General features: G+C 65.6%; 56 protein-coding genes and 1 tRNA gene. 32 read left to right on the forward strand and 25 right to left on the reverse strand.

Annotated elements, in window-relative coordinates; translation table 11 throughout:
* Positions 1–135: AAA-associated domain-containing protein (locus tag BSE24067_RS25115; protein WP_174904896.1), on the forward strand; the 135-nt coding region annotated here is incomplete at its 5' end.
* 84 nt (positions 136–219) lie between these two features.
* Here the strand turns inward: BSE24067_RS25115 and BSE24067_RS25120 are convergent.
* Positions 220–714 (reverse strand): hypothetical protein, encoded by a 495-nt coding sequence (locus tag BSE24067_RS25120; RefSeq protein WP_174904897.1) that lies wholly within the window; start codon positions 712–714, stop codon positions 220–222.
* Positions 711–1,262, reverse strand: a complete 552-nt coding sequence (locus tag BSE24067_RS25125; protein ID WP_151064713.1) for a hypothetical protein — start codon at positions 1,260–1,262, stop codon at positions 711–713. The genes BSE24067_RS25120 and BSE24067_RS25125 overlap by 4 nt, the downstream gene beginning before the upstream one ends.
* Positions 1,263–1,550: 288 nt before the next feature.
* On the opposite strand from BSE24067_RS25125, the gene BSE24067_RS25130 reads away from it, so the two are divergent.
* The 3 genes from BSE24067_RS25130 (at position 1,551) to BSE24067_RS25140 (ending at position 3,893) form a co-directional block, all read left to right on the forward strand.
* Complete coding sequence (locus tag BSE24067_RS25130; protein WP_151064712.1) at positions 1,551–1,748, forward strand: hypothetical protein; 198 nt, start codon at positions 1,551–1,553, stop codon at positions 1,746–1,748.
* Between the two features lie 149 nt (positions 1,749–1,897).
* Positions 1,898–3,319: an alpha,alpha-trehalose-phosphate synthase (UDP-forming) gene (gene otsA, locus BSE24067_RS25135; protein WP_151064711.1), complete on the forward strand. Its 1,422-nt coding sequence runs from the start codon at positions 1,898–1,900 to the stop codon at positions 3,317–3,319.
* Positions 3,312–3,893: an AAA family ATPase gene (locus tag BSE24067_RS25140; protein ID WP_151064710.1), complete on the forward strand. Its 582-nt coding sequence runs from the start codon at positions 3,312–3,314 to the stop codon at positions 3,891–3,893. The genes otsA and BSE24067_RS25140 overlap by 8 nt, the downstream gene beginning before the upstream one ends.
* Positions 3,894–3,935: 42 nt before the next feature.
* Here the strand turns inward: BSE24067_RS25140 and BSE24067_RS25145 are convergent, their stop codons facing one another.
* Together BSE24067_RS25145 and BSE24067_RS25150 are read right to left on the reverse strand one after the other, a co-directional pair.
* The gene (locus BSE24067_RS25145; protein ID WP_170297469.1) at positions 3,936–5,303 is read right to left on the reverse strand and encodes an MFS transporter; all 1,368 of its coding nucleotides are present in this window, start codon (positions 5,301–5,303) and stop codon (positions 3,936–3,938) included.
* Between the two features lie 185 nt (positions 5,304–5,488).
* Complete coding sequence (locus BSE24067_RS25150; RefSeq protein ID WP_151064708.1) at positions 5,489–5,869, reverse strand: DUF5594 family protein; 381 nt, start codon at positions 5,867–5,869, stop codon at positions 5,489–5,491.
* 117 nt (positions 5,870–5,986) lie between these two features.
* Here BSE24067_RS25150 and BSE24067_RS25155 point away from each other — a divergent pair, with 117 nt between their 5' ends.
* Positions 5,987–6,388, forward strand: coding sequence for a hypothetical protein (locus BSE24067_RS25155; protein WP_151064707.1), 402 nt, complete (start codon positions 5,987–5,989; stop codon positions 6,386–6,388).
* A gap of 195 nt (positions 6,389–6,583) precedes the next feature.
* Here BSE24067_RS25155 and BSE24067_RS25160 read toward each other — a convergent pair whose 3' ends face one another.
* Complete coding sequence (locus BSE24067_RS25160; protein ID WP_151064706.1) at positions 6,584–6,913, reverse strand: hypothetical protein; 330 nt, start codon at positions 6,911–6,913, stop codon at positions 6,584–6,586.
* A gap of 144 nt (positions 6,914–7,057) precedes the next feature.
* Here BSE24067_RS25160 and eco point away from each other — a divergent pair, with 144 nt between their 5' ends.
* Positions 7,058–7,558: a serine protease inhibitor ecotin gene (eco, locus tag BSE24067_RS25165; RefSeq protein WP_151064705.1), complete on the forward strand. Its 501-nt coding sequence runs from the start codon at positions 7,058–7,060 to the stop codon at positions 7,556–7,558.
* A gap of 222 nt (positions 7,559–7,780) precedes the next feature.
* Here the strand turns inward: eco and BSE24067_RS25170 are convergent, their stop codons facing one another.
* Entirely contained in the window at positions 7,781–9,784 is a 2,004-nt protein-coding gene (locus tag BSE24067_RS25170; protein ID WP_151064704.1) for a protein-L-isoaspartate(D-aspartate) O-methyltransferase, read from the reverse strand.
* A gap of 143 nt (positions 9,785–9,927) precedes the next feature.
* Between BSE24067_RS25170 and BSE24067_RS25175 the strand changes: the two genes are divergently transcribed.
* The gene (locus BSE24067_RS25175; RefSeq protein ID WP_151064703.1) at positions 9,928–10,698 is read left to right on the forward strand and encodes an SDR family NAD(P)-dependent oxidoreductase; all 771 of its coding nucleotides are present in this window, start codon (positions 9,928–9,930) and stop codon (positions 10,696–10,698) included.
* Positions 10,699–10,729: 31 nt separating this feature from the next.
* On the opposite strand, the gene BSE24067_RS25180 is transcribed toward BSE24067_RS25175, so the two are convergent.
* On the reverse strand, positions 10,730–10,972 hold the full coding sequence (locus BSE24067_RS25180) for a hypothetical protein (RefSeq protein ID WP_151064702.1): 243 nt from the start codon (positions 10,970–10,972) through the stop codon (positions 10,730–10,732).
* A gap of 774 nt (positions 10,973–11,746) precedes the next feature.
* On the opposite strand from BSE24067_RS25180, the gene BSE24067_RS25185 reads away from it, so the two are divergent.
* A complete protein-coding gene (locus BSE24067_RS25185) occupies positions 11,747–13,168 on the forward strand; it encodes a hypothetical protein (RefSeq protein ID WP_151064701.1) in 1,422 nt (473 codons plus the stop codon).
* 82 nt (positions 13,169–13,250) lie between these two features.
* On the opposite strand, the gene BSE24067_RS25190 is transcribed toward BSE24067_RS25185, so the two are convergent.
* Positions 13,251–13,826, reverse strand: coding sequence for a recombinase family protein (locus BSE24067_RS25190; RefSeq protein WP_036053041.1), 576 nt, complete (start codon positions 13,824–13,826; stop codon positions 13,251–13,253).
* 200 nt (positions 13,827–14,026) lie between these two features.
* Between BSE24067_RS25190 and BSE24067_RS25195 the strand changes: the two genes are divergently transcribed.
* From BSE24067_RS25195 to BSE24067_RS25245, 11 genes are all read left to right on the forward strand, one after another.
* Positions 14,027–14,953, forward strand: a complete 927-nt coding sequence (locus BSE24067_RS25195; RefSeq protein WP_208455064.1) for a hypothetical protein — start codon at positions 14,027–14,029, stop codon at positions 14,951–14,953.
* A 31-nt stretch (positions 14,954–14,984) separates the two neighbouring features.
* Positions 14,985–15,746, forward strand: coding sequence for an AbiU2 domain-containing protein (locus BSE24067_RS25200; RefSeq protein ID WP_151064700.1), 762 nt, complete (start codon positions 14,985–14,987; stop codon positions 15,744–15,746).
* A gap of 248 nt (positions 15,747–15,994) precedes the next feature.
* Positions 15,995–16,852: a hypothetical protein gene (locus tag BSE24067_RS25205; RefSeq protein WP_244130558.1), complete on the forward strand. Its 858-nt coding sequence runs from the start codon at positions 15,995–15,997 to the stop codon at positions 16,850–16,852.
* Positions 16,853–16,969: 117 nt separating this feature from the next.
* Entirely contained in the window at positions 16,970–17,233 is a 264-nt protein-coding gene (locus BSE24067_RS25210) for a helix-turn-helix transcriptional regulator (RefSeq protein WP_151064699.1), read from the forward strand.
* Positions 17,234–17,259: 26 nt separating this feature from the next.
* Positions 17,260–17,508 (forward strand): hypothetical protein, encoded by a 249-nt coding sequence (locus BSE24067_RS25215; protein ID WP_151064715.1) that lies wholly within the window; start codon positions 17,260–17,262, stop codon positions 17,506–17,508.
* Between the two features lie 376 nt (positions 17,509–17,884).
* Positions 17,885–18,061, forward strand: a complete 177-nt coding sequence (locus BSE24067_RS25220; RefSeq protein ID WP_076891421.1) for a hypothetical protein — start codon at positions 17,885–17,887, stop codon at positions 18,059–18,061.
* Positions 18,054–18,356 (forward strand): hypothetical protein, encoded by a 303-nt coding sequence (locus BSE24067_RS25225; RefSeq protein WP_151064698.1) that lies wholly within the window; start codon positions 18,054–18,056, stop codon positions 18,354–18,356. Before BSE24067_RS25220 ends, BSE24067_RS25225 begins: the two co-directional genes overlap by 8 nt.
* On the forward strand, positions 18,349–18,561 hold the full coding sequence (locus tag BSE24067_RS25230) for a hypothetical protein (RefSeq protein WP_050012084.1): 213 nt from the start codon (positions 18,349–18,351) through the stop codon (positions 18,559–18,561). The genes BSE24067_RS25225 and BSE24067_RS25230 overlap by 8 nt, the downstream gene beginning before the upstream one ends.
* Positions 18,554–18,901 (forward strand): hypothetical protein, encoded by a 348-nt coding sequence (locus tag BSE24067_RS25235; RefSeq protein ID WP_151064697.1) that lies wholly within the window; start codon positions 18,554–18,556, stop codon positions 18,899–18,901. The genes BSE24067_RS25230 and BSE24067_RS25235 overlap by 8 nt, the downstream gene beginning before the upstream one ends.
* Before the next feature lie 9 nt (positions 18,902–18,910).
* The gene (locus tag BSE24067_RS25240) at positions 18,911–19,237 is read left to right on the forward strand and encodes a hypothetical protein (protein WP_004556769.1); all 327 of its coding nucleotides are present in this window, start codon (positions 18,911–18,913) and stop codon (positions 19,235–19,237) included.
* Between the two features lie 127 nt (positions 19,238–19,364).
* Positions 19,365–22,226 (forward strand): DUF927 domain-containing protein, encoded by a 2,862-nt coding sequence (locus tag BSE24067_RS25245; protein WP_170297468.1) that lies wholly within the window; start codon positions 19,365–19,367, stop codon positions 22,224–22,226.
* Between the two features lie 747 nt (positions 22,227–22,973).
* On the opposite strand, the gene BSE24067_RS25250 is transcribed toward BSE24067_RS25245, so the two are convergent.
* The 4 genes from BSE24067_RS25250 to BSE24067_RS25265 form a co-directional block, all read right to left on the reverse strand.
* The gene (locus BSE24067_RS25250) at positions 22,974–24,173 is read right to left on the reverse strand and encodes a hypothetical protein (protein ID WP_151064695.1); all 1,200 of its coding nucleotides are present in this window, start codon (positions 24,171–24,173) and stop codon (positions 22,974–22,976) included.
* A 50-nt stretch (positions 24,174–24,223) separates the two neighbouring features.
* A complete protein-coding gene (locus BSE24067_RS25255; protein ID WP_085509520.1) occupies positions 24,224–25,438 on the reverse strand; it encodes a tyrosine-type recombinase/integrase in 1,215 nt (404 codons plus the stop codon).
* 163 nt (positions 25,439–25,601) lie between these two features.
* Positions 25,602–25,676 (reverse strand) — tRNA-Arg (locus BSE24067_RS25260).
* A 149-nt stretch (positions 25,677–25,825) separates the two neighbouring features.
* Complete coding sequence (locus tag BSE24067_RS25265) at positions 25,826–26,008, reverse strand: rubredoxin (protein ID WP_006478164.1); 183 nt, start codon at positions 26,006–26,008, stop codon at positions 25,826–25,828.
* 199 nt (positions 26,009–26,207) lie between these two features.
* Between BSE24067_RS25265 and BSE24067_RS25270 the strand changes: the two genes are divergently transcribed.
* The 5 genes from BSE24067_RS25270 to BSE24067_RS25290 all read left to right on the forward strand — a co-directional run bounded on the left by BSE24067_RS25270 (position 26,208) and on the right by BSE24067_RS25290 (position 34,173).
* Positions 26,208–26,612, forward strand: a complete 405-nt coding sequence (locus BSE24067_RS25270) for a DUF4399 domain-containing protein (protein ID WP_151064694.1) — start codon at positions 26,208–26,210, stop codon at positions 26,610–26,612.
* Positions 26,613–26,849: 237 nt separating this feature from the next.
* Positions 26,850–28,799 carry an ATP-binding cassette domain-containing protein gene (locus BSE24067_RS25275; protein WP_151064693.1) on the forward strand — a complete coding sequence of 650 codons (1,950 nt, stop codon included), beginning with the start codon at positions 26,850–26,852 and terminating at the stop codon, positions 28,797–28,799.
* A 295-nt stretch (positions 28,800–29,094) separates the two neighbouring features.
* The gene (locus BSE24067_RS25280) at positions 29,095–31,077 is read left to right on the forward strand and encodes a DNA topoisomerase IV subunit B (RefSeq protein WP_151064692.1); all 1,983 of its coding nucleotides are present in this window, start codon (positions 29,095–29,097) and stop codon (positions 31,075–31,077) included.
* Positions 31,078–31,146: 69 nt separating this feature from the next.
* Positions 31,147–33,468, forward strand: coding sequence for a DNA topoisomerase IV subunit A (gene parC, locus BSE24067_RS25285; RefSeq protein ID WP_151064691.1), 2,322 nt, complete (start codon positions 31,147–31,149; stop codon positions 33,466–33,468).
* Between the two features lie 246 nt (positions 33,469–33,714).
* On the forward strand, positions 33,715–34,173 hold the full coding sequence (locus tag BSE24067_RS25290) for a CopD family protein (protein ID WP_151064690.1): 459 nt from the start codon (positions 33,715–33,717) through the stop codon (positions 34,171–34,173).
* 61 nt (positions 34,174–34,234) lie between these two features.
* On the opposite strand, the gene BSE24067_RS25295 is transcribed toward BSE24067_RS25290, so the two are convergent.
* Positions 34,235–35,119 (reverse strand): LysR family transcriptional regulator, encoded by an 885-nt coding sequence (locus tag BSE24067_RS25295; protein WP_151064689.1) that lies wholly within the window; start codon positions 35,117–35,119, stop codon positions 34,235–34,237.
* 126 nt (positions 35,120–35,245) lie between these two features.
* Here BSE24067_RS25295 and BSE24067_RS25300 point away from each other — a divergent pair, with 126 nt between their 5' ends.
* Positions 35,246–35,692: a multidrug/biocide efflux PACE transporter gene (locus tag BSE24067_RS25300; RefSeq protein ID WP_151064688.1), complete on the forward strand. Its 447-nt coding sequence runs from the start codon at positions 35,246–35,248 to the stop codon at positions 35,690–35,692.
* Positions 35,693–35,746: 54 nt separating this feature from the next.
* Here BSE24067_RS25300 and BSE24067_RS25305 read toward each other — a convergent pair whose 3' ends face one another.
* From BSE24067_RS25305 to BSE24067_RS25335, 7 genes are all read right to left on the reverse strand, one after another.
* Positions 35,747–36,955, reverse strand: a complete 1,209-nt coding sequence (locus tag BSE24067_RS25305; RefSeq protein ID WP_151064687.1) for a chromate transporter — start codon at positions 36,953–36,955, stop codon at positions 35,747–35,749.
* 198 nt (positions 36,956–37,153) lie between these two features.
* The gene (locus BSE24067_RS25310; protein ID WP_151064686.1) at positions 37,154–39,493 is read right to left on the reverse strand and encodes a bifunctional diguanylate cyclase/phosphodiesterase; all 2,340 of its coding nucleotides are present in this window, start codon (positions 39,491–39,493) and stop codon (positions 37,154–37,156) included.
* 220 nt (positions 39,494–39,713) lie between these two features.
* Complete coding sequence (locus tag BSE24067_RS25315; protein WP_151064685.1) at positions 39,714–40,595, reverse strand: PhzF family phenazine biosynthesis protein; 882 nt, start codon at positions 40,593–40,595, stop codon at positions 39,714–39,716.
* Positions 40,596–40,602: 7 nt separating this feature from the next.
* Positions 40,603–41,061 (reverse strand): RidA family protein, encoded by a 459-nt coding sequence (locus BSE24067_RS25320; RefSeq protein WP_039319604.1) that lies wholly within the window; start codon positions 41,059–41,061, stop codon positions 40,603–40,605.
* Positions 41,062–41,104: 43 nt separating this feature from the next.
* Complete coding sequence (locus tag BSE24067_RS25325; protein WP_151064684.1) at positions 41,105–42,286, reverse strand: aminotransferase-like domain-containing protein; 1,182 nt, start codon at positions 42,284–42,286, stop codon at positions 41,105–41,107.
* 152 nt (positions 42,287–42,438) lie between these two features.
* The gene (locus tag BSE24067_RS25330) at positions 42,439–43,347 is read right to left on the reverse strand and encodes a DMT family transporter (protein WP_151064683.1); all 909 of its coding nucleotides are present in this window, start codon (positions 43,345–43,347) and stop codon (positions 42,439–42,441) included.
* Positions 43,348–43,399: 52 nt separating this feature from the next.
* Positions 43,400–44,092: a VOC family protein gene (locus BSE24067_RS25335; protein ID WP_151064682.1), complete on the reverse strand. Its 693-nt coding sequence runs from the start codon at positions 44,090–44,092 to the stop codon at positions 43,400–43,402.
* Positions 44,093–44,332: 240 nt separating this feature from the next.
* On the opposite strand from BSE24067_RS25335, the gene BSE24067_RS25340 reads away from it, so the two are divergent.
* The gene (locus BSE24067_RS25340) at positions 44,333–45,793 is read left to right on the forward strand and encodes an aminotransferase-like domain-containing protein (protein WP_151064681.1); all 1,461 of its coding nucleotides are present in this window, start codon (positions 44,333–44,335) and stop codon (positions 45,791–45,793) included.
* Positions 45,794–45,846: 53 nt separating this feature from the next.
* On the opposite strand, the gene BSE24067_RS25345 is transcribed toward BSE24067_RS25340, so the two are convergent.
* The gene (locus BSE24067_RS25345) at positions 45,847–46,245 is read right to left on the reverse strand and encodes a hypothetical protein (RefSeq protein WP_151064680.1); all 399 of its coding nucleotides are present in this window, start codon (positions 46,243–46,245) and stop codon (positions 45,847–45,849) included.
* Positions 46,233–46,823, reverse strand: coding sequence for a LysM peptidoglycan-binding domain-containing protein (locus BSE24067_RS25350; protein ID WP_244130559.1), 591 nt, complete (start codon positions 46,821–46,823; stop codon positions 46,233–46,235). The genes BSE24067_RS25345 and BSE24067_RS25350 overlap by 13 nt, the downstream gene beginning before the upstream one ends.
* 181 nt (positions 46,824–47,004) lie before the next feature.
* Between BSE24067_RS25350 and htpG the strand changes: the two genes are divergently transcribed.
* The 3 genes from htpG to BSE24067_RS25365 are packed head-to-tail and all read left to right on the forward strand — an operon-like array spanning position 47,005 to position 49,984.
* The gene (htpG, locus tag BSE24067_RS25355; protein WP_151064679.1) at positions 47,005–48,903 is read left to right on the forward strand and encodes a molecular chaperone HtpG; all 1,899 of its coding nucleotides are present in this window, start codon (positions 47,005–47,007) and stop codon (positions 48,901–48,903) included.
* A gap of 8 nt (positions 48,904–48,911) precedes the next feature.
* Positions 48,912–49,508 carry a chorismate--pyruvate lyase family protein gene (locus BSE24067_RS25360; RefSeq protein WP_151064678.1) on the forward strand — a complete coding sequence of 199 codons (597 nt, stop codon included), beginning with the start codon at positions 48,912–48,914 and terminating at the stop codon, positions 49,506–49,508.
* The gene (locus tag BSE24067_RS25365) at positions 49,508–49,984 is read left to right on the forward strand and encodes a DNA-deoxyinosine glycosylase (protein WP_151064677.1); all 477 of its coding nucleotides are present in this window, start codon (positions 49,508–49,510) and stop codon (positions 49,982–49,984) included. The genes BSE24067_RS25360 and BSE24067_RS25365 overlap by 1 nt, the downstream gene beginning before the upstream one ends.
* Positions 49,985–50,055: 71 nt before the next feature.
* Here the strand turns inward: BSE24067_RS25365 and BSE24067_RS25370 are convergent, their stop codons facing one another.
* The gene (locus BSE24067_RS25370) at positions 50,056–50,310 is read right to left on the reverse strand and encodes a hypothetical protein (RefSeq protein ID WP_151064676.1); all 255 of its coding nucleotides are present in this window, start codon (positions 50,308–50,310) and stop codon (positions 50,056–50,058) included.
* An 89-nt stretch (positions 50,311–50,399) separates the two neighbouring features.
* Here BSE24067_RS25370 and BSE24067_RS25375 point away from each other — a divergent pair, with 89 nt between their 5' ends.
* The 3 genes from BSE24067_RS25375 (at position 50,400) to mctP (ending at position 53,305) form a co-directional block, all read left to right on the forward strand.
* A complete protein-coding gene (locus BSE24067_RS25375; protein WP_151064675.1) occupies positions 50,400–51,317 on the forward strand; it encodes a class I SAM-dependent methyltransferase in 918 nt (305 codons plus the stop codon).
* A gap of 198 nt (positions 51,318–51,515) precedes the next feature.
* On the forward strand, positions 51,516–51,758 hold the full coding sequence (locus BSE24067_RS25380; protein ID WP_151064674.1) for a DUF3311 domain-containing protein: 243 nt from the start codon (positions 51,516–51,518) through the stop codon (positions 51,756–51,758).
* Positions 51,755–53,305 (forward strand): monocarboxylate uptake permease MctP, encoded by a 1,551-nt coding sequence (gene mctP, locus BSE24067_RS25385; protein WP_151064673.1) that lies wholly within the window; start codon positions 51,755–51,757, stop codon positions 53,303–53,305. The genes BSE24067_RS25380 and mctP overlap by 4 nt, the downstream gene beginning before the upstream one ends.
* Positions 53,306–53,407: 102 nt before the next feature.
* Here the strand turns inward: mctP and BSE24067_RS25390 are convergent, their stop codons facing one another.
* Both BSE24067_RS25390 and tal read right to left on the reverse strand, forming a co-directional pair.
* Positions 53,408–53,863: a VOC family protein gene (locus tag BSE24067_RS25390; RefSeq protein WP_151064672.1), complete on the reverse strand. Its 456-nt coding sequence runs from the start codon at positions 53,861–53,863 to the stop codon at positions 53,408–53,410.
* Between the two features lie 245 nt (positions 53,864–54,108).
* On the reverse strand, positions 54,109–55,062 hold the full coding sequence (tal, locus tag BSE24067_RS25395; RefSeq protein ID WP_151064671.1) for a transaldolase: 954 nt from the start codon (positions 55,060–55,062) through the stop codon (positions 54,109–54,111).
* Between the last annotated feature and the right edge of the window lie 144 nt (positions 55,063–55,206).

Below are 55,206 nucleotides of genomic sequence, written 5' to 3' on the forward strand. Positions count from 1 at the left end.
GAGCTGGAGGATTTCCTGTCGGACGGCGCGGCCGAGGAAACGCTCGACGCGGTGATCGACTGGGGGCGGTACGGCGAGATCTTCTCGTACAACGATCAGACCGAAATCTTCAGCCTCGAAGACGTCGAGTCCTGATCGATGCGCCGGGCCGCGCGGCCCGGCACCCGCGTCCGCATGCGCGCCGCCCGTCGTCGGGCGCCGCGCATCGCGCCATTGCCGTTACTGCAGATTGCCCCAACGGTCGACGGCCGGTTCCGCCGACGCCCACTTCCAATGCGCGCCTTGCTGGCACGCGTTCGCGAAATACCAGTCGGCCTTGTCCCCGTCCTTCACCGAGAACGCGAATTCCTTGCACAGCGCGAGCGCCGTCGAATACGCGCGCGTGACGCGCACTTCGCCTTCGCCGTTTTCGAGCGGCAGCGTGTTCTTCACCTTCCACGGCTTCACTTCGCCGACGGCGAGGCTGCCGGCCGCCTTTGCGATCGCATCCTGCTGGTTCTGATGAAGCTGCTTCATCGTGCGGTTGACGGCCTCGTCGGTCGCTGCCTGCACGGCGATGCCGACGCCGACGCCGACGGCCGGGTTCGCGGTCACGAGGCCCGTCGCCGCGCCGGCGAGCGCGCCGCTTGCCGCGCCGACCGAGCCGCAGCCCGACAGCGCCGCGCTGGCCGCGCACAGCGCGCCGAGCGCCGCGAGACGGATCGCGCCGCTCATTGCAGCGCGCCCCAGCGCTCGGTCGCGGGTTCCGCCGATGCCCATTTCCATACGGGGCCGTCCCGGCAGATCGTCGCGACGTAGAACGCCGATTGCGCGGGCTTGTCGGCCTTCGCGGGCGTGTCGACCGCGAACACGATTTCCTTGCAGTCGAGCGGGCCGATGCTGATCATCCGGCTGACGGTCACGCGGCCCTGTTCGTCGTCCTCGATCGGGAACGAATGGTGCGTCGACCACGATGCGACGCCGCCGACGTCGAGCGGGCCGGCCGCCTTCGCGATCTGCTCCTGCGTGTAGCGGTGCGCGACGCGCTGCGTGTACTGGACGCCCGCACGCGCGCCGGCCACGGCACCGAGCCCGATGCCCGTCGCGACAGCCGCGTTGTTGGTGACTTTGGAAGCGATCGCGGCGCCCGCGATACCGGCGCCGGCCGTTGCCCCTTCGCTGTACAGCGAGTTGCAGCCGGACAGCAGCGCGGCCGTGGCGAGCGCGGCCAGCGCGATGCGCGCCGGCATGGCCCGGCGCGGCGGTTCGAAACGAATGTTCATCCCTGAGTGCAAGTCCTGTCTGGGTGAGCGGCGATGCGTGCGCGCGCCCTTGCCGCGTCATTGTTTCGCAATCGTCGGAGGAAAATTGCAAAGCTTTGACAAATTGGCGGCGGGCAACCCGCGCTCGTACGCGCGGCGTCATTGTCGGACAGATGGCTGGGCAGGGGTCGAAACGTTACAAATTGAAGGTAATTGTTACCTTGGAATGCGATCGAGCGCCCTAAACTCAATTGTTAAGGAATGTTTCAACGACGGCTCCGAGCCGCGCTGCATATGAGACACCCAGCCATGCGCCGTTCGAAACGGTTCTCTCAACGGCCGCCCGATGCGGGCGCCGAGCGCCCGCGTCCGCTGACCGACGCGCCGGGCGCACCGCCTGCCGGCACGCCCGACGAGACGCCGACCGACGGCGATCACAACCAGGGCGGCGCACGCCCCGAAGGGCTCGACTATCAGCGCGACCTCGGCCAGGAGCAGGACGCCTGAGCCCGTCGCCGCAGCATTCCGCTGCCGCATTTCATTGCGCTCTTTGTTGCATCGCTCACATCTGAATCGCCGTGCGGCCGTCGTCGCACCGCCGCGCCGCCCTGGCGCGCGCCGCGCGCCAGCCAATCGAATCGAGGAGGGAAAGCCGCATGAGCAGATTGATCGTGGTATCGAATCGTGTCGCCGCCGGCGAGGACACGCGCCCGAGCGCCGGGGGCCTCGCGGTCGGCGTGATGGACGCGCTGAAGGACACCGGCGGCGTGTGGTTCGGCTGGAACGGCGAGATCGTCGGCACGCCCGACGCCGCCCCCGCGATCCAGCGGGACGGCAACGTCACGTACGCGACGGTCGGGCTGACCCGGCGCGACTACGACCAGTACTACCGCGGTTTTTCGAACGCGACGCTGTGGCCGGTGTTCCACTACCGCGGCGATCTCGCGCGCTTCGACCGGCAGGAGTACGCGGGCTATCTGCGCGTGAACGCGATGCTCGCGAAGCAGCTTGCCGCGCTGCTGCGGCCCGATGACCTGATCTGGGTTCACGACTATCACCTGCTGCCGTTCGCGCATTGCCTGCGCGAGCTTGGCGTGAAGAACCCGATCGGCTTCTTCCTGCACATTCCGTTTCCGTCGCCTGACGTGCTGCGCCTCGTGCCGCCGCACGAGGAACTCGTGAAATTCATGTGCGCGTACGACGTCGCGGGCTTCCAGACCGACGCCGACAAACAGGCGTTCACCGACTACATCGAGCGGCGCGGCATCGGCGCGGCGAGCGACGACGGGATGTTGCATGCGCACGGCCGCGTCGTGAAGGTCGGCGCCTATCCGATCGGCGTGCATCCGGACGCGATCGCCGAGGCGGCCGTCCAGTACGGTTCGCGCAAGCCGGTGAAGATGCTGCGCGACGCGCTCGACGGCCGCAAGCTGGTGATGAGCGTCGACCGGCTCGACTATTCGAAGGGGCTCGTCGAACGCTTCCAGTCGTTCGAGCGGATGCTCGCGAATGCGCCGGGCTGGCAGGGCCGCGTATCTCTCGTGCAGATCGCGCCACCGACGCGCTCGGACGTGCAGACCTACCAGCGGATTCGCGAAACGCTCGAACGCGAGGCCGGCCGCATCAACGGGCGCTTCTCGCAGCTCGACTGGACGCCGATCCAGTACCTGAACCGCAAGTACGAGCGCAACCTGCTGATGGCGTTCTTCCGGATGTCGCAGGTCGGCTACGTGACGCCGTTGCGCGACGGGATGAACCTCGTCGCGAAGGAGTACGTCGCGTCGCAGGACCCGGCCGATCCGGGCGTGCTCGTGCTGTCGGAATTCGCGGGCGCGGCGGCCGAGCTGAGCGGCGCGCTGCTCGTCAATCCGTACGATCTGTCGCAGATGGCCGACGCGCTCGAGCGCGCGCTGTCGATGCCGCTCGCGGAGCGGCAGGCGCGGCATCGGGACAACCTCGCGCAGCTGCGCAAGAACGACCTGTCGGTCTGGCGCGATACGTTCGTTGCCGACCTGCGCAGCGTCGCGGCGGCCGCGTCGGTCACGCAGCGCGCGGGCCGGCGGGCCGCGCATGTCTGAGCGCGTGGAGGAGGGCGGCGGCGCGCACGACGCGTCCGCGCGCTTCTTCATCGTCACGGGCGGCCCCGGCTCGGGCAAGAGCACGCTGCTCGACGCGCTCGAGCGCGGCGGTTTCGCGCGTTCGCACGAGGCCGGGCGCGGCGTGATCCGCGATCAGATGGTGATCGACGGCCCGGCGCTGCCGTGGCGCGATCGCGCTGCGTTCGCCGAGCTGATGCTGAACTGGGAAATGCGCTCGTACCATCTCGCGCGCGGCGCGCGCGGGCCCGTGTTCTTCGATCGCGGCGTGCCGGACGTAATCGGCTATCTTCGGCTGACGGGCCTGCCGGTGCCCGCGCATGCGGAAGCCGCGGCGCGGCGCTTCCGCTATCACCGGCGCGTGTTCATCGCGCCGCCGTGGCCCGAGATCTATGCGCAGGACACCGAGCGCCGGCAGGATTTCGCGGAAGCCGTGCGCACATACGAAGCGATGGTCGACTGCTATACGGCGTACGGGTATCGGCTGATCGAGCTGCCGCGTGCCAGCGTGAAGGCGCGCGTGCGCTTCGTGACGGAAGCGCTCGACGGCGCGTGACGTGTGAACGCGTGAGCGCTGCGATGGCGGCGCGCGGCGGCATTACGTGGCCGCATCAGGCCGCGGGGAGGCGATCCGCAGCATGCTGACCACCGCGGCGACCGCCGCGAACGCCGTGGCGACATAGAGCGCGATCGTCGGACCGCGGTCGGGCGCGAGCCCGAAAATCAGCGCGACGAGCGCCGCACCAAGCGTCTGGCCGGTCAGCCGCGCGGTGCTCAGCATCCCGCCCGCGCCGCCGCTGCGCTCGCGCGGCGCCGACGACAGCATCGCGCGGTTGTTCGGCGACTGGAACAGCCCGAAGCCCGCACCGCACAGCGCCATGCGCCACACGATGTCGGCGGTGCCCGGATGCGCGCCGATCGTCGCGAGCGACAGCAGCCCGGCCGCGAACAGCGCGAGCCCGATCCCGCCGAGGATGCCGGCCGAGTAGCGGTCCGACAGCACGCCGGCGAGCGGCGCGGCGAACACGATCACGAGCGGCCACGGCGTCATGTACAGGCCGGTTTCGACCTGCGAGAAGCCGAGCGAATGCTGCAGCCAGAACGGCAGCGCGACGAACGCGAGCATCTGCGACGTGAATGACGCGACCGACGTGCCGATCGACAGCGCGAACATCGGGATGCGCATCAGGTCGACCGGCAGCAGCGGAGCTGGCTGCGACAGCTGCCGCTTCACGAAGAAATAGCCGACGCCGAACGCGACGGCCAGCTCGGCCGCGACATACGCGTGGCGCTCGCCGTGACCGAGCCCGTCGACGGCCATGATCAGCAGCCCGAACACGCACGCGTTCATCAGCGCGCTCGGGAAGTCGTACGGCGCGTCGTGCAGCGGATTGGCCGGCAGCGCCCGCACGCTGCCGAGCACCGCCGCGATGCCGATCGGCACGTTCACCGCGAACAGCCACGGCCACGACGCGAACGACAGGATCGCCGATGCGACGGTCGGACCGATCGCAGACGACAGCGCGACGACCATCGCGTTGATCGACAGCCCGCGGCCGAGCATCGATGACGGGTAGATCATCCGCACCAGCGCCGCGTTCACACTCATGATGCCGGCCGCGCCGAACCCCTGGATCACGCGCATCACGGCGAGCGTCGGCAGCGAGCCCGAGAGCGCGCAGCCGAGCGATGCCGCGGTGAAGAGCGCGAGCCCGCCGATGTAGATGCGGCGATAGCCGATGCGCTCGCCGAGCGATGCGAGCGGCAGCAGCGTGATCGTGACCGCGAGCTGGTACGCGTTGACGATCCAGATCGACGCGGCGTCGGATGCATGCAGATCGCGCGCGATCGTCGGCAGCGCGACGTTCGCGATTGCGCCGTCGAGCACGGCGAGCGTGATGCCCAGGGCGACGCAGACGATCGCCCAGTAGCGTTGCGGAAGCGGCAGGCCGGTATCGGCGTTCATGGCGGGAGCGAAAGCGTGGTTGTCCGCGCGCCCGCGTGGCCGTTGCATGCGCAACCATGCTCGCGGGTGGAAGCGGCGATGAATGACCCGGCCGATATCGCGGCGCCGGCGCGGGGCCGGTCGAGTGTATCACCGGCCCGCATCGCGCGACGCCGGCGCAATCGGCCGCGGGCCGGCACGCGTGTTCAGCCTTCGAAGTCGAGGCCGCCGAGCCGCACGAGCGGGTCGGCCTGCGTGCGCGACGCGAGATCGATGTCGCGCGCACCTTGCCATGCGTTGAGCTTTCTCGGCAGCGCGCTCAGGTAGTGCTCGAAACGCGCGGGCCCGTCCGGCTCCATCAGCCGTTCGATTTCGTCGGTGTCCCAGGTCAGCTCGAGGTTCAGCGGATGCGCGAAGCCGCTCACGTGTTCGTGCGGCGCGCTGCGGACCTGCACGCGCGTCGGCTGCCCGTGCCCGCCGTACGGGACGACGTCGGCGTGGACGTGCTCGGCGAAGAAGGCGGCGATCGCCTGCGCGATGCGCGGCGCGAATTCGGTATCGAAACGGCGGGCGGTTTCGGGCTGCATGACGGCGTCTCCTGTGTGCCGAAAATCGTAGCACGGCCGTGCCGCGTTCCGGTGTGCGCGATACGCGTAATGGCGCGTTACCACTTGCTGCATCTATTACGGCCGCGCGCAGCCACAATGCATCGCATCCAGTACCACTTCGCGTGGGAGTCCATCATGAAGAAGATCGCCGCAGTATGTGTCCTCGCCGCTTCGCTCGCGGTGGCCGGCCCGGCGTCCGCGCATGGCCGCGACGGGGGCGCCGTCATCGGCGCGCTGATCGGCGGCGCGGTGCTCGGCGCGATCGTGACGTCGGCAATGAATCCGCCCGTCGCCTACCAGGCGCCCGTGTATCAGGCACCGGCGTATCAGCCGCCGACGTACTACCAGGCGCCGGCCTACCAGCAGCCCGCTTATCCGAGCTATCAACAGGCCCAGTATCAGGACGACGGCCCGAACTATTGCTACGACCGTTACCAGCGCGCGTACGTGTGCGGCGCGCCGGTGTCGGGCGGCTATGCGCAACCGGCTGGCTGGTAAGCGGGCGAGCAGCCGCCTGCGAGCCGGGCGGCCGGTGTCGAGCGAAGCATTCCCGTCCTGCGGTGCGGGAAGACAAAAGCGAAGGCCCTCGCATGATGCGAGGGCCTTCGTCATTTCGCGATTTTTTTCGCGCGCCGAACGCCGCTCGTACAAGCCCGCCGTCGGATACAAACGGTTGCAATTGCGGCGGTGAAATCAGTGGCGATGACCGCCACCGCCGTTACCGCGCCCGCCGCCGCCTTCGTTCCAGTCGCCGCGGCGGCCGCCGCCGCGACCCCAGCCGCCGTGATCGCCGCGGTCGCGATCCCAGCGGCGGTAGTCGCGGTGGCCGCGATCCCAGTCGCGCCCGCCGCCGCCGCCCCAGATGTTGACCGTGCCATAGACCGGCGCCGCACCGTAGGCGGGCCCGTACGCGTAGCCGGGATCGGAATAGTAGGGCTGTCCGTAGCCGTATCCGGCGTCCGGACCGACGACGCACCCGGCCAGCAGCGTGGCGACGCCGGCAGCGGCAATGAGCTTCAGCATGATGATCTCCAATGGTTGCTCTATAAGTACCGCGCACGGGCTTTGCCGGCTGTTTGCAATTGTGTCGCCAAATTACAGCGCCGTAAGGCTTTGCGACGAAAGTGTTAGCATCCGGAGCCTCATTTGTTTATCAGGAGCACATCGATGACATTCGCGATCCGGGCCGCGCTGGCCGCCTTCTGCGTGACGAGCGCCGCCGCCTGCGCGGCCGCGCCCGCCTCGGCGCCCGCCGTGCCGGCCGAGTCGATCAAGATGTTTCCGGCACCCGCGGCCGGCCAGCAGCGCGCGGTGATCGCGTTGCCCGCGCTCGAGAACGAAGGCGACGCGCGTGTCGAACTGATGATCGGCAAGACGCTGCAGACCGACTGCAACCAGCAGTGGTTCGGCGGCGAGCTCACCGCCGAGGATGTGAAGGGCTGGGGCTATACGTACTACCGGCTGACGGACGTGAAGGGGCCGGCGTCGACGCTGATGGCGTGCCCGGGCCAGGCGCCGCAGCAGCGCTTCGTGCAGGTGCGCGGCGATGGTCAGCTGCTGCGCTACAACAGCCGCCTGCCGCTCGTCGTGTACGTGCCGGACGGCTTCGACGTGCGCTATCGCGTGTGGCATGCGTCGAAGGACGTGCAGCACGCGGCGAAGCAGTAACGCAGTAACGCACACGCGCGGGCGTGCGCGGCACTCGCCGCTCCATGGCCGCGCGTGCGCTTCGCGGGCTTCGTTCCGGAGCCTGCCGTTATCCGCCGCTCGCGCACGCGAGCACGGGCCATGCGGCCAGCGCGGCTCGCGCGGCCGCTTCCGGATCGCAACGGCTTGCGCGGCCGTATACGCCGCGATGCCTTTTCTACAATCCCGTTTTCCAATCTGCCGTCACAAGCCGAACGGATACAGCTCCACCGGGCGCTCGGTCGCGACCGTCGACAGCGGGCTGATCGCGTGCGTTTCGTCGAACCACACATAGCCGTCGAATTGCTCAGGGAGCGTCGCTTCCGCATAGTGGCTGTGGCGTTCCGTGTCGGGGCGATAGATCACGCCGATGAAGCGTTCCAATCGCGGCTCGCGCAACCGCTCGGCGAGCGCACGGTTGGCGTCGGCCGTCAGGTCCGCGAAGCAGCGGGGCTGGCCGGCGCGGTGAAACGCGCGTTCGTAGCTGTCGTCGCGCGATGGCCGAACACGCATGATCTCCAGCGGAGCGCCCCAGTCCGTCGCCGCCGCGACCGTTCCTTCGTGCGTGCCGAAACCGATCAGCGCGACGTCGTTGCCGAAGCGTTCGCGGCAAAGCTGCCCGACGTTCAACTCGCTGCCGACGATGCCCATTTCCGTCGCCGCCGCGTTGCCGATATGCGAGTTGTGCGCCCACACGACGGCGCGGCTGTTGCGGCCCTTTGCCGCGAGCAGGTTCTCCAGCGTTTCGAACATATGCGTATCGCGCAGGTTCCAGCTGTGCGCCGCGCTGCGGTACATCGTCCGGTAATAGCGCTCCGCCGACGCAATGAGCCGCGCATTCTGCGTCGCGTCGAACAGCAGGTCGTCGCCGTCGGCGCGCGCGATGCGCTCGCGCAGCAGGTCCTGCAACTGCGCGATCACGGCATCCTCGCAATCCGAAAAGCCGGCCGACATCGCCGCGCGGCCGTAGACGAACGGATCCTTCTGCCACGGCGTGAGGCAGCCGTAGCGCTCGCGCGCGACACGCGCGGCGTCTGGGTCCGTGCGATCGAGATAGTCGAGCACCGCATCGACCGACGCGGACAGACTGTACATGTCGAGCCCGTGGAACCCGCAGCGCGCGGCCTCCGGCACCGTGCTGTTGTGCGCGCGCAGCCACTGCACGAACGTCGCGAACTCCTCGTTGCGCCACATCCATGTCGGGAAGCGCTGGAACGGCGTCGCCGAGTCGCGCCGCTCGTCAGGCGCGAGCGTCGCGTAGCGGTGCACGATCGCCGCATCCGGCCAGTCCGCCTCGACCGCGACGATGTTGAAGCCGTGACGCTCGACGAGCCGCTTCGTGATCGCCGCGCGCGCACGATAGAACTCGGACGTGCCGTGGCTGCATTCGCCGAGCAGCACGATGCGCTTGGCCGCGAGGTGATCGAACGCGGCCGCGAAGGCCGGATCGTCGGGGTCGGGTAAGGGTTGCACGCTGCGCGCGATCAGATCGTCGAGCGACGTGCCGGAGGTTGCGGCGGAAGCGGGGGCGGGTACCGGTGTTGCCGTGTCGTCGTCGGGCGCGGACCAGCCGGCGTCGCCGATCAGCGGCACGAAGCGGACGCCGCCGAGATCCTCCTGTTCGAACTGTGCCGGCCCGGTGCGCGTGATCCGTACCAGGCGCTGCCGGTCGCGCTGCGCGCCGATCGGCATCACGATGCGCCCGCCGATCGCCAGTTGTTCGCGCCACGCTGGCGGGACGGCCGGCCCGCCCGCCGCTGCGATGATTGCGTCGAACGGCGCATGGGCCGGCCAGCCGAGCGTGCCGTCGGCGTGATGCACATCCACGTTGCGGTAGCCGTGTTCCGCGAGCGTGCGCCGTGCGGTGGTCGCGAGCGACGCGCGGCGCTCGATGCTGTCGACGTGCGCGACGAGGCGCGCGGCGACCGCCGCCGCGTAGCCGGAGCCGGTGCCGACGTCCAGCACGCGATCGTTCGGCGACAGCCGCGCCGCGTCCAGCATCTGCGCGACGATGATCGGCTGCGAGATCGTTTGTCCGTCGGCGAGCGGCAGCGGTGTGTCGCTGTACGCGAATTCCGCGAGATCCGCAGGCACGAACAGGTGGCGCGGCACCGTGCGCATCGCATCGAGCACGCGCGGATCGCGCACGCCGCGCGACGCGATCTGCCGCTCCACCATTTGCTGTCGTGCGTCTTCAAATGGGTCCATGGTCGATTACCTGTGTGCGTGTGTTCGCTCGCGCAGCATCGCGCGTGCCGCGCCGCGGGAGGGAACGCGGAATGCGTGCGGCTTCGGGACGGCGGCGCGTGGGCGCGCCGTTACGTGGAAAGTCCAAGCGGAGGGACAGATACATGAAACTGCAAGGCATTCGCGCGCTCGTCACGGGCGCGGACTCCGGAATCGGTCAGGCGATCGCGACGCTGTTCGCTCAAGAAGGCGCGGACGTCGCGATCGTCTATCACACGGACCACGACGGCGCGCAGGAAACCGTGCGGCGTATCGAGGCGCTGGGGAGGCGCGCATGCGCGATTCAGGGTGACGTATCCGATCCGCAATCGGTTGCCGCATTTTTCCGCGATGCGACGAGCGCGCTCGGCGGTCTCGAAGTGCTCGTCAACGATGCGGGTGTCGGTGCGCCCGGCGTGGCAGTTGCCGATCTGGAGGACGCGCAGATCGATACCGTGTTGCGGACCGATTTGCTCGGGCCGCTCTATTGTTGTCGCGCGTTCGTCCGGCAGCGTCGCGCGGCCGGCGGGGGCGGGCGCATCGTCAACATCTCGTCGGTCGCGCAACATCTGCCGACGCCGGAAAGCGCGCCGTACGGGATGGCGAAGGCCGGGCTTGGCTCGCTTGCTCGAAGCCTGTCGCGTGAGGTCGCAGAGGATCGCATCAACGTGAACAACATCGCGCCGGGGCTCATCGATACGCCGATGACGCGGGAGCGCCTGAACGATCCGCAGGCGCGGGAGAAGTCGATGTCCGTAATTCCGTGGCATCGGCCGGGGCAGCCGGAGGAAATCGCGCGTGTGGCGCTGTTTCTCGCATCCGATGATGGCGACTACGTGACCGGGCAGACGTGGACCATCGACGGTGGGCTGACGATGCAATGGGGCGGCGCGTGAGCGGGGGCTCACGTGTCGCGCGCGGGTCTCGTCAGGCGGGCAGGTCGCCGCCGCTGCGCGGCGGCTCGACGTCCTTCGGGTTGTCGAGGTGGCCGGGCGGCGGTTCGTATGGGCCTTTGTCGGGCTCGGGCTTCTGCGGAATCATCGTGTCGTCCATACTGCCGTGACCTTTCTGCCGGACGTTGCCTTTGCGGTCGATGGTCACTTCGTCGGTGGTTTCTTGCGGCTTCTTGTTGGCCGGGTCGGCTTGGTCGGCCGGGGTTGGGCGTGTCATCGGTTAGCTCCGTCGGGATGTTGGCTTGGGGTGGCCGGCGTTTGCCGTCGGCGCCGGGCGATCGGGACACGGCGCGGGACGTGCGGGACCGACCTTGAGACGGTATGAGCATCTGGCGTTCCCTGTTGGAACAGGAGGCGCGTCGTGGCGCGGGTGACTTCGCTTTGCCGCTATGTAATGCGGGCGCACGACATTCGATCAAACGCGTGGACGGCCAAGCCGGCGCGAAGCGGGTTGTCGCGGGGGATGATCGAATTTGCAGGGAGGGGGAAGCGGAGAGGGGGCGTCGAGACGCTTGACTGGTCCCCGACAGAATTCATATCTCTAGGCAGCACATGCAATTTAGCTGGGCATAGTGCATAGATACCAACAAAAATACCAACACGTATCTCGGCGTAGGGGTGATCGCCGATAGCAGGCGGTACAAGCGACGGTTGCCATGCCGCCGAGCGCAAAAATCTTTGGAGATTTGGAGACAAGCATTCATTTCGGCTTGTCAGCCTTGTCTGGCAAGGAGATCCCTATCTCCAAACGTATCTCCAGAACACTGATTTTCTTGGAGATAACTTTGGAGACAGACGCCTAACAGACGCGTTCATACGGCTGCTCGCGAACTTTCGTCCCGTCTGGGGCGTTCCGCGCAAAAGAACTCCCCGGCCGCCAGTCTCCCGCGCGGCGATAGCGATCGAGCGTGATGACTGGTCGGAGCGGGGTCGCCACTGTCTCAAGCTAGAATATCGAGACAAGACGAACGACCAGCACGGGGTGGGGGCAATGCAGAGCTTTTGCGATTACTACGGTATCGATCCTGATGCATTCGAGGCTTCAGGCGCGCTTGATCCTGTATTCGGAGTCGATACTCGGCTTTTTATCGACCCATGTCTGCTCAAGCACACGGATACCGAAGAGCTAGCTAGCAGCTACGACCGGGTGTCCCAGCATTTTGCGGACGTTCTGAAGGTTGTCTCGAATATTGGTGTCGAAGGTGACGTTTTCTGGCGTACTGCTGATCAGAGGCTTACGTTTCCGGAAGTGCACGGGTTGTGTATTGGATATGCCACCAACGGGAAAACAGGGAGCGGGATGGGGCCGGGGCTTCGAAAACCCCTGCTTCAAACGGTAAAGAAGATCATCGATGCGGGTGTGAAAGACCCCGCGTTATTCGAGTTGGTCGGCGCGTTCGAGGATAATATTGGGCCAGATAGAATTAGTGATATGGTTGCCCGTATTATCCTTGAGGATCTAGTTAAATTTACGCAGCGGGTATGTAGTGATTTTGGAATTCCAATGGAGCCGTTGGTGGTTTCCAAAGGATTGCCGAAAGAGGATATGCCGCTGAATCCGGTTACGGGGAACGCCGTTATCTTGGTTCCTCGGGATATATTGCGTGATCTTCCGATCGCGGAAACGTATGGCGATATTTCAAGAATCGCTTACGAAAATAAGCTCCTCAGAGATGAATTAAATGCGATTATTGGCGATTCGTGGCGGAAAGCGACGATCTCTGATCAAAAAGAGGTTCTGCGAAACTCGTTCATCAAGCACCCGGATATTCTACTGGATGTCCTTAGCGCATATCACAAGGCCGGTCGGAGCCTGTACGATTTCAAGGATGACCCAGCCGGCGAAACTCGATGGTATCGAGCTTCTAAGGAATTCTCGGCGGCATATCCGCTGGAGCTGACGCTTGAGGCTCCTGCCGATACCGAGCGCGTTTTTGCAGTGGTGAAGAAGATCTGTCAGCATTTTCGTGAGTTGATTGAGGATAATCAGCTTTGCAAGCTTCTTTATAATAAGGGTGGAACTCGAAAGCATGAGTCGGCTGCTCAATTGATATTTTTCGGGATCGCGTCCGCGTATTGTCGTGCGAACGGTCTTGAGTTGTCGCCCGAGAGCGACGGCGGTCGTGGGCCAGTGGATTTTAAGCTAAGCAGCGGTTTTGATGGGCGAGTTTTGGTCGAGGTGAAACTTTCTAGTAATTCTCAGCTGTTTCATGGTTTCGAGAAGCAGTTGCCGATATACCAAAAGGCAGAGCGGGCAACGAAGGGGGTGTATTTGGTCATCGATAACGGAGGGGCCTCCGAGGATCGAATGGCTGCATTCCGTAATCTCGTGCTGTCTGCGGGAAAGGACGCGCCGGAAGTGATTATTGTTGACGGCGTTCCGAGGCCCTCTGCCAGCAAAGCCGATAAATGATCAGCGATTGCTCAATAAACGTTGGTAGCGGGGTGAGGGTATTTTATGATGCGGCGAAAAGTAACTTTGATACGTCACTGCTCTACGCCGCATCCCGTACGCGCATAATCGTCTGACGGCTTGTCCCATACCGTTTAGCAAGCCCGGCCACGGACGCACCTTCGCCGAGTAAGTGACGTACTTCGTTTTGCTGTTGCTTCGTTAGCGCAGCTGGTCGGCCCATAGATTTCCCTTCCGCTCTTGCCCGTGCGATGCCGGATTGGGTGCGTTCAATCAACAGGTCGCGTTCAAATTCAGCGACGGCATTCAATACCTGCATCGTCATCCGGCCGGCAGCGCTGGTCAGGTCGACTCCCCCGAGCGCGAGGCAGTGAATCCGAATGCCCCGCTCTGCCAGCGCCTCGACGGTCGCACGCACATCCATCGCGTTGCGGCCAAGGCGATCGAGTTTCGTCACGATCAGAACGTCGCCTTCCTCCATCTTGAGTAGCAGCTCGGCAAACCCCGGACGCTGGTGCGCGCTTACGCTTCCAGAAATGCTCTCCGTAACGACGCGGCGCTTATCGACCGAAAAGCCGGCCGCCTCGATCTCGCGGAGTTGGTTGGCTGCGGTCTGATCAGTCGTGCTTACACGGGCGTAGGCGAAAGTTCGGGACATGCTGCTCTCGATGTGTACGAAATTGATGTCCGAATCATAACCCATGTCCGAAAACAGCGAAACCTAATTTTCGGACATGGCTTCGTAGGCGTGTCCGAAAGGGTTCGGTTTCGGACATGCTGCTGCCAGCAAACTTGACGTGATGGCCGTTTGTGGGAACATCGACGTAGGAGGGCCACGCAAATGAAACGAGACAACAAATGGCGATGATCGATAACGCGGAAGAGGATAAGCCGGGGGCTGATTGCACCTTGCCACCGGATCATCCGTTGCCTGCTGACCAATTGGGCCGGTACAGTCCGGAGCGCGACTACTATGCGGAGAAAGACATCGCTGACTACGTAGAGGGTCAAGCGCGCGATGAGACTGTCCAAAACGTGGAACGGATCAAGACCGAATATGTGATGGGGCAGCCCTATGAGATGTGGGATGTCACTACGGACGCGGATCGGTGGTGGGTCGTTACCAATCCGACAAACCTGTATTCGCAACGTCACTTTCCGAGCCTCGACTACACGCTTTCGTTCCATGTTGGCCTAATGATGCGTGTGGCCAGCCGCAACGAACGTGCTGGCGAGCCGGAACCTACCCCCTTTGATGAAGTGTTCCGGCGACAGAACCAAGCTACGGATCTGCTGGAGCGGGCGGTAGAGGCCGTCGACTTGCAGGCAGTCGGCATGCAGCTTCGCGAATGCCTGATTTCGCTAATTGCTGCTGCTCGGCGGCGTATCGAGGTCGCTGTGGACGGCGAGCGGCCTAAAGATGCCGATGTCGTTGGATGGAACAGGCTTTTGACTGGCCAATTGTGTCCAGGCGAGAAAAATGACGAGCTGCGCAATTATCTAAGGGCCGTGACGGAGAAGGCGTGGCCGCTTGTCAACTGGTTGACACATCACAGGAACGCCAGCAAGACCGCCGCAATCATCGCTGTCGATGCTGTTGATGGCATCGTCAGACACTATGCACGATTGCTTAGCCGCGAGCGCACGGATCGTGTCGATCAATGTCCGCGCTGTAAGTCGCGCAATGTCCGTACGTTTTTTGACATTGAGATCGGGCCAAACGGGGAGTACTTCGAGGCCTGCGGCGAATGCCACTGGGATAGTCACCCCGGGGTACAGGAGTAACAGCGCGCACTGTAGCTTATAGATGACGCAAATGGACGATACCCAACAAGAGATTGAACGATTGAAGAATATTGTCGACACCGCGCGACAGGAGATTGAGTTAGCGGTGATGTTCCATGAGACTTGGCGACCCTCTGCATACGATGCTCACCTTCATGCTCGCATCGGTACTTCGTACGCGGCACATGCTTTTCAGATCATCCGACTGTCGTTACGTCGGGAGTTGTTGTTGGCGCTGACCCGTGTGTGGGATACCAACAAGCAGGCCGTGAGGATGAGCTTGATAGCGGATCGTTTACGGGATAAGAAATTTTTTGAAGCCCTAGTTCAATACCGGGCCGGGCGCATCGGTCTTCGCTCGAAGTTTGCGCCTGACGCCATCCGGTCGGCGCTAACACCAAAGAGGGATCAGGTACTGGAATTGATCAGCAAATACAGTGTCAACGGTTCTTCATTCGAGGTTCTTGAGAAGCTAAAGACCCTACGTCACCAGCATCTGGCACACCGGCAGTTACCAACTACACCGGTAGCACCGGCGGTATCGGATGTGCCTGGGCAACAAGATGACGAAGGTCAACCGCCTGTTTGGGCCACCGATGACGAGATTGAGACGTTCTATCAAGACAATCTCGAAATCATGCGTCTCCTGCTGAGCTTGGTTCAGGGTATGGCTTATGACTTGTCGGAAGCCACTGACGTCTACAAGCATCACGCGAAATATTTCTGGGCGTCAGCACGCGGTGAGCGTACCGAGGGGCATCCCGATTACTATGCGCCGCCGTCTGATCTGTAAGGGGACAGTGCGGCGCGAACGCTCAAGTGTATGTGATTGCGGGTCACTTGCCGAAATTGCAATACCGGTATCGTCGACGGTGCTGTTACGGATCAGTTGTTGCTGATCTGAACTCTGCAGAAAGAAGCGTTGGCGCTAGAAGTCGTGAGAAGATGTGGCCCGTCGAGCCTAGGGCGGCCACCCGAAACCGGGCACCTTCACCGGCTGGCTCGGCGTTCTTCGTGAAGGGCGCATGTGAAGGATGCGCGATGAATCTGGATTTTTGCTGCGGGGTGCCTGATCCGGTGCGACAGGCATGCGTTGGCGTGTGTAGCGCCGATACTCCCTATCGGGAATTGAGTGTTGAGGCGGCGAAACGGCTTGTTACCGATCCTCGGATGGAGACGTTTTATCGATCCGAGTCGCTTGGCTGGGCCCGTGGGCCGAATGCCGATATCGCATGGCGGCTTTGGTTTGACGCGGCACTGGATGCTGCGAATGTTGACGAAGATGTGTCGCGCGAAGCGATCAAGCGGCAACGGGCCAATGTGTCGGAGCTTGTGCGAGTGCTCGATGAGGCTCGCGACCTACTTAACGAAATCGAGCAAGACGAGACGAGCGCGCCTATTTCGATACCAATAGAGTTCACCGACGTTCTGCATCTGCTTGATGCAACCGCTCAGCATCCGGGAATTGTGGACGACTACGATAGGTCGAGATATGAGGCGAATGCACGTCCACGCCTTGATGAGATATTTCGTTTTAACGGTAGCCCTGCCTGCTTTATTCCGTCCGTTGCTCAACTTATAACCGGGTTGTCAGCGAGCGTATTTGGTTTGCAGGCGCAGCTAGATGATCGAGCGACAATCCCTTGGCGCGGGAAATTTGCAGCTGACCAATATACATCGCAGAAAAGCAACAAGTATCGAGCCTACGTTCGCGGCGTTGATCGGGCTATGTGGGAGTTGCGATTCGAATACACCGACGAAGATCAAGTGGAATGTTGGCGACTCCCCGACTCGCTCCTCGCAATCCAGTGCAAAGTGGCTTTGGGTGAGAGCGACTTAGAAGGATTTGTCGAGCGTATGCGGAAGCATCGGCTGAATTTCGAGAGCGACGAGGGATAGGCCGGAAGATTTTTAAATCGAAACGGCAAAAAACAATCCGTGTTTCGTTTTCACGTACTCCCTTAAATTGCAGACTGTCGATGCCAATGGTGGCACAGACATGCTTAGGGAGAACAAATGCCTGTAAAGAACGTTCCCGCGCTGCCTACTCCGGCCGCGCTTCCGCTTGACGGTCTTTCTCGCTGGGAAAGTCTGCGTTCGTCCATTCAATTGTCCCGTGAGACTGTTCGTCAGCGTGAGCGCGAGGGGAAGTTTCCGCGCTCGATCCGATTGACTCAGCGCTGCACGGTCTGGAATAACCGCGAAATCCATCGCTATCTCGCTGATCCGCTGAACTATCGCGCCGACGATGCCGCGAATAACGTGACGGAGGGCGCGTGACGACGAGCGCAACGAACGCACGAGCGATGGCGCGTGACACCAAAAAACAAGCCGACGCGGAGTTCTACGATCGTGAACTCTCCCGCCTGCACGAACTGTTTAGCGACATGCTCCAGTGTACGGAGCAGGGTGTGCGGCGCGATGCCGCATGCATGATTGTCACTGCTGCGGGCGTCTTCGAGCGCGACGCGGTTCGGATGCCGACGCGCGCTAAGCATGCCGTCCGACTGCTAAAGGAAGCCATTTTCATGCTCGATCCAAAGGTTTCGACGTGATGGTTCGCCAAAGTCACTTTGCTGTAGCAGGGCGCAGTGAGTTGCCGTCGCGTTGCTCCGCACTCTCTGGTCCGTCCCTCGGCCGATTTGCACATCGCGGCGGCGAGCAGTATGCTGTGAACGTCGCTGAAACAACAGCGGCTCGGGCGTCGCGGCTCGATATGCAAAAGGCGGACGACCGCCTCCCGGCGGTATTTTTTCGTCCGTGTGCCTTCGCACGTCTCCTTCAATGGCGGGCCTTGGCTGAGGGGACACCTTCGGGTGTGCCGGTTTCCTTTTGCGCCGGTCCGCGAACCCCAAAGCCTTGCGCCTGCCACCATCGCTTCGCGGCGGTGATGGCGGGTTTCGAAACCGCTGCAAAAGGAGGCCGCACCCAATGCGCCAGTCCACGCACGCCCATACCGGGCAGCAATCCCACCTCATTCGATCCATCGTCCGCGCAGCACTGCGCGACGCGGCAACCGCAAACACGTATCAAGACGCGCTCGACGCAACCGGCGCAGCGCTGGCCGCGATCGCGGCGCTCGTCCGTGCGGAGGTGCGCCATGGCTGAGCTGCGCTGCAAGATTGGCGATCTGGCGATCGTCACGAAATGCGACGCACGTGCGCGCATCGGCATGCTGGTCGAGGTGGCATCGGCTCGCCCGACGCCTGATCACGATTGGCGTGTGCGGATCTTGGGCGGCCCCGCGTCGGGGCGTAGCGTCTGCGGTCGCCGGTCTGGAGACTTCACGCACGCAGCCGTCTACGACTGGAACCTCACGCCGATTCGCGGCGAAGCGGAGCTGGATTGCAAGATCGATGTCAGGCAACTCCTCGCGTCGATTCTGGAGGTGCGCCATGTCTAAATTCCGCCTGCCGAACGAAGTCACCATGATCGCCATGTGTGCGGCCCATCAGTTCGCCCAGCTCGAAGCCCTGTTCGATGCGGTCCGTTCGCATCTTGCCGAAGGCACCTACGAGCGCGCGCTCGTCGACATGGGGCAAAGCGTTGCGAGCCGCTATTCGGCCGAAATGCGCCGTACCGCGCAGCCGGAGGCGTGCCATGACTGATCAACGCATCCGAACCGCGGTCATCAATGGATTCGACAACGCACCGCCGCTGGATACGGGCGCACCGATCGAGCTGCAATTCGCCGTCGACCTCGGCGCGATCTGCGCCGACGCATGGCTCGACCTGAAAGGCGACGTGCGGTTGCACGACTATGCGGCGCATCAAGCCGCTGCGTTCGCGCGCGGCATGGAAGCCGCCATGCAGGACGCGGGCGACGTCGACGCGCACCGCGTGACGATCAGCCGCCAAGCGTTCGCGGCCGGCCTGATGGGGCGCGTGCAGCAACACCTGTTTGCGGCGCTCGGCCTCGTCACGCGCCAACCGCGCACGACGCACTGAGGGGCGGTCATGGCAAAGACGAACAAGAATGCCGTGCAACCGCTCGCGTCGCACTTCGTGGCCGAGGTAAATCGGCCCGACCGCAACCGTATCGGCACGCGGATCAGTGACGCCATGGAGCTGCTGGACAGCCTGCACTGGGCGGCCGACAAGGCCATGTCTGATGACGACTACTGGCTTGTGCTGAGCCTGTTCCGCGCGTCCCTGCCGTCGATCGGCGCGGCGCTGGAGGCGGCCAACGACGCCCTTGGCGAGTCGCGGCTCGGTCGCTACGTCTACAGCAACGACGTCACGGCCGGCGGGGCCGTTCTGTCGGTGCCTCGCGCGGCTGGCTGACGCTCCGCCGCTAGGCATCGCCGCATCATTCAATTCTTCGCGCGTCGGGTAGCTGCTTGCCCGATATGGACTACTAATCGGGAGTCTGCCGACGCGCGTCCAGTGGGAACCTATGAGTAACGCACCCATGTCCGAATTCGAGCGGGCGAGAGTCGCGCTCGGCTATGTTCCGCCTGACGACCGCGACACATGGAGTCAGGTGGGGATGGCGCTCAAGGCCGAGTTTGGCGAGGAGGGCTTCGCCCTCTGGAACGAATGGAGCCAAGGCGCGCAGAACTACAACGGCAAGGACGCGCGCGATGTGTGGAAGTCGTTCAAGGGCGGCAAGATCACCATCAACACGCTGTTTCACCTCGCCAAGCAAGGCGGCTTCGATCCGCGTGCGCATCGAGCCAAGCCGGTCGATCCAGCGGAGCGCGAGCGGCAGAAGGCCGAGCGCGCGGCCCGCGAAGCGGCCGAGCTGGCGGAGCTGACCGAGAAGCAGCAAGCCGCGTCGGCGCTCGCTGAATCGATCTGGTCGGCGGCCGAGCCCGCGCCGGCCGATCACCCGTACCTCGTTCGCAAGCGCATCCCGGTCGACGCGCTGCGCGTCTATCGCGGCGGCTTGTGCATCGGCACGGCCGCATGCGACGGCGCCCTCGTCATCCCGGCGCGTGACGCGGACGGCAAGCTGTGGACGCTGGAATTCGTCCTGACGGACGGCCAGAAACGCTACCTGCCGAACGGCCGCAAGGCAGGCTGCTTCTCGTTGATTGGCGGCCCGCTATCTTCCACGCCGTCCACGCTGCTGATCGGCGAGGGTTACGCCACCTGCGCGACGCTCGCGGACGCGACCGGCTATCCGGCCGCCGTCGCGTTCGACGCCGGCAACCTGCACGCGGTCGCGACGGCGCTGCGCGGCCAGTATCCGGACGCCCGCATCGTCGTGTGCGCCGACGACGACCACACGACGAGGGGCAATCCGGGCGTGACGAAGGCTCGCGCGGCGGCCGAGGCCGTCGCCGGCATCGTCGCCGTGCCCGACTTCGGTCCGAACCGCCCGGCCGCCGGCACCGACTTTAACGACCTGGCTGCGCACGTCGGGCCGGATGCGGTGGCCGCCGCCGTGCGCGCTGCGCTCGCACCGGCCGGGTCGGCGGAGACCGGCAAGGGTAAGACCGCTCCAGCCACCGCGAAGCCCGCCAAGCGCCCGAAAACCGCCCGCGCGCAGGACGGCAAGTCGCGCTTCGTCGTCGACGACAAGGGCGTGTGGTTTCACGGCTTCAACAATCAGGGCGACCCGCTGCCGCCGCATTGGGTCAGCACGCGCATCGACGTGATCGCGGAGACGCGAAACGAGATGAACAGCGAGTGGGGCTACCTGCTCGAATTCACGGACCGCGACGGCATCCTGAAACGATGGGCGGTGCCGGCCGGCCTCTTTGCCGGCGACGGCACAGAGCTGCGCCGCATGCTGCTCGATATGGGCGTGAAGCTCGGCGTCACGCAGATCGCACGCACGCAGATCGCCAACTATATCCAGATGGCGCAGCCGGACGCGCGCGTGCGGTGCGTTCCGCGCGTCGGCTGGCATCACGGCGCGTTCGTGCTGCCCGATCGCGTCATCGGCACCGGCAAAGAGGCGCTGATCTATCAGGCCGACACGCCGATCCAGAGCCAATTCAAGGAGCGCGGCACGTTGGAGGACTGGCGACGTGAGGTCGCGGCCTACTGCGTCGGCAATAGTCGGCTGGCTTTCTGCGTCGCTACCGCCTTCGCTGGTCCGCTGCTGCACTTCTCCGGGCTTCAGTCGGGCGGGTTTCACCTGCTCGGCACGACATCGAAAGGCAAGTCGACGGGCGGCGTCATCGCCGCGTCCGTGTTCGGCTCGCCGGACTACGTGCGGAGCTGGAAGGCGACCGACAACGCGCTCGAAGCCGTCGCCACGCAGCATAGCGACGCGCTGCTGATCCTCGATGAAATCGGGCAGGTCGAGCCGCGCTTGGTCGGCGATGTGATCTACATGCTCGCGAACGAGTCGGGCAAGGCTCGCGCCTCGCGTAGCGGCTCGGCCAAGCCTGTACTCACGTGGCGGCTGCTGTTCCTGTCGAACGGCGAAAAGAGCGTGTCCGCGCTGATGGCCGAGGGCAACAAGCCGATGAAAGGCGGTATCGAGGTGCGCTTGCCCGCGATCCCGGCCGAGGTCGGCGAAATGGGTGTCGTGGAGAAGCTGCACGGCTTCCCGACACCGGCCGCGCTGATCGAGCATCTAGAGCGCCACGCCGGCATGCACTACGGGACGGCCGGCCCCGCGTTCATCGAGTGGGCGTCGTCGCAGGCCGGCGAGCTGGCCGAACACCTGCGCATGCGCGTCGACGAGCTGGTCGGGCAATGGGTGCCGGACGGTTCACATTCGCAGGTCGCGCGCGTCGCCAAGCGCTTCTGCCTCGTTGCGGTAGCCGGCGAGCTGGCGACGGCGCACGGGCTGACCGGCTGGCCGCAGGGCGAAGCGGTCGAGGCCGCGCGTCGCTGCTTCGACGGCTGGCTCGAACTGCGCGGCGGGACTGGCAACTCGGACGAGGCGGAAGCCGTGCGGCAGGTACAGCATTTCCTCGCCGCGCACGGCGACAACCGTTTCGTGTGGATGAACCGGGCGCAGGACGACCATCGGCCGAACGTGCCGCATCGAGCGGGCTTCAAGCAGCACGTGAAGCGCGACGAGCGACGCACGCCCATCGCCTCCGATCGCGAGTATTACGCCGAGTTCGGCGGCAAGATGAGCGCCGACGATGCGGAAAGCGTCGAGACGGAATACCTGATCGAAGCGGCCGTGTTTCGCAAGGACGTGTGCGCCGGCTTCGATCACAAGATCGTCGCCAAGGCACTGATGAAGCGGGGCGTGCTGATGCCGCGTAGCGACGGCTATCCGTACCGGCAGGAGTACATCCCGGGTCACGGCAAGTTCATGGTCTATCGCGTGCTGCCGTCCATCTTCACGCTTGAGCTGTGAAATGCACCGCCGCCGTCCGGAGGGGCGGTGGCGGGCCTTCCTTTGCGCGGCATTTTTGGTCCGTGCGTCAAAGTTACTTTGAGCGATACGCTCCAGATGGAACCGGCCCGGCGATGGCGGCGAATCTTGCCGCAGCCGTAACAATCCAGCCCGGTTTATCTCCAGTATCTCCAGCGTTCTCCAAATCGTTTGGAGACACACGAAGCCTTACCGCACAAGGCTTTGCGGCCGATTCAGGCGTTTATCTCCAAATCTCCAACTCGTTTTGCACTGAGCGGACAGGTGTCGACCGCCTGCGTCGACCACAAATCCAGACGGGGCGCGGCTCTCCGGGATTCGACGGGCGTCGACAACGTGTTTTTGAGGGGGGGTGTTCGCGACGCGCCCGATCGGGCATTGTTGCGCCGGCCGCAAGTGTCGGGGTGGCCGGAAAGCGGGGGACCCTGCGTCTAGGGCAAAGACGCGGGGGCTCACACCCGCGTTTTCTCTCTAGCCGCGACACCCCAAGGGGGGGCATATTCATACCGAAATGCAGGGAGCTGGCAGTGCGGTGCGAACTCTGAAAAATCGGTGGGAGGCGCGCGCCAAGGGGGGCATATTCGTGCAGTGAGATTGCGGCGGAACGCCGCCGCTCGATGGTCCGATCGAGCAGTCTGCAATTTTCGCTAGCACTGCACTTCAGCAATGTAAGAGGGGTTGCTGCGGACCTTCGAAGAGCGCGACGAAGCCTTTCGACCGCTCACGAACTTACTCGGTGCCGTCGATGTCCTCAGCGCGGGGCTTCGCTGCGGGGGAATCCGCAGTCCGCAGTGCGGTCTTCTTACTGTGCTTCGGATCGAAGGATTCAATGGGCTCGAACTGCAGATCAAACGGAGTGAAGCGGCCCTTGAACTGCTTCTCGCCGGGCAAAGGTCTGATCTCCCGCCAGTATCCAACATTGTCGTTCGCAATGGGGCCACGTTGGCGGGGCCTCAAGATGCATCTACATTCGATCTTCGCCCGGATATCGTCCAGCGTGTGAATGTCGGCGTAGTCAGTCGCACACAGCGACATCAAATAGAAAAGACCGCTCAGAGCTGCGGTTGTCGCAGACAGGCTCGGTTGTTCGCCACTATGAACGAAATCGTTGCGGGCTTTCCTCGCCTCGTTTAATGAGCAATACAACTCTGCGTCGACGATCTTCTTCTGGAACAAAAGCTCGATACGAGCCGACGTTGTCCAGACGCGATAGTCCTTGAGAAAGCCGCCACGCCGAGGTACCCCCTCCGTCGAAGCTTTCCCTGCCACTTCGGCCTCCCAAAGTCGGCTCACTAGTTGTTCGATACTCGTCCATAGACATGTAAGAGCTTCGGCCAGTGAGCCGGAAACAAAGTGGGAGCATCCTGACAAGACAATCTCGTGGCTCAGGGGATCGCACTTGTCGACAATCCGTCTGCCTCGTTTTACTGCCTTCGCCAGATCCTTGATTGTTGTTGGCTTCAGATCAAGTAGGCGAATGTTGTCTATGGAGCTAGCGCTTCGATCACGAAGCGCCGAATGCAATTTCGCCGACGAGCCCGATTCCGGGAAAATTCGAACGTATCCCGTTTTGTAGAGAACCCCTTGAAAGATGTCGGCTGGGGTTGCCGCTTCCGTATAAATTCCACCGAGGAGCATTTCCAGAAGGACTCGATTGAATATTTGCAGCGCTTTATCGCGTCGAGAAAATTCCGGAAACGCCGGGAGCGCTAGAGTGCCATCGAAGCCGACGAGCATCGCGTAAGGGGCGACGTTACCGTCGATGAAGCCGCTCACGCGATTGAGCTTCAGATAGTCGTACGTGCTTCTGTTGATCTGCTCTAGTGTCGGATTCCAGCGATCACGGCGGTCCTTCGCAAACAGCTTGATCGGAGCGCTCGCCGCCATGATGAGTGGCGTTCCTTCCGGGATATCATTCTCGGTGGTCATGTCTCGGGTAGTGAGAGAGTGAGAGAGGTCGCGTGGGTGATGTTGGCACGCTATCGCGCAGACGCGATAGGGATAACTTCCGCCCCGGCCTTAAGGCGATCGAGGTGATCCGCCCAAACCTGCATCATCCGCCTGCGTTCGGGCAGATATTCGGCGTGGACGTAGGCGGCCGTCACTTGATTTCGTTCGGCGTGTGCCATCTGGCGTTCTACAACGTCCCGGCCGAAGCCGAGTTCACGCAGAGCCGTGGCGGCCAGTCCGCGAAACCCGTGCCCCGTCATTCGCGACTTGTAGCCCATGCGATAGAGCGCGTAGAGCATGGTGTTGTTCGAAATATGGCTCCGGCCTTGCACGCTATAAAACACGAATCGATGCTGGCCGTTGAGCGCGCGGAGCTGGGCGAGCACGTCGAGCGCTTGCCGCGATAGCGGCACGATGTGCGGGTCGCGCATCTTCATGCGTTCCGGCGGCACGCGCCATTCTGCGGCGGCTTCGTCAAACTCCGACCATTCCGCACGGATCATTTCCGTCGTCCGCACGAAGGTCAGCGCCATCAGGCGGAGCGCGAGCCGGGTAACTAGGTCGCCTTGGTAGGCGTCAATGTCGCGCATGAGCTGCGGGATCTCCGTCGCCTTCACGCGTGCCATGTGCTGTACGCCCGGACCTTTCTTCAAGACCGTCTGCGCGTCGATGTCGGCCGCCGGATTCCTGGAGCATCGCCCGGTCATGATTCCGTACTGGAAGACCGCGCGAGAGCGCTGGAGAATCCGCTTCGCAGTCTCGCGCACGCCGCGCGCCTCGACTTCGCGAACGATGCTGAGCATCTGTGGCGAGTCGATCTCCGCGATCGGGCGAGGGCCGATCTTCGGGAACACGTCGACCTCAAGCGAATTCAGCACCTTCTCCGCGTAGCCGTCGCTCCAGCCCGGACGCTGGGAGTCGTACCACTCGCGCGCTACCGCTTCGAACGAGTTTGCCGCTGCAATTTCGGCAGCCCGTTTCGCGTCCTTCTTCGCTTCGCCCGGATCGACGCCGGCCGCGATCTGTTCGCGGGCCTCGTCGCGCTTCTTCCGTGCCGTCGCGAGCGTGACGGCCGGATAGACGCCGAGGGCGAGCGTCTTCTGCTTGCCAAGGAAGCGGTAGGACAAGCGCCAGTACTTCGCGCCGTTCGGCTGGACGAGCAAGAACATCCCGTTGCCGTCCGTGAGTTTGTACGGGGCCGCGCTGGCCTTCGCGTTCCGTACCTGTATGTCGGTGAGAGGCATTGTTGGTATCTGTGTTGTTGGTATCTGCTGATACCAACAAAAATACCAACACTTTCTCCGGCTGTCACTGAGCAACCTTGGGTAACGATAGGAGCTAGAGCGCCGCCAGACGGGCTTAAGCGGGGAGTTTCTTGGTGATCTTGGGGAAGGTTTGGGGCATGACTGGTCCCCCCGACAGGAATCGAACCTGTATCTAGCGCTTAGGAGGCGCTTGTTCTATCCATTGAACTACGGGGAGGGCCATGTCCGCGATTTCGCGTGCTGGAGACGCGAACGGGACGGCAATGTGGACAGCGCGCAGAGTATAGCAAACGCGCGGCGCGTCGGCGGACGGAATGCGCGCCGATGCCTGGTGGCCCGGCGCGCACCGTCGTCAGAAATACAAGATCAGAAATCGACGACGACGAAATCTTCCTTGCCCACGTCGCACAGCGGGCAGCGCCAGTCGGCGGGAATGTCGGCGAAACGGGTGCCGGCGGGGATGCCCTCGTCCGGCAGGCCTTCCGCTTCGTTGTAGACCCACCCGCAAATCAGGCAGACCCAGCTCTGGTATTCGGTTACTTCGCTCATGTGGCGCTCAGGATGATGAAAGTCGGTGAAGCCGTCCGCGGCATGACCGGCGGACGAAACGCGCAATGTTACCGGAATTTCGCCGAATATCTGCGCAACGTCGTTTTAAACGTACGCATCGCGAACAACGGCCGTCATCGCGCGGGCCGGGCATGCAGTGTATGCTTCGTGAGCCTTTCAATCAGAAGGAGAAAAAACGATGCTCAACAACAAGTGGATCGCGGGCGCGGTTTGTGTCGCGGCGCTGGCCGTGTCGACGCTCGCGCGTGCCGAGGCGCGCGTGTTCTTCGTCGAGCCGCAGGACGGCGCGACGGTCTCGAGTCCGGTGCATGTGAAATTCGGCCTCGACGGAATGGCGCTGAAGCCGGCTGGCGACATGACGCCGGACACCGGCCACCATCACCTGCTGATCGACGGCAAGCCGGTGCCGAAGGGCGACGTGATCCCGGCATCCGAACACTCGCTGCACTTCGGCAAAGCCCAGACCGAGACCGACGTGAAGCTGCCGCCCGGCCAGCACACGCTGACGCTTCAGCTCGGCGACGGCGCACACCGGTCGTACGGCCCCGAGCTGAGCTCGACGATCACGGTCAACGTGAAGTAAGCGCCGCTCCTGTCGCAGGCGCCCGGCCGGAAGCAACGGCCGGACGCCTGCCGCCGGCCCGCGCGACACGACGCGCGCGACGCCGGCGCCCGCTGCGGCATGCGCGCCGCCGCACGGCCGGGCACGAATCCGGCACAAAAACAGCCGCGCACCGGCCTAGTCCATCCGGCCAGCCCGGCGCAGGCGTCCGCCACCGGTACAATGGGCGCTTCCGATTTCTCTCTTCGCCGTCTTCCCATGTCGCTTTATTCCATTACCGGCGCGCAACTCGCGTTCGGTCACGTCGCGTTGCTCGATCACGCGGACTTCTCGCTGGAGGCCGGCGAGCGCGTCGGTCTGATCGGCCGCAACGGTGCGGGCAAGTCGTCGCTGCTGACGATCGTCGCCGGGCTCGCGAAGCCGGATGACGGGCTGATTACGCGCCAGCAGGAGCTCGTGACCGTCTACGTGCCGCAGGAGCCCGAATTCGAACCCGGCGCGACGGTGTTCGACGCGGTGGCGTCGGGACTCGCGCACACGCGCGACGTGCTCGAAGAATACGACTCGATCGCGCACCGCCTCGCGGAAACGCCGGAAGGCGCCGAACACGACGCGCTGCTCGCGCGGATGAACGCGCTGCAGTCGACGCTCGACGCGCACGACGCGTGGAACTGGCGCACGCGCGTGTCGATGACGCTCGCGCAGATCGGCCTGACGGACGGCGACGCGCAGGTCGACGCGCTGTCGGGCGGGATGCAGAAGCGCGTCGCGCTGGCGCGCGCGCTGGTGCTGCAGCCCGACGTGCTGCTGCTCGACGAGCCGACCAACCACCTCGACTTCGACGGTATCCGCTGGCTGGAAGAACTGCTCGTCGCGCAGCGCGCGGGCCTGCTGTTCATCACCCACGATCGCGCGTTTCTCGACCGCGTCGCGACGCGCATCGTCGAGCTCGATCGCGGCAGGCTGCTGTCGTACCCGGGCAATTTCTCCGCGTATCAGACGCGCAAGGCGCAGCAGCTCGAAGTCGAGCGCGTGGAAAACGAGAAGTTCGACAAGCTGCTCGCGCAGGAAGAAGTGTGGATCCGCAAGGGCGTCGAGGCGCGCCGCACGCGCAGCGTCGGCCGCATCGCGCGGCTCGTGCAGATGCGCAACGAGCGCGCGGAGCGCCGCAACTCGCAAGGCAACGTGAAGCTCGACGTCGCGCAGGGCGAGAAGTCCGGCAAGATCGTCGCGGAGCTGACGGACGTGACGAAGCGCTACGGCGATCGCACGGTCGTCGATACGTTCTCGACGACGGTCATGCGGGGCGACAAGATCGGCTTCGTCGGCCCGAACGGCGCCGGCAAGACCACGCTGCTCAAGCTGATCCTCGGCGAACTGAAGCCCGATGCGGGCACGGTGCGCACGGGCACGAACCTGCAGGTCGCGTATTTCGATCAGATGCGCGCGCAGCTCGACCAGGAAAAGAGCCTCGCCGACACGATCAGCCCCGGCAGCGAGTGGGTCGAGATCGGCGGCGTGCGCAAGCACGTGATGAGCTATCTCGGCGACTTCCTGTTCGCGCCGGAACGCGCGCGCTCGCCGGTGAAGTCGCTGTCGGGCGGCGAACGCAACCGGCTGCTGCTCGCGCGTCTGTTCGCGCGTCCGGCCAACGTGCTGGTGCTCGACGAACCGACGAACGACCTCGACATCCCGACGCTCGAGCTGCTCGAAGAGCTGCTGGCCGACTACGACGGCACGGTGCTGCTCGTCAGTCACGACCGAGCGTTCCTCGACAACGTCGTCACGTCGGTGATCGCGGCCGAGGGCGACGGCAAGTGGCGTGAATACGTCGGCGGCTTCACCGACTGGCAAATCCAGAGCGAGCGGTCGCAGCAGCTCGCGCAGCAGGAAGCTGCGAAGCGTGCGGTGAAGGAAGCGGCGCCGGTGAAGGAAGACGCGGCGAAGAGCGCGGCCGGCCGCAATGCGCAGCGCACGGTGAAGCTGTCGTTCAACGAGCAGCGCGAGCTCGACGCGCTGCCGGAGAAGATCGCCGCGCTCGAGGAAGAACAGAAGACGATCAACGCGCAACTCGAGGATGGCTCGATCTTCGCGAAGGATCCGCAGGAGGGCACGCGCCTGACCGAGCGGTTCGCGGCGATCGACGACGAACTGCTCGCCGCGCTCGAGCGGTGGGAGACGCTCGAGGCGAAGCGCAAGCCGGTCTGACGCACGGCGCCGGGCGCGCACGCCGGCACGCCGCGCGGCCGCCCGTGCGGCGGGCGGTACGGTTCGACGATCCCGGCGATTGACCGATTCAGCGATCTTGCGATGGCGCGCCACGCGGAACCAGTAAAATACCGCGCGTCCCGGGCCGCGCTGCGCACGCCGCGCGCCCGCTTTCGGAGCAGTTCGAGCACACCGTTGTTTCGATTCGCCTTTTTACGGAACTCAACGTTTTGTCCACGACGTTATCCACACGAGATGTGGACAACGTCCCGATGAATGACGAAATTCAGCGCCTATGTCAACGAAGAAGCCCAGCGCGGCCTATAGCGAAGCATCGATCAAGGTGCTCAAGGGTCTCGAGCCGGTCAAGCAGCGGCCCGGCATGTACACCCGTACGGAAAACCCGCTGCACATCATTCAGGAAGTCATCGACAACGCGTCGGACGAGGCGCTCGGCGGCCACGGCAAGCAGATCACGGTCACGCTGCACGCCGATCACTCGGTGTCGGTGGAGGACGACGGCCGCGGCATTCCGTTCGGGATGCACCCGGAGGAACGCGTGCCGGTCGTCGAGATCGTGTTCACGCGCCTGCACGCGGGCGGCAAGTTCGACAAGGCGGCCGGCGGCGCGTACACGTTCTCGGGCGGCCTGCACGGCGTCGGCGTGTCGGTGACGAACGCACTCGCGACGCGTCTCGACGTGACGGTCTGGCGCGACGGCAAGATCGCCGAGCTCGGCTTTGCCGACGGCGACGTCGTGAAGCCGCTGTCGACGCAAGCGGCGGGCCGCGGCGACAAGAAGTCCGGCACGCGCGTACAGGTGTGGCCGAACCCGAAATACTTCGATTCGCCGAACCTGCCGCTCGGCGAACTGCAGCGGCTGCTGCGCTCGAAGGCCGTGCTGCTGCCGGGCGTCGAGGTCGTGCTCGTCAACGAGAAGACGGGCGAGCGCCAAACATGGAAATACGACGACGGCCTGCGCGGCTATCTGCTCGACGAGATGAACGGCAGCGAGCTGTTGATCCCGCTGTTCGAAGGCGAGCGCTTCGCCGATGCACGCTCGGCGGACGAAACCTTCGCCGAAGGCGAGGGCGCGTCGTGGGTCGTCGCATGGAGCGAGGAAGGTTCGCTCGTGCGCGAGTCGTACGTGAACCTGATTCCGACGCCGGCCGGCGGCACGCACGAGTCGGGGCTGCGCGACGGTCTCTACCAGGCGGTGAAGAGCTTCGTCGAACTGCACAACCTGCAGCCGAAGGGCGTGAAGCTGCTGGCGGAAGACGTGTTCGCGCGCGTGTCGTTCGTGCTGTCCGCGAAGGTGCTCGATCCGCAGTTCCAGGGGCAGATCAAGGAACGCCTGAACAGCCGCGACGCGGTGAAGCTCGTGTCGTCGTTCTCGCGTCCCGCGCTCGAACTGTGGCTGAACCAGCACGTCGAGCACGGCAAGAAGCTCGCGGAACTCGTGATCAAGCAGGCGCAGGCGCGCACGCGCGCGGGCCAGAAGGTCGAGAAGCGCAAGAGCTCGGGCGTCGCGGTGCTGCCCGGCAAGCTGACCGACTGCGAGACGGAAGATATCGCGCGCAACGAACTGTTCCTCGTCGAGGGCGACTCGGCGGGCGGCTCCGCGAAGATGGGCCGCGACAAGGAATACCAGGCGATCCTGCCGCTGCGCGGCAAGGTGCTGAACACGTGGGAAACCGAGCGCGATCGCCTGTTCGCGAACAACGAGGTGCACGACATCTCGGTCGCGATCGGCGTCGATCCGCACAGCCCCGACGACACCGTCGACCTGTCGAACCTGCGCTACGGCAAGATCTGCATCCTGTCGGACGCGGACGTCGACGGCTCGCACATCCAGGTGCTGCTGCTCACGCTGTTCTTCAAGCATTTCCCGCAGCTGATCGAGCGCGGCCACGTGTACGTCGCGCGCCCGCCGCTGTTTCGCGTCGACGCGCCCGCGCGCGGCAAGAAGCCCGCGCAGAAGCTCTATGCGCTCGACGAAGGCGAGCTCGAGGCGACGCTCGACAAGCTGCGCAAGGACGGCGTGCGTGAAACGCAGTGGAGCATCAGCCGCTTCAAGGGCCTCGGCGAAATGAGCGCCGAGCAGCTGTGGGACACGACGATGAACCCCGACACGCGCCGCCTGATGCCGGTCAAGCTCGGCGAGCTCGACTACGAGGCGACGGTCGCGCGGATGACGATGCTGATGGGCAAGGGCGAGGCAGCCGCGCGGCGCGGCTGGCTCGAGGAAAAGGGCAACGACGTCGAAGCCGATATCTAAGCCGGGAATCCGCGCGGCCGGGCATCGCGCCCGGCGCGGCCTCATGTCAGTTACGAATACGGAATACAGATGGACGACAACACTTCCGATCTCTTCGCCGGCTCCGATGCACCGGACACCGATGCGCTGACGCTCGGCAACTACGCGGAGCAGGCGTACCTCAGCTACGCGGTCAGCGTCGTGAAGAGCCGCGCGCTGCCCGACGTGTGCGACGGCCAGAAGCCGGTGCAGCGGCGGATCCTGTTCGCGATGAACGAAATGGGCCTCGGCCCCGACGCGAAGCCGGTGAAATCGGCGCGCGTGGTCGGCGACGTGCTCGGTAAATATCACCCGCATGGCGACCAGTCGGCGTACGACGCGCTCGTGCGTCTCGCGCAGGACTTCTCGCTGCGCTACCCGCTGATCGACGGGCAGGGCAACTTCGGCTCGCGCGACGGCGACGGCGCGGCGGCGATGCGATACACAGAAGCGCGGCTCACGCCGATCTCGAAGCTGCTGCTCGACGAGATCGACCAGGGCACGGTCGACTTCATGCCGAACTACGACGGCTCGTTCGAGGAGCCGAAGACGCTGCCGAGCCGCATGCCGTTCGTGCTGCTGAACGGCGCGTCGGGCATCGCGGTCGGCCTCGCCACCGAAATCCCGTCGCACAACCTGCGCGAGGTCGCGGCGGCGGCGGTCGCGTTGATCCGCAATCCGAAGCTGTCGCACGCGGAGCTGATGAACCTGATTCCGGGCCCGGACTTCCCGGGCGGCGGCCAGATCATCTCGAGCGACACCGAGATCGCGGCGGCGTATGAGAGCGGCCGCGGCAGCCTGAAGGTGCGAGCGCGCTGGAAGATCGAGGATCTCGCGCGCGGCCAGTGGCAACTGGTCGTCACCGAGCTGCCGCCGAACACGTCGGGCCAGAAGGTGCTCGAGGAAATCGAGGAGCTGACCAACCCGAAGCTCAAGCTCGGCAAGAAGACGCTGACGCCCGAGCAGCTGAACACGAAGAAGGCGATGCTCGACCTGCTCGACGCGGTGCGCGACGAGTCGGGCAAGGAAGCGGCGGTGCGGCTCGTGTTCGAGCCGAAGTCGCGCACGATCGACCAGACGGAATTCGTGAACACGCTGCTCGCGTACACGAGCCTCGAATCGAACGCGACGCTGAACCTCGTGATGATCGGCGCCGACGGCCGGCCGGGCCAGAAGGGGCTGCTGACGATCCTCGACGAATGGGTGAAGTACCGCCAGCTGACGATGACGCGCCGCTGCCGCCATCGTCTCGCGAAGGTCGACGACCGGATCCACATCCTCGAAGGGCGGATGATCGTCTTCCTGAACATCGACGAGGTGATCCGCATCATCCGCGAGTCGGACGAGCCGAAGGCCGCGCTGATGAGCGCGTTCGGCCTCACTGACCGCCAGGCCGAAGACATCCTCGAAATCCGGCTGCGCCAGCTCGCGCGGCTCGAGAAGATCAAGATCGAGAAGGAACTGGAGGCGCTGCGCGACGAGAAGGCGAAGCTCGAGGAACTGCTCGCGAACGAAAGCGCGATGAAGCGGCTGATGATCAAGGAGATCGAGGCCGACGCGAAGCAGTACGGCGACGATCGCCGCACGCTGATCCAGCAGGAAAAGCGCGCGACGTTCGAGGCGAAGGTCGTCGACGAGCCGGTCACGGTCGTCGTGTCGCAGAAGGGCTGGGTGCGCGCGCTGAAGGGCCACGGGCTCGACCCGGCCGGCTTCTCGTTCAAGGCCGGCGACAGCCTGTACGCGGCGTTCCAGTGCCGCACGCCCGATCGGCTGATCGCGTGGGGCAGCAGCGGGCGCGTGTATTCGGTCGACGTGTCGGTGCTGCCGGGCGGGCGCGGCGACGGCGTGCCGGTCACGTCGCTGATCGAGCTCGAATCGGGCTCGCACCTGATGCACTACTACGCGGCGCCGGCCGATCAGCAACTGTTGCTCGCGTCGAGCAACGGCTTCGGTTTCCTCGCGAAGGTCGGCGACATGGTGAGCCGCGTGAAGGCCGGCAAGTCGTTCATGACGATCGATGCTGGCGCGGTGCCGCTCGCGCCGATGCCGGTGCTGCCGAACGCGACGCAGGTTGCGTGTCTGTCGAGCGGCGGCCGTCTGCTGGTGTTCGGGATGGACGAGATGAAGACGCTGTCCGGCGGCGGCCGCGGCGTGATCCTGATGGCGCTCGACGACAAGGAAACGCTCGTGCAGGCGCTCGCGATCGATCCGGCCGGCGTCGTGCTGATCGGCACGGGTCGCGGCGGCAAGGTGCAGGACGAAACGCTGTCGTACGCGGGGCTCGCGCCGCACATCGGCAAGCGTGCGCGCAAGGGCCGCGCGCCGGACACGAAGCTGAAGGTCGTCACCGAGTTGCGTCCGCTGCTCGGCTGACGCCGCATCCGGCCGCCGGTTCGGCCGGCATCGAAGGCCGCGCGTCCGCTTCGGCGGGTGTGCGGCCTTCGTCATTTGCGCGGCGCATGCAGGTAAGCGAGGGTGGCGCCGTCGTGCGGAACTTGCAAAATATTGTGAAATGCTGCCGGGTGCCTGAACCGGGCGGCAGCGGGCCGGTCGAACGTCGCTCGAGACCGCGGATGACGCGGCTGATCGTTGCACTCAACCCATAACAGGATTGCCGCCATGTCCCACGCTGTTGCCGTCGCGCTGTTTCTTCATCTGCTGGCCGTCGCCGTGTGGGTGGGCGGGATGGTCTTCGCGAACTTCTGTCTGCGTCCGGCGCTGTCGGATCTGACGCCGCAGCTTCGCCTGCCGCTGATCGAGGGCGTGTTCGGCCGCTTCTTCAACTGGGTGTCGGGCTCGGTGATCGTGATCCTGCTGTCCGGCGGGTTCCTGCTCACCGCGTTCGGCGGCGCGCACGCAACGTGGTCGCTGCATGCGATGGCGGGGCTCGGCGTCGTGATGATGCTGATCTTCGGCCATATCCGCTTCGCGCTGTTCCCGCGCATCCGTCGCGCGGTGCAGGCGCAGAACTGGCCGGACGGCGCGCGTGCGGTGAACGCGGTGCGCTTGCTCGTTGTCGTCAATCTCGTGCTCGGCGTCGTGACGATCGGCGCGGCTGTGCTGTCGCGCGGCTTCTGAGCGCCGATTTGCGCTGACGGCGCGATGCCGTTCGGCGCCCGTGACCGGCGCCGCCGCGCCGCTACGCGGCCAGCATCGCGTCGAGCAGCCACGCGCCGGCCGGACCGAGCGGCCGGTTGCGCGACCACACCGCGTCGACACGCACGCGGCGCGGCCAGCCGCGCGAGCGCAGTTCGCACAGGCGATCGCGCGCGAAGTGCTCGACCATCCAGCGCGGCAACTCGGCCCAGCCGAATCCCAGCACCGCCATCTCCAGCAGCATCAGATAGCTCGGCGCGAGCCAGCGCTGCGTGCCGACGACGATCCGGTCGTCGGCGCCCTGGTTCTCCGGCTTCACGTACGTAATCAGACGCAGCTCGCGCGCGTCGCGCAGCGCGGCATGCGGGACTTCCGCGTCGCCGTATTTGGCCAGCGCGTGCGTGCGTCCGACGAACAGGCCGATCTCCGATTCCTCCGCGACCGTCGCCGCGCCGATATCGGGCGGGTAGGCCGCGCGCGCTGCCATCAGCCCGAGCTGCGCGCGGCCCTGCTGGATCAGATCGAGCACGTCCTCGTGCTCGGCGATCTGACATTCGAGTTCGAGCGCCGGAAAGCGCTGCTCGAGCGCCATCAACGTTTCCTCGTAACGCTTCGACTGATACGTATCGGACACGACGAGCGTCAGCCGCGCTTCCTCGCCGTGCGCGAGCCGGGCGGCCGTGCGGTCGATCGCGGCGCCGGCCTCCAGCGCGCGCTGCACCTGCGGCAGCAGCGCGCGGCCGGCATCGGTGAGCGTCGGCGAGCGCGTCGACCGGTCGAACAACTGCACGCCGAGATCGATCTCGAGGTTCGCGATCGCCTCGGACACCGTCGACTGGCGCTTGCCGAGCTTGCGCGCGGCGGCCGTGAACGAGCCGAGCAGCGCGGCTTCGGCGAACGCGACCAGCGCTTCGGGGGCATGGCGCATGCAGTGCACCTCACGGCGTTATATCGGTAAAACCGATGATATCAAACTGGATTGGCGCGGTTACGCCGATCAGAATGCATGCCATGGGTCGCGCAAACCGCGACCGGCAATGAATCGGAGGGAACGATGAAACAGACGAACAAAACGGTGACGGAACGCCTCGTCCACGCGCTGACGTTCGAACTGGTCGCGATCGCGCTGTGCGCGCCGGTCGGCGCATGGCTGCTCGACATGCCGGTGTCGCACGTCGGCGTGCTGACGGTGATGGTGTCGCTGATCGCGATGGCGTGGAACATGACGTTCAACACGCTGTTCGATCGTATCGAACGGCGCGCGGGCCTCACGCGTACGCTCGGCATGCGGATCGCGCACGCGGTGATGTTCGAGCTGGGCCTCGTCGCGATGGTGGTGCCGCTCGCCGCGTGGTGGCTGAACGTGAGCGTCGTCGAGGCGCTGCTGCTCGACCTCGGCATCGTGCTGTTCTTCCTGCCTTACACGTTCTGCTTCAATCTCGCGTACGACGCGCTGCGCGCGCGCTGGCTTGCCCGCCGCGTCGCGGCGCAGGCCGGCTGAGCGGTATGCGGTGGCCGCAGCGGCCGCAGCGATGTCCGCGACCGCGGCCGGTGCTCAGCGCGCCGCCGCCCACAGCCACGCGCCGCACACGATCGCGACCGCGCCGTAGACCACGTACACGGGCAGCTTGAACCGCGCGAAGCACAGCGTCGCGAACGCGCCGGTGAGCCAATAGACCGGATCGGCCGGTTCGCGATGCAGGATCCTTACGACGGCGACGACGAGAAAGCCCGTCGTCGCCGCGCGCAGCAGGCGCATGCCATGCTCGAAGCGCGAGTGGCGCTTGAGCCGGAACAGATGGTTCTGCGCGAACACGACGAGGCACCCGGACGGAATGAACAACGCGGCGGTCGCGAGCAGCGCGCCGATCCAGCCGTCGGTCAGGTAGCCGAGAAACGGCACGACGTTCAGCAGCGGGCCCGGCGACACCGGCGACAGCGCGAACGCGAGCGTGAAGTCGTGATCGGAGATGCCGGTGGCCGGCGACACGAACAGCGCCTTGAGCACGGGCAGCGCGGAGAAGCCGCCGCCGAACAACGTCATGCCGGCGCCGGCGAGCCGCGGCCACAGCAGCGTCATCTGGTAGTCGCCGGGCAGCGGCAGCGCGAACAGCGCGACCAGAATCGCGAGCAGCACGAGCAGCCGGCGATCGCGCGTCCCCAGCCTGACGTCCACCGCGTCGTATTGCGGCGGCCCGGTGAGCCAGCCCGCTGCAAACGCCGCACACAGAATCCCGACGAACGCGGCCGGACTATGTGCGAAAGCGAGCAGAATCGTCGACAGCGCGGCGATCGCCTGTTCGAGCCGCGTGCTCGCGAGCGTGCGCAGCTGCTTGATCCACGTGACGCCGATCAGCGCGGCGAGCACCATCCCGAAGTGATTGATCAGCATCGGCGCGGCGAGCGAGTTCACGATCGGCGTGCGATAGAAGATCGCGAACAGCGTCATCAGCACGAAGAACGGCAGGACGCTCGCGATGCCGGCGACCCAAGCGCCGAGGCGGCCGTGCAGCGTCTGGCCGACCTGCACCGCGACGTTGCAGCCGACGGGGCCGGGCACAAGCCATGCGAGTGCGACGAAATCGGCGAAGACCTGCGGCTCGATGCGCTGCAACCGGTCGACGTAGTGGCGTTCGAGCTGCGCCATCATCGACAGCCCGCCCCACGACATCGCGGAGATGCCGGCGACGGCCTTGAACAGCGCCCACAGGGACGCCTGCGTCGGTTCGACACGTGTGGCTGCTTCGACTTCCACGGTTGTCATGATTGTGCAGTTGGCGCAGGGCCTGGTCTCGCGCATAGGAACGTGACGGCGGCCCGCCGACACGATGGCCCTCCCGATTGTCCGCCGCGCATCGTGACACTGCCATGCGCGAAAACGCTAGTTAATGAACGAAACGATCGGAGCGGATCCCGCAACAATCTGCGTGCTGCGCAACAGGGCGGTGCGGGCGGCGCGCGCTCAATCGCCCGTGCTGCCGGTCGCGCGATGCGCAAGGACGTTCGGCCGGTCGCCGCGCACGCCGAAGCGCTCGATCAGCGCGGGGATCGCGTCGGCTCGCACGGGGCGCGAGAACAGGAAGCCCTGCGCCTCGATCTCGCCGAGCGCGGACAGCCACGCGATCTGCTCCTCGGTTTCGGTGCCTTCGACGACGACCGTGAGCCCGAGCGAGCGGGCCAGATGCACGATAGACGACACCATCACGCACACGCTGCGATCGTTCGGGATCGCCTGCACGAACGAGCGGTCGACCTTCAGCGTATCGACGGAGAAGCGGTGCAGATACGACAGCGACGAGTAGCCGGTGCCGAAATCGTCGAGCGCGATCCGGATGCCGAGCTTCTTCAGCGCGACGATCTTCTCGGACACGAGTTCCGGATACTCCATCATCGCGGTCTCGGTGATCTCGATCTCGAGCCGGTTCGCGTCGATGCCGGTGTCCAGCAGCGCCTGCGAAATGGTCTCGATCAGGTCGCCGCGCCAGAACTGCACCGGCGAGATGTTGACCGCGAGCGTCAGCGTGTCGTGGCCTTCGTCGCGCCAGCGGGCGATCTGCTCGCACGCGGTGCGAATCACGAAGTCGCCGATCGGCACGATCAGGCCCGTCGATTCGGCGATCGAAATGAATTCGTTCGCGGAGATGATCCCGTGCTCCGGATGGTCCCACCGCGCGAGCGCCTCGAAGCCGGTGATCGTGCGGTGAGTGAGGTCGATCTTCGGCTGGTAGGCGAGGAACAGCTGCCCGTCGGCGAGCGCGACGCGCAATTGCTGTTCCCAGCGCATCAGGTGATCCGCGCGGTGCGACAGGTGCGGCGCGTAGAACTGGTAGCAGTTCTTGCCCGCGTCCTTCGCGCTGTACATTGCAAGGTCGGCCTTCTTCAGCAGGTCGATCTCGCTTTCGTTCGCGACGGTGTGCAGCGCGATGCCGATGCTCGCATGCAGCACGAACGAGCTGCCGCGCACGTCAAATGGCTCGCCGAACATCCGGATGATCGCTTCGGCGAGCCGCACCGCGCGCCGTTCGACGTCGTCGCCCTTCATCACGACCACGAATTCGTCGCCGCCGATCCGCGCGAGCGACCCTTCGTCGCCGACGGCATCCGACAGGCGCGACGCGGTCATCTGCAGCACGATGTCGCCGGCGTTGTGGCCGAGCGTGTCGTTGACGGTCTTGAAGTTGTCGAGGTCGATGAACAGCAGGCCGAGCCGCGACAGGCTGGCCGGCATCGACACGTCGTTGCGCAGCCCGCGCAGCGTCGCGTAGCGGTTCGCGAGGCCGGTGAGCAGGTCGTATTCGGCAAGCTGCGTCATCTCGCGCTCGCGGCCGAGCAGCTTGCCGATCAGCCCCGTCGCGACGCCGAAGAATGCGAGCATCGCGAGCGTGATGAAGCTCGTCATCAGCAGGTACACGTTGCGCGTGTGGTAGTAGTCCGCGAACTCCTCCGACTGCGACAGGCCGACCATCACCGCGAGCGGGTAGCCGTCGAGGTGGCGGTACGACACGATGCGCGTGACGCCGTCGATCGGGTCGATGATCGTGCCGGTCACGCGCTCGGCGATCGGGTAGACGCCGGACGCGGAGAACGCGCCCGGCGCGTTGTTGACCGAACCGGTGCGCCGCGCGAGCACGGCGCCCGTGTCCGACACCACGGCGATCACGCCTTCCTTGCCGATCGCCGCGTTGTTGTAGAAGTCGTTCGTGAAGTAGCTCGGGTCTTCCGACACGACGACGATGCCCGCGAAGCTGCCGTCGGGGTTGTTGAGCCGGCGCGTCATCTGCAGCGTCCAGTGGCTCGACACGCGGCCGAGCACGGGCTTGCTGATGTACAGGCGATCGTCGTTGTGCGCGAGGTGGACCTTGAAGTGCTCTCGGTCGGACAGGTTGATCGGCTGCGGATGAGCGTCGGCCGTGTTCGCGAACAGGATGCCCTTCGCGTTGACGAGCGACACCTGGATCAGCGTGTCGCTCGGCACGACGCCTTTTTCGACCGCGCTCGCGAGGTTGAAGTGCGCGGGCGATTTCTCGAATTCGAACTTGACGAAGCGGGTGATCTGGTCGACCTGGTGGATCGCCTTGACCGTGTGCTGCTCGAGCGCCGACGACAGGATCGCCGCGGACGCCGCCGCTTCCTTGTACGCGCTGTCCTTCTCGACCGACAGCCGCGCGATGATCACAGCCCACAGCAGCGCAAGCGCCAGCATCCCGAGCAGCGGGATCGCGAACAGCGCGCGCCGGCGCGACTTGCGGGGCGCGCGCAGCGGCCGGTTCGGCGGCGTGTGGTTTGACCGGGCGGAACTCATCGGAGAGGGCGGGTCCTGCTCGCGTGCGCCGTCCCCTGTCGGGCGGGCGGCTATGGTTGGGGGCGCACCGGCGTCTGTTCGTTCGCGGGAGGCGCAACCAAGGACAGACCCGCCGAAGCGACGGATTAGGCCCGATATTACTGGCTGGAACGTTTTTGCGATAGCCGGGGAAAATCGCAGGGCGCCGGTCGGGCCGGGCCCCGCGTGCACTGCGCTGACGTCAGGCGGGCGCCTGGAACGTGCCGTCGACGACCGTCACGACGTGGCCGCCGATCCAGATCGTGCCGTCGTCGTCATAGCGGACGGCAATGCGGCCGTCGCGGCCGATCGCCGTGCCCTGGCGGGCCGTGTACGACGGGCCGGGGCGCCGCTGCTGGCGGCTCAGCAGTTGCGCGAGTGCCGCGTTCGCGCTGCCGGTGACAGGGTCCTCGCCGGTGCCGAAGCCGCCGCCCGTCATCAGGCAGCGGACTTCGAACGTCGCGGGGCCGCCGTCGGGGTGCGGCGCGTATACCGCGACGCCGTGCGCGCCGTATCGGTGCGTGAGCGCATCGAGCGCGGCCGGATCGGGCGCGAGGCCGATGCAGGCGTCGGCCGACGTGAGCCGCACGACGAGCCACGGCGCGCCGTTGTCGACCGCGCACGGTTCGGCGTCCGGATCGATCGCGTCGCTGCGCAACGCGGCCGCCAGTGCCGGGTAGTCCGAACGGTCGACCGGCGTGAATTGCGCCGGCGGCGCGGCAAATGCCCAGCCGTCGGCCTGTTCCCGCAACGCGACCCGGCCGACCCCGCACTGCTGGATCAGCCGGCCCGGCGTGCGCGGCCGTGCGCCGCTTTCGACGAACGCATGCGCGGTGCCGAGCGTCGGGTGGCCGGCGAACGGCAGTTCGCCGCCCGGCGTGAAGATCCGGACGCGATAGTCGGCGTCGGGATCGGTCGGCGTGCACAGGAACGTCGTCTCGGACAGGTTCGTCCAGCGGGCGATCGCGAGCATGTCGTCGTCGCCGAGCGCGTCGGCGTCGAACACCACGGCGAGCGGATTGCCCTTGAACGGCACCGACGTGAACACGTCGACCTGCTTGAAACGGACGCGGCGGCCGGTCATCGTGCGGTTACGCGACTTCGGCGATCAGCTCGATCTCGACGCATGCGCCGAGCGGAATCTGCGCGACGCCGAACGCCGAACGCGCGTGCTTGCCCGCGTCGCCGAACACTTCCGCGATCAGCTCCGACGCCCCGTTCGTGACGATGTGCTGTTCGGTGAAGTCGAGCGTCGAGTTCACGAGGCTCATCAGCTTCACGATCCGCGTGACCTTGTTCAGGTCGCCGGTGTGCGCGTGCAGCGTTGCGAGCAGGTCGATCGCGATCGCGCGCGCGGCGGCCTTGCCGTCTTCCGTCTGCAGGTCGGCGCCGAGCTTGCCGGCCCAGACCTTGCCGTCCTTCTTCGCGATGTGGCCCGACAGGTACACCGTGTTGCCGCTCTGCGCGCTCATCACGTAGGCGGCGGCCGGTGCGCCGGCGGTCGGGAGCTCGATGCCGAGCGACTTCAGTTTGTCGTAGACGTTAGCCATGCGTTCGATTCCTCGTAGAGAGTCGTGACAGGGAAAAAGGGGCTCACAGACGTTCGCGCAGCAGCTTGCCGAGGCGCGCGACGCCTTCCTCGATCTTCTCCGGCGGCACCGTCACGAACGACAGGCGCAGCGTGTTGTGCTGCGGATCGTTCGCGAAGAACGGCGCGCCCGGCACGAACGCCACATGGTTCGCGACCGCGGCCTCGAGCAGCTTCATGCTGTCGATCTGCGCGGGCAGGTTCACCCAGATGAACATGCCGCCGTCCGGGCGATTCCACGTGACGCCTTCCGGCATGTGACGCGCGAGCGACGCGAGCATCGCCTCGCATTGCGCGCCGTACAGCTGGCGGATCGTCGGGATGTGCTCGTCGAGGAAGCCGTCCTTGATCACTTCGTGCGCGATGCGCTGCGTGAGCGTCGGCGTGTGCAGGTCGGTGGCCTGCTTGGCCTGCACCAGCTTGAAATGAAGTTCCTCCGGCGCGATCACGTAGCCGAGCCGCAGGCCCGGCGCGAGCACCTTCGAGAACGTGCCGAGGTGCACGACGTGGTCGGGCGCCATCGACAGCATCGTCGGCAGCGGCTCGCCCTGGTAGTTCAGCGCGCCGTACGGATCGTCTTCCAGCACCGGGAAGGGGCTCGACTGCGCGAAAGCGGCGAGCGCGCGGCGGCGCTCGACCGGCAGGCGGCGGCCGGTCGGATTCTGGAAGTTCGGCTGCGCGTACAGCAGCCGCGCGCCTTGCGTGAGCGCGGGCGTGAGGCCTTCGGGCAGCAGGCCCTGCTCGTCGGTCGGCACCTGCACGTAGCGCGGCTCGTACAGCGAGAACGATTGCAGCGCGCCGAGGTAGGTCGGCGTTTCGACGAGGACCGGGCTGTTCGGGTCGATCAGCGCCTTGCCGAGCAGGTCGAGCGCCTGCTGCGAGCCGGTCGTGATCAGCACCTGCGACACGCGCACGCGGTAGCGCTCGGCGATCCATTCGCGCAGCGGCAGGTAGCCTTCGGTCGCGCTGTACTGGAGGGCGGCGGCGGGCGCATCGCTCAGCACGCGGTCGGCGGCGGCGCGCATGCGCTCGGCCGGAAACGTCGCCGGAGCGGGCAGGCCGCCTGCGAACGAGATGACCTCGGGGCGTTCCGTGACCTTCAGGATCTCGCGGATCGCGGAACTCGTCAGCTTGCGGGCGCGTTCGGAAAGCTGCCAGTGCGGCGGATGCAGGTCGCTCGGATTCATAGTCTCCTCGTTCGGATATCGTGGTGAGTCGAGAAAGGTCGGTCAGGCCGATTGCGTCGTCGCGGCCGGGTGGGCGTGCGGGAGCGCGATCGGGCCGTCGCGGCCGGGTGGGCAGAACCGTTCAGGCAAAACGGACATTATGGCGCACCTCATCAGCCGGCGCGAGCGGGACGCGGCGCCGTGGCCACCGCCGAGCGCCGGCCCAGCATCACGGTCGCGATCACGGCCGCCGCGAACAGCCACGTCGACGGCGTCACCGTTTCGCCGAACAGCAGCGCGGAAAACGCGATCGTGAAGAAGATCTGCAGTAATTGCACCTGGCCGACGCGCGCGGTGCCGCCCATTGCGAGCCCCGCATACCACGCGAAAAAGCCGATGAATTGCGAAAAGAGGGTCACGTAGCCGAACGCGAGCCACGTGCGCGGCGCGAGCGGCGCGGGGTGCGCGGCGTGTTGCGTCCACGCGAGCCAGCCGACCGGCAGCACGAGAAACGGCGCGGACACGACGAGCGCCCAGCAGATCACCTGCCAGCCGCCGATCTGGCGTGCGAGGCGCGCGCCTTCCGCATAGCCGAGCGCGCCGATGCCGACCGCGACGAGCATCAGCGCGTCGCCGGCCTGCACGGCGCCGCCGCCGTCACGCAGCGCGAACGCGATCACGAGCGCGCTGCCCGCGAGCGCGCTGGCCCAGAACGCCTTCGACGGCCGCTCGTGCGACAGCCACGCCGCGTACAGCGCGACGAACAGCGGCTGCAGCCCGTTGACGACCGCGCCGTGCGACGCCGGCACCGTCTTCATCGCCCACGCGGAAAACACCGGATACGCGATGATCACGCCAGCCGACACGATCGCGAGGCTTTTGAGCTGCGCGCGAGTGGGGAGGCGCTCGCGGCGCCACCACAGCAGCAGGCCGGCCGGCACCGCCGCCGCGAGCGCGCGGCCGAGGCCGTTGAGCAGCGGATTCAGTTCGGAGACGACGATACGCGTCATCGGCAGCGTCAGGCTGAAGATCATCACGCCGATGAGGCCGAGCAGCATGCCCCGGGTTTCGCGCGAATTCATGGATCGGGTGTCTCCGTATTGCCGGGTTCGGGTGATTGCTCGGGCAACGCGTTCAGCGCAGCGTGCGGACGCCTTGCGGCGTTTCGAATTCGGCGATCAGCGCGGGCGCGCCGTCGCCGGCTTCGACATCGAGCAGATGGCCGGCGCCGAGCCAGTCGAGCTGCTCGCGGATCAGGTCGGCACGCGCGTGCACGCCCTTGAGCGACTTCAGCGCGATGCCGTTGTCCGGCAGCGATTCGGCCGGATGGCGCGCGCTGTCCCACTGGATCAGCGACGGCACGAGGCCGTCGCCGGCGCCTTGCCACGCGGGGAACGCGCCGTCGTCGGGCACGGTCAGGCCCCAGCTCAGGTCGCCGCGCCGCATCGCGACGACCGGCGCGATGCGTGCCGGGTACTGGCGCTGCCACAGCGTAAGCTGGCGCGGACGGTCGACACGCGCGACCCAATGCGCGAGGAACGGGCCATCGGCGAGTCGCGCCTGGATCGCCGGATCGTCGAGGCCGAACAGCCGCGCGCGCGGCGGCGTCACGTCGTCGTTTGCGGACGGCGCGTCGGGATCGATCGCGATCACTTCCAGGTACATCCCGCCCCACGCGCCGAACAGTGCGTTGTGGGTGCGCATCAGCGGGTGGCGGCCGCCGCCGGCCGGTTCGATGCCGAGCGCGCCGGCGACATGGCGCACGCCTTCGTCGAGCGTGCGGGCTGCGATCACGAGATGGTCGAGGGTCAGGGAGCGGGATGGCATGAACGTCGGTCGGAAAGCGAAAGTGTCATGGTGGCGTGCGATGCGCGGGGCGGTCGCGCGGCCGGCTGCAGCCCGGCGCGCAAACCCGTGCCGGACGGGCCAGCGCCGCATGCGGCAAGGCCGGAACGGCAGCCGCACGATCGCCATTGCGGTCTAACTGTAATCGTCGCCACCGGCACAGTAACGGTACAATCGGCGCGATAGCCTTCGGTACAGTTTGAGCCGCCGCCCATGTCGACCATGTCCACCGTCCCTCTCGCGCAGATTCCGGCGCCGCACGATACGGCCACGCTCACGCTAGTCGACCAGCTCGTCCAGTGGGCGCGGCGCCGGATCGACGAACGGGTGTTCCGTCCCGGCATGCGGATGCCGTCGATCCGCAAGCTCGCGCTCGACAAGAGCGTGTCGCGCTTCACCGTCGTCGAGGCGTACGAGCGGCTCGTCGCGCAAGGGTATCTCGATTCGCGGCGCGGCTCCGGCTTCTACGTGCGCGAGCGCACGGCCGCCGGCCCGCAGCCGGCGGACAGCGTGGCACGCGCGGCCGAGGCCGCGCCCGTGCACAACACGATCGACGTCGTCTGGCTGCTGCGCAACATGCTGCACACCGTGAGCCCGGAAAAAGGGCCGGGTCTCGGCTACCTGCCGGGCCGCTGGCTGGACGGCGAGCTGATCACCGGCGCGCTGCGCGCGCTGGGGCGCCAGGCCGGCGCGCAGATGCTCGGGTTCGGCACCGCGCAGGGCTTCCTGCCGCTGCGCCAGCAACTGCAGACGCGGCTCGCGGAAGTCGAGATCGGCGCGAAGCCCGAGCAGCTCGTGCTGGTGTCGGGCATCACGCAGGCGATCGACCTGATCGCGCGCATTTACGTGCGGCCTGGCGACGCGGTGATCGTCGGCGATCCGGCGTGGTTCCAGATGTTCGGCCGCTTCGCGGCGCAGGGCGCGCAACTCGTCGGGATGCCGTATACGCCGGACGGTCCCGATCTCGACGCGCTGGAAACGCTCGTGCAGATGTGGCGGCCGAAGATGCTGGTGATCAATTCGGTGCTGCAGAACCCGACCGGCACGTCGCTGTCGGCCGCGCAGGCGTTCCGGATCCTGAAGCTCGCGGAGGCGTACGACTTCCTGGTGGTCGAAGACGACGTGTACGGCGACCTGTGCCCGCCGAGCTATCCGGCCACGCGCCTCGCGAGCCTCGATCAGCTGAAGCGCGTGATCTACCTCGGCAGCTATTCGAAGACGCTCGCGGCAAACCTGCGGGTCGGCTATGTCGCGTGCGCGCCGGAAATCGCGAAGGCGATCACCGACCAGAAGATGCTGGTCGGGATGACCACGCCCGAGCTGAACGAGCGCGTGCTTTACAAGATCCTGACCGAGGGGCATTACCGGCGCCACGTCGAGCGGCTGCGCGCGCGGCTCGACGGCGTGCGCGACAAGACCGCGCGGATGCTCGAGCGTACGGGGCTGCGGCTCTTCACGATGCCGGCGGCCGGGATGTTCCTGTGGGCCGACACGGGTGTCGACTCGGACGCGCTCGCGGCCGCCGCGCACGAAGCCGGCTTCCTGCTGACGCCGGGCAGCCTGTTCTCGCCGCAGCAGTCGCCGTCCACGTGGATGCGCTTCAACGTCGCGAATTGCGGCGATCCGGCGCTCCCCGGGCTGCTCGCGCGCTATATCGATTCGGCGGTGCGGCGCGCGCCGTGACGCGGCGCGGATGGATCCGCGTTGCTTTGCCGCGACGCGGCAAATAGCACGCGCTACTGCTTCAGGCGCGCCATGCTGCAACTTAATGCATCGGCGCTATCGCGCTGGTAGCCGTCCAAGCTCCGGTAACCTTTTGCGATCCAGTAATCGGGGTAAGCCGGGTCGAAATTCAGCGATATCACCCGGAAACCGCAGGCTCGTCCCCGTAGCAAGAAGGCGATTTTCGGTTTGGCCGCAGTCAGGTCGCTTTCAATCACCCGATACGGGCGCTTCGCGCAATTGGCGAAAGGCGTGTGCCATTCGATCGTTTTTTCGGTCGCACGAAGTTGGCCATCGCATTGCCGGCCGTGACCGACGAACACCTCGGTAAGCGGCTGATTGCCGGCTTGCGCAACACCTGCCAGCAGCGCGGTAACAAGGCTCAACCCTTGGGCAATTCTCACCGCGTGCATACCGGTTCCTTGCGCTGCTGAATCGTTGCCAGCGCATAATCGAGCTTCTTTGCGTAGGTGTCTGGCGCTTTCGTGTTGTAAAGTCGACCGACATTTGCCGTAGTCATCGGCTGCCAGCCTATGATGACTTTGCGTATCGCTGCCTTCCGATATTTCAAGACTTGCCCCGGGCGTAACGTGCCAATACCCGGATCGAGTGCGCGCAGCGTGTCGATTGTCGAACCCTGTTGTCGGGCAATTTTGTCCAGGCTATCGCCAGTTTTGACGGAAATTTCGTATGTTCGTCGATCCGGGTCCGGTACGCTTTGCATTGAGAAGTTCGCCAAGCGCATGAGCAGGTAACCAATAGCGGCGCGGATGTTGTAAGCAGGCACGGTGTAGCCATATCGGGTTGCCTCCGTGTTTAGTGTCATACGTTCCAGCGCTGATTCGGTCCCCGCTCTGGCGCAGCGCACCGTGGCGATCCGACGCTGCGGGCGTTTCCGCCCCACCACTGCAACGCGTCGATGCGGTCGCTCGGCCGGATCGGCGCGCGCCCAGCATTTGAACAAATTTCCGTCCGCGGCAACATCGGACACGTTCGAATCTATGCGAATTGGTATCGCGTCGGTCAGCCGCACAGGCGGCCCGTGCGATCCGCATGCCGCGATCGCCCCGGACCCTTGAAATCGGGTCGTTCGTCCCCAGATGAGCGCGCAAACCCGTCCGGCATGGCGCGGCGGGGCGCCTATCAAGTTCAAGTAAGAGGAAACAGCATCCATGGCACATGAAACGATGAGCTTTCAGGCAGAGGTCAAGCAACTCCTCCACCTGATGATTCATTCGCTCTACAGCAACAAGGAAATCTTCCTGCGCGAACTGGTGTCGAACGCGTCCGACGCGGCCGACAAGCTGCGTTTCGAAGCGCTCGCGGACAACGCGCTGTACGAGAACGATCCGAACCTGCGCATCCGCATCGGCTTCGACAAGGCCGCGCGCACGATCACGATCGACGACAACGGCATCGGCATGAGCCGCGACGAGGCGATCGCGAACCTCGGCACGATCGCGCGTTCGGGCACCAAGGAATTCTTCACGAAGCTGTCGGGCGACCAGCAGAAGGATGCGGCACTGATCGGCCAGTTCGGTGTCGGCTTCTACTCGGGTTTCATCGTCGCCGACAAGATCACCGTCGAGACGCGCCGCGCCGGACTGCCGGCGAACGAGGCCGTGCGCTGGGAAAGCGCGGGCGAGGGCGATTTCACGATCGACGCGATCGAACGCGCGCAGCGCGGCACGACGATCACGCTGCACCTGCGCGAAGGCGAGGACGACCTGCTGTCGTCGCACCGCCTGAAGTCGATCATCCAGAAGTATTCCGATCACATCGCGCTGCCGATCCTGATGCGCAAGGAAGAATGGGATCAGGAAAAGGGCGAGATGGTCCTGAAGGACGAGGACGAAACCGTCAACCAGGCGAGCGCGCTGTGGACGCGTTCGAAGAGCGACATCACCGACGAGCAGTACACGCAGTTCTATCAGCACATCGCGCACGACCACCAGGATCCGCTCGCGTGGACCCACAACCGCGTCGAAGGCCGCAGCGAATACACGCAGCTGCTGTTCGTGCCGGCGCGCGCGCCGTTCGACCTGTGGAACCGCGACTACCGCGGCGGGCTGAAGCTGTACGTGAAGCGCGTGTTCATCATGGACGACGCCGAGCAGCTGCTGCCGCAATACCTGCGTTTCGTGAAGGGCGTCGTCGATTCGGCCGACCTGCCGCTGAACGTGTCGCGTGAAATCCTGCAGGAAAGCCGCGACGTGAAGGCGATCCGCGAAGGCGTGACGAAGCGCGCGCTGTCGATGCTCGAGGAACTCGCGAACGCGGAAGACGACGCCGGCAAGGAAAAGTACAAGACGTTCTGGAGCGCGTTCGGCCAGGTGCTGAAGGAAGGCGTCGGCGAGGATCACGCGAACCGCGAGCGCATCGCGAAGCTGCTGCGCTTCGCGTCGACGCATGGCGACACCGACGCGCAGGACGTGTCGCTCGCCGACTACGTGTCGCGGATGAAGCCCGAGCAGAGCAAGATCTACTACGTGACCGCCGACACGTGGCAGGCCGCGAAGAACAGCCCGCATCTGGAAGTGTTCCGCAAGAAGGGCGTCGAGGTGCTGTTGCTGACCGATCGCGTCGACGAATGGATGCTGTCGTTCCTGCACGAATTCGACGGCAAGCCGCTCGCGAGCGTGGCGCGCGGCGATCTCGACCTCGGCGAGCTGAACGACGAGGAGAAGAAGGCGCAGGAGCAGGCGGGCGAGGCGATCAAGCCGGTCGTCGAGAAGATGAAGGAAGCGCTCGGCGACAAGGTCAAGGAAGTGCGCGTCACGTTCCGCCTGACCGATTCGCCGTCGTGCCTGGTCGCGGACGACAACGACATGAGCGGTTATCTGCAGCGAATGCTGAAGGCCGCCGGCCAGAAAGCGCCGGCGATGCAGCCGATCCTCGAAATCAACCCGGAGCACGCGCTCGTGAAGCAGCTGAACGCCGACAGCGCCGATTTCGGCGACTGGTGCCACCTGCTGTTCGACCAGGCGTTGCTGGCCGAAGGCGGGATGCTCGATGATCCGGCGAGCTTCGTGAAGCGGACCAACGCGCTGCTGCTGTCGCGCACGGCGTGAACGCGCGGATGCGATTCGACGGCGCGCGGGCCGGCTGGCGCGAAACGCCGCGGCCCGGCTGCACGCTCGATCAGCGCGACTGGCTGACGCGCGGCGGATCGCTGACCGCGCATCTCGCGCGGCTCGGCGGCGTGAGCGTGCGCGTGACGCGCGAGGCCGTCGACGTTCCATGGTTCGACGAGCCGGACGCGCTCGGCAGCGCGCAGCGCGCGCCGATGTGGGTGCGCGAGGTGATTCTGTCGGTCGACGGCACGCCGTACGTCGCCGCGCACAGCATCGCACCGCTCGCGGCCAGCAAGGGCGTGTGGCAGGCGATGCGGCGGCTGCGCACGCGGCCGCTCGCCGAGCTGCTGTACAGCGATCCGCAGGTCGAGCGCTCGGCGCTCGTCAGCCGGCGCGTGATCGCCGGCCATCCGCTGTATGCGCTCGCCTGCCATGCGTTGCAGGGCGCGCGGGCGCCGCACGCGTTCGCCGCGCGGCGCTCGGTGTTTCAGCGGCACGGCAAGCCGCTGATGGTCACCGAATGCATGCTGCCGGCGCTGTGGCGTCATCTCGACGCGCACGGCGACGGGCCGCGGTCCGCGGGGCCGCACGGAGAACGCTGATGCTGCAAGGCTTTGCGCCGGTCGTCGCACCGCATACGCATACGATGATCCTCGGGAGCTTTCCCGGCGAGGCGTCGCTCGACGCCGCGCAGTACTACGCGCATCCGCGCAATCAGTTCTGGCGGTTGTTGGGCGCGGTGCTCGGCGAGCCGGGGCTGCACGAGCTCGCGTACGACGCGCGGCTCGAGCGGGTGCTCGCGCATGGCATCGGCATCTGGGACGTCCTCGATGCGTGCCATCGCGAAGGCAGCCTCGATTCCGCGATCCGCAATGCGAAGCCGAACGACTTCGCGTCGTTGCGCGAGCATGCGCCGTTGCTGAAGAAAGTATGTTTCAACGGGAAGACGGCAGGGCGGTTTGCTGGCGTCATCGGCGAGGCCGGGTACGAGACGCTCGTGCTGCCTTCGTCGAGCCCCGCCAATGCGATGTTGTCGTTCGAGCAGAAGCTCGAACACTGGCGTCGAATCGTGCTTTGATCGGCCGGGCGTTGCCGGCAGCATGGGCGGCCAGCGCATCGCCTTCAGATCCTTGCGGGTCGCGTCGAAGCTCAATCGTCGTTGCCCCATCGCCAGCGGGGCTTCTCGCCCTTGACCCAGCAAACGGCGGTCAGCAGCGTGACGAGCACCACGATGCACGCGGCGTACGCAATCGGCGAACGTTGCGGCGGCGCGAGCCACGCGCTCGCGACGACGCCGATCGCGAACAGCAGCAGCACGGCCCACCCCTGCCACGCGACGGGCAAACCCCATCCCCACCCGTAGCGCTTTGCCGGGAACCAGATCTTCTTGTCGTTCGAGGTCATGTCAGTACTCGCGGTCAGTGGATTCCCACCAATGCTATCCTCTCGTCCGCTCATCCAGCCTGATCCAGCATCACTCAGCGAGATTCACCATGACCCGATTGATCAAGCGCGCGTCCGCCGAGGCACGCGCGTTCAAGCAACGCCAGCCGTCCGCGTACAACGGCTCGGAAAAACTCCAGCCGCCGCGCGTGAAGCGCCGCCCGGAGATCGACGAACACGACGACGTGCCCGTCCTCGACGCGCCGCGCAAGCCGCGTTTCGCGCCGGTCACGTTCTCCGAAGAACGCGGCGTGCGCTTCCTGCACTTCGGCACCGAGTGGGTGCAGGGCGCGATGCGCATCTCGAAGCCGCTCCACATCGAGCTCGAATACGCGCAGCAGATGATGGCGTGGCTGCTGTTCCTCGAAACGCCCGAGCGGATCGTCCAGCTCGGGCTCGGCACCGGCGCGCTGACGAAGTTCTCGCACCGCTTCCTGCCGCGCGCGAAGGTCGAGGCCGTCGAACTGAACCCGGCCGTGATCGTCGCCGCGCGTACGATGTTCGCGCTGCCGCCCGATGACGAACGCCTCGTCGTGCACGAAGCCGACGCCTGGGATTTCGTCAACGATCCGGCCAACCGCGGCACGACGGGCGCGCTGCAAATCGACCTGTACGATGCGACCGCGCGCGGCCCGGTGCTCGACAGCGTCGCGTTCTATCGCGCGGTGCGCGGCTGCCTCGCGGATGCCGGCATCGCGACGATCAACCTGTTCGGCGACCATCCGAGCTTCGTGCGCAACATGAAGCATCTGAACGCGGCGTTCGACCATCGCGTGATCGCGCTGCCGGAAGTGCACGACGGCAACCGGATCGCGCTCGCGTTCTCGGGCCCCGCGCTCGACGTATCGTTCGCACAGCTGGACGCTCGGGCGAAGCTGATCGAGGACACGCTGAAGCTGCCCGCGCGCAAGTGGGTGAAAGCTTTGAAAGAAACGACGGGCGCACGCGACGCATCGTTCGCGATCTGACGCTCATGCGCGCGCCGCATGCCGGTGCAACCGCGCGCTCAGGGGCGGATCACCTCGGGTTCGCCCCCGCTTGACCGCTCGCCCGCGGCTCCTATACTGGCGCGAAGCCAGGGGAGCCGCAGCTTACCCGTTTTGCCGCTCCTCTCGCCGCCGTACCCGCTCAACAAGATCGATAACCGGGAAAGATGAGGAGACGTCATGGCTCACGATGCCGACGCCAATCGGGCCGCCAAGCGCTGGCTCTGGCTGCTGGTGCTGCCGCTGATCGCGATGGTCTGGGTGCCGTCGTACAGCAAGATCGAACCGCAATGGCTGGGATTTCCGTTTTTCTATTGGTACCAGCTGCTGTGGGTGTTCATTAGCGCGGTGATCACCGCGTTCGTCTACTACAAGACCAAGGACGCGTGGAAGTCGACCGGCACGCCCGGAGGTGCACGATGAACCTCGGCGCTACCTTCGTCTTCGTCCTGCTGTTCATCGGCGTGACCATCCTCGGCTTTCTCGCCGCGAACTGGCGGCGCGGCGATCTCGCCCACCTCGACGAATGGGGCCTCGGCGGCCGCCGCTTCGGCACGATCGTCACGTGGTTCCTGCTCGGCGGGGACCTCTATACGGCGTACACGTTCGTTGCGGTGCCCGCGCTCGTGTTCGGCGCCGGCGCGATGGGCTTTTTCGCGCTGCCGTACACGATCCTGATCTACCCGTTCGCGTTCGTCGTGTTCCCGAAGCTGTGGAGCATCGCGAAGCGGCACGGCTACGTGACGGCCGCCGACTTCGTCAACGCCCGCTACGGCAGCCGGATGCTCGCGCTCGCGATCGCGGTGACGGGCATCCTCGCGACGATGCCGTACATCGCGCTGCAGCTCGTCGGCATCGAAGTCGTGATCGGCGCGCTGGGTTTCGACACGACCGGCTTCGTCGGCGACCTGCCGCTCATCATCGCGTTCGCGATCCTCGCCGCCTACACGTACACGTCGGGGCTGCGCGCGCCCGCGATGATCGCGATCGTGAAGGACATCCTGATCTACATCACGATCGCCGCGGCGATCATCGTGATCCCCGCGAAGCTCGGCGGGTTCGGGCACATCTTCTCGACGGTGCCGCCCGCGAAGCTGCTGCTGAAGGCGCCGGACGCGACGAGCCTGAACGGCTACAGCGCGTACGCGACGCTCGCGATCGGCTCCGCGCTCGCGCTGTTCCTGTATCCGCACTCGGTCACGGCGATCCTGTCGTCGTCGTCGGGCAACACGATCCGCCGCAACATGGCGATGCTGCCCGCGTATTCGTTCGTGCTCGGCCTGCTCGCGCTGCTCGGCTACATGGCGCTCGCATCCGGCGTGAAGGACATGCCGCAGTACGCGCCGTACTTCAAGGCGTTCGGCCCGAACTTCGCGGTGCCCGCGCTGTTCCTGAACTACTTCCCGTCGTGGTTCGTCGGCGTCGCGTTCGCGGCGATCGGCATCGGCGCGCTGGTGCCGGCGGCGATCATGTCGATCGCGGCCGCGAACCTGTACACGCGCAACATCCACCGCGAGTTCGTCAACCGCAACATGACGCACGACCAGGAGACGCACGTCGCGAAGCTCGTGTCGCTGATCGTGAAGGTCGGCGCGGTCGCGTTCATCCTCGGGCTGCCGCTGACGTACGCGATCCAGCTGCAGCTGCTCGGCGGAATCTGGATCATCCAGACGCTGCCGGCGATCGTGCTCGGCCTGTACACGCGCGTGCTCGACCACCGCGGCCTGCTCATCGGCTGGGCGGCCGGCATCGTGTGCGGCACGTGGATGGCGATCTCGCTGAAGCTGGCCGGCTCCATCTTCACGATCCATCTGTTCGGTCTCGCGATTCCCGGCTACGCGGCGGTGTGGTCGCTGATCGTGAACCTCGTGGTGTCGGTCGCGGTGAGCGTACTGGTGCGCGTGATCGGGATGACGCATGCGGAGGACCGCACGCGGCCGGAGGACTATCTCGACGTCGTCGAGAGCTGATACGCGCGGTGCGGTGCGGCTGCCAGCCGCGCGGCGAACGTCGTGCGGCAATGAAAACTGGAAACGCCCGCCACTTCGCAGTGGCGGGCGTTTTCGTTCGCGTCAGCCTTGCGCGCGTTTCGCGAGTTCCTCGCGTTGCGACAGGTCCTCGACGTTGACCATCCAGTGCACGCCGAAGCGATCCTTCGCCATCCCGAAGCCGAGCGCCCAGAACGTCTTGCCGAACGGCATCGTCACTTCGCCGCCGTCGGCGAGCGCGTTGAACAGCTTCTGGCCTTCGTCGACGGTCGCCGGGTTCAGCGACAGCGAATAGCCGGCGTGCGCGGCGCCGGCCGGTTGACTGCAGTCGCCGTCCGAGCACATGATCATCGACTCGCCGATCGTGAAGCTTGCGTGCATCACCTTGTCCGCCATTTCCGGCGCGATCGGGTAATCGGGATTCGGCGGCGCATCCTTGAAGTGCATCTTGAACATCGTCTTCGCGCCGAGCGCCTTTTCGTAGAACTGAAGGGCTTCTTCCGCGCGGCCGTAGAACGTCAGATACGGTTGGACTTGCATCGTTGTCTCCTGTGGACCGGACAGGCGCGTCGGCGCCCGCTCGGGTACTGCGGGGATTGACCGGGAAGAGCGCGACGGGATGCGGCCGCCGCACTCGTGACGTGGATTGTAGTGCGCGCGCCTGACGGTGGAATGAAAAATAAAAACGGCCGCGAACACGCGGTTCGCGGCCGTTCGTCGTGCCTACTGACGGCTGTTGTCAGGCTTGCTGACGGATCAACTGACAGCCGTCACGCACGCGCGATTCAGCGCAGCGCGTCGATCAGCTTCTCGAGCTTCACCGCGTCGGCGGCGAAGACGCGTATGCCTTCGGCGAGTTTCTCCGTCGCCATCGCTTCGTCGTTCAGCTGGAAGCGGAACGACGCCTCGTCGATCGCGACGCGCTCGGTCGGCTTGTCGTGCAGCGCGTCCGGCGACAGCTTGCGCGCCACCGTGTCGTTGCTGTCGTGCAGCTTTTGCAGCAGGTCGGGGCTGATCGTCAGCAGGTCGCAGCCGGCGAGCTCGGTGATCTGGCTCGTCGTGCGGAAGCTCGCGCCCATCACTTCGGTCTTGTAGCCGAACGTCTTGTAGTACGTGTAGATGCGGCGCACCGACTGCACGCCCGGATCGTTCGCACCGCCGTTCTTCGCTTCGTCCCAGTCGGCGCCGGCCTGCTTCTTGTACCAGTCGTAGATGCGGCCGACGAACGGCGAGATCAGCTGCGCGCCGGCTTCCGCGCATGCGGCGGCCTGCACGAGCGAGAAAAGCAGGGTCATGTTGCACTTGATCCCTTCCTGCTGCAGCACCTCGGCCGCGCGAACGCCTTCCCACGTCGACGCGAGCTTGATCAGGATGCGCTCGCGGCCGATGCCGGCGGCTTCGTACAGCTTGATGAGTTCGCGGCCCTTGTCGATCGAGCGCTGCGTGTCGAACGACAGGCGCGCGTCGACCTCGGTCGACACGCGGCCCGGGATCAGCTTCAGGATCTCGGTGCCGAATGCGATCAGCAGGCGGTCGATGATGAAATCGGTGCTTTCGTTGCGGTGATCGCGGACGGTTTTCTCGAGAATCGGCTTGTACGCGTCTTTCTGGACGGCCTTCAGGATCAGCGACGGATTCGTGGTCGCGTCCTGCGGCTTGTATTGCGCAAGCTGCTGGAAATCGCCCGTGTCGGCGACGACGGTCGTGTACTGCTTCAGCTGGTCGAGTGCGGTAGTCATGGCGATTCGGGAGGAGGGCGCGGGGCGCCCGGGGTTCTCACGGGCCGCGCGAGCGCGGCGGCGAAGCGAGGCGGCGCCGGGCACCGCCTCCGATCCACTATTTTAGGCCCGATTCGCGTCGCGCACGTTTTGGCGCGCCTTTTG

Source organism: Burkholderia latens (genome assembly GCF_902499045.1).
In the GTDB taxonomy this organism is placed as follows: Bacteria; Pseudomonadota; Gammaproteobacteria; order Burkholderiales; family Burkholderiaceae; genus Burkholderia; species Burkholderia latens.

Bases quoted from the DNA above. Each gene is read 5' to 3' on its own strand.
- BSE24067_RS25130 (WP_151064712.1), top strand. From the start codon at position 1,551: ATGCGCCGTTCGAAACGGTTCTCTCAACGGCCGCCCGATGCGGGCGCC.
- BSE24067_RS25340 (WP_151064681.1), top strand. From the start codon at position 44,333: ATGTCCACCGTCCCTCTCGCGCAGATTCCGGCGCCGCACGATACGGCC.
- BSE24067_RS25235 (WP_151064697.1), top strand. From the start codon at position 18,554: ATGACTGATCAACGCATCCGAACCGCGGTCATCAATGGATTCGACAAC.
- BSE24067_RS25190 (WP_036053041.1), bottom strand. From the start codon at position 13,826: ATGTCCCGAACTTTCGCCTACGCCCGTGTAAGCACGACTGATCAGACC.
- BSE24067_RS25325 (WP_151064684.1), bottom strand. From the start codon at position 42,286: ATGAATCCGAGCGACCTGCATCCGCCGCACTGGCAGCTTTCCGAACGC.
- BSE24067_RS25290 (WP_151064690.1), top strand. From the start codon at position 33,715: ATGTCCCACGCTGTTGCCGTCGCGCTGTTTCTTCATCTGCTGGCCGTC.
- BSE24067_RS25215 (WP_151064715.1), top strand. From the start codon at position 17,260: ATGGCGCGTGACACCAAAAAACAAGCCGACGCGGAGTTCTACGATCGT.
- BSE24067_RS25210 (WP_151064699.1), top strand. From the start codon at position 16,970: ATGCCTGTAAAGAACGTTCCCGCGCTGCCTACTCCGGCCGCGCTTCCG.
- BSE24067_RS25275 (WP_151064693.1), top strand. From the start codon at position 26,850: ATGTCGCTTTATTCCATTACCGGCGCGCAACTCGCGTTCGGTCACGTC.
- BSE24067_RS25270 (WP_151064694.1), top strand. From the start codon at position 26,208: ATGCTCAACAACAAGTGGATCGCGGGCGCGGTTTGTGTCGCGGCGCTG.
- BSE24067_RS25230 (WP_050012084.1), top strand. From the start codon at position 18,349: ATGTCTAAATTCCGCCTGCCGAACGAAGTCACCATGATCGCCATGTGT.
- BSE24067_RS25175 (WP_151064703.1), top strand. From the start codon at position 9,928: ATGAAACTGCAAGGCATTCGCGCGCTCGTCACGGGCGCGGACTCCGGA.
- BSE24067_RS25365 (WP_151064677.1), top strand. From the start codon at position 49,508: ATGCTGCAAGGCTTTGCGCCGGTCGTCGCACCGCATACGCATACGATG.
- BSE24067_RS25185 (WP_151064701.1), top strand. From the start codon at position 11,747: ATGCAGAGCTTTTGCGATTACTACGGTATCGATCCTGATGCATTCGAG.
- eco (WP_151064705.1), top strand. From the start codon at position 7,058: ATGACATTCGCGATCCGGGCCGCGCTGGCCGCCTTCTGCGTGACGAGC.
- BSE24067_RS25255 (WP_085509520.1), bottom strand. From the start codon at position 25,438: ATGCCTCTCACCGACATACAGGTACGGAACGCGAAGGCCAGCGCGGCC.
- BSE24067_RS25315 (WP_151064685.1), bottom strand. From the start codon at position 40,595: ATGACCGGCCGCCGCGTCCGTTTCAAGCAGGTCGACGTGTTCACGTCG.
- BSE24067_RS25150 (WP_151064708.1), bottom strand. From the start codon at position 5,869: ATGCAGCCCGAAACCGCCCGCCGTTTCGATACCGAATTCGCGCCGCGC.
- BSE24067_RS25295 (WP_151064689.1), bottom strand. From the start codon at position 35,119: ATGCGCCATGCCCCCGAAGCGCTGGTCGCGTTCGCCGAAGCCGCGCTG.
- BSE24067_RS25160 (WP_151064706.1), bottom strand. From the start codon at position 6,913: ATGCTGAAGCTCATTGCCGCTGCCGGCGTCGCCACGCTGCTGGCCGGG.
- BSE24067_RS25195 (WP_208455064.1), top strand. From the start codon at position 14,027: ATGGCGATGATCGATAACGCGGAAGAGGATAAGCCGGGGGCTGATTGC.
- BSE24067_RS25335 (WP_151064682.1), bottom strand. From the start codon at position 44,092: ATGCCATCCCGCTCCCTGACCCTCGACCATCTCGTGATCGCAGCCCGC.
- BSE24067_RS25380 (WP_151064674.1), top strand. From the start codon at position 51,516: ATGGCTCACGATGCCGACGCCAATCGGGCCGCCAAGCGCTGGCTCTGG.
- BSE24067_RS25120 (WP_174904897.1), bottom strand. From the start codon at position 714: ATGAGCGGCGCGATCCGTCTCGCGGCGCTCGGCGCGCTGTGCGCGGCC.
- BSE24067_RS25180 (WP_151064702.1), bottom strand. From the start codon at position 10,972: ATGACACGCCCAACCCCGGCCGACCAAGCCGACCCGGCCAACAAGAAG.
- BSE24067_RS25265 (WP_006478164.1), bottom strand. From the start codon at position 26,008: ATGAGCGAAGTAACCGAATACCAGAGCTGGGTCTGCCTGATTTGCGGG.
- tal (WP_151064671.1), bottom strand. From the start codon at position 55,062: ATGACTACCGCACTCGACCAGCTGAAGCAGTACACGACCGTCGTCGCC.
- BSE24067_RS25370 (WP_151064676.1), bottom strand. From the start codon at position 50,310: ATGACCTCGAACGACAAGAAGATCTGGTTCCCGGCAAAGCGCTACGGG.
- BSE24067_RS25375 (WP_151064675.1), top strand. From the start codon at position 50,400: ATGACCCGATTGATCAAGCGCGCGTCCGCCGAGGCACGCGCGTTCAAG.
- BSE24067_RS25200 (WP_151064700.1), top strand. From the start codon at position 14,985: ATGGACGATACCCAACAAGAGATTGAACGATTGAAGAATATTGTCGAC.
- BSE24067_RS25360 (WP_151064678.1), top strand. From the start codon at position 48,912: ATGCGATTCGACGGCGCGCGGGCCGGCTGGCGCGAAACGCCGCGGCCC.
- BSE24067_RS25140 (WP_151064710.1), top strand. From the start codon at position 3,312: ATGTCTGAGCGCGTGGAGGAGGGCGGCGGCGCGCACGACGCGTCCGCG.
- BSE24067_RS25250 (WP_151064695.1), bottom strand. From the start codon at position 24,173: ATGACCACCGAGAATGATATCCCGGAAGGAACGCCACTCATCATGGCG.
- BSE24067_RS25125 (WP_151064713.1), bottom strand. From the start codon at position 1,262: ATGAACATTCGTTTCGAACCGCCGCGCCGGGCCATGCCGGCGCGCATC.
- mctP (WP_151064673.1), top strand. From the start codon at position 51,755: ATGAACCTCGGCGCTACCTTCGTCTTCGTCCTGCTGTTCATCGGCGTG.
- htpG (WP_151064679.1), top strand. From the start codon at position 47,005: ATGGCACATGAAACGATGAGCTTTCAGGCAGAGGTCAAGCAACTCCTC.
- BSE24067_RS25390 (WP_151064672.1), bottom strand. From the start codon at position 53,863: ATGCAAGTCCAACCGTATCTGACGTTCTACGGCCGCGCGGAAGAAGCC.
- BSE24067_RS25305 (WP_151064687.1), bottom strand. From the start codon at position 36,955: ATGACAACCGTGGAAGTCGAAGCAGCCACACGTGTCGAACCGACGCAG.
- BSE24067_RS25320 (WP_039319604.1), bottom strand. From the start codon at position 41,061: ATGGCTAACGTCTACGACAAACTGAAGTCGCTCGGCATCGAGCTCCCG.
- BSE24067_RS25220 (WP_076891421.1), top strand. From the start codon at position 17,885: ATGCGCCAGTCCACGCACGCCCATACCGGGCAGCAATCCCACCTCATT.
- BSE24067_RS25155 (WP_151064707.1), top strand. From the start codon at position 5,987: ATGCATCGCATCCAGTACCACTTCGCGTGGGAGTCCATCATGAAGAAG.
- BSE24067_RS25245 (WP_170297468.1), top strand. From the start codon at position 19,365: ATGTCCGAATTCGAGCGGGCGAGAGTCGCGCTCGGCTATGTTCCGCCT.
- parC (WP_151064691.1), top strand. From the start codon at position 31,147: ATGGACGACAACACTTCCGATCTCTTCGCCGGCTCCGATGCACCGGAC.
- BSE24067_RS25300 (WP_151064688.1), top strand. From the start codon at position 35,246: ATGAAACAGACGAACAAAACGGTGACGGAACGCCTCGTCCACGCGCTG.
- BSE24067_RS25205 (WP_244130558.1), top strand. From the start codon at position 15,995: ATGAATCTGGATTTTTGCTGCGGGGTGCCTGATCCGGTGCGACAGGCA.
- BSE24067_RS25310 (WP_151064686.1), bottom strand. From the start codon at position 39,493: ATGAGTTCCGCCCGGTCAAACCACACGCCGCCGAACCGGCCGCTGCGC.
- BSE24067_RS25170 (WP_151064704.1), bottom strand. From the start codon at position 9,784: ATGGACCCATTTGAAGACGCACGACAGCAAATGGTGGAGCGGCAGATC.
- BSE24067_RS25225 (WP_151064698.1), top strand. From the start codon at position 18,054: ATGGCTGAGCTGCGCTGCAAGATTGGCGATCTGGCGATCGTCACGAAA.
- otsA (WP_151064711.1), top strand. From the start codon at position 1,898: ATGAGCAGATTGATCGTGGTATCGAATCGTGTCGCCGCCGGCGAGGAC.
- BSE24067_RS25345 (WP_151064680.1), bottom strand. From the start codon at position 46,245: ATGCACGCGGTGAGAATTGCCCAAGGGTTGAGCCTTGTTACCGCGCTG.
- BSE24067_RS25330 (WP_151064683.1), bottom strand. From the start codon at position 43,347: ATGAATTCGCGCGAAACCCGGGGCATGCTGCTCGGCCTCATCGGCGTG.
- BSE24067_RS25280 (WP_151064692.1), top strand. From the start codon at position 29,095: ATGTCAACGAAGAAGCCCAGCGCGGCCTATAGCGAAGCATCGATCAAG.
- BSE24067_RS25145 (WP_170297469.1), bottom strand. From the start codon at position 5,303: ATGAACGCCGATACCGGCCTGCCGCTTCCGCAACGCTACTGGGCGATC.
- BSE24067_RS25240 (WP_004556769.1), top strand. From the start codon at position 18,911: ATGGCAAAGACGAACAAGAATGCCGTGCAACCGCTCGCGTCGCACTTC.